We start from the raw sequence: 45,730 nt of genomic DNA, 5'->3' as shown, positions 1-45,730 counted from the left end.
AGCGGCCGCCGCGGCCGCCGCCTCACTCGTGATGGTGCTCGTTGCCGTCGTCGGCTCGCCGGCCGCGCCAGGACCACGGTCGACTGGCGCGGGGCGGTCCCGCTCCAGTTCGCGCTGCCGGGCGATGTCCTCGGGCGTCTTGACGGCCTTGCGTGCCCTGACGAGCGAAGCCTTGGCGTCGGCATCGGTGGCAGTGGGGGGCGAGGAGGGGTCTGCGATGCCGGCCGCCAATGCGGCGACTGCCGGAGCGATCCCGCTTTCACCGTTCCCGGGTGCCGGGGCCGGGGCAGGCGCGGAGGTATCGGTGGTGCCGGCCGCGGAGCCGGGCAGACCGGTAGTTGCCACGCCACTGTCGCTGCCGCCGCCGCAGGCCGTGATCACCAGTGGCGCCCACAAGGCGATCCACCTGAAGCCTGAAGCCCGGGGAAATGGCGGCGAGGCAGTTGGCATATCCAACCCCCTAGAAGAGAGAACTTAGACGTTATACAGCTGCCATTTTGAGTGTCGTCCACCAATATGTGTAGAACCAAAGATCTAGGGCATATCCCTAGGCCGGGCAATATCGCTGACGGCTTTCATCGCATCGTGGTCATGCGCACCGGCTTCGACCGTGCTCCGATGCCGACCGGGCCGGGAGGCATTCCAGCTGAAGCCGTTCGTTGAGCGCTGCGGGGCTTCTCTTGGTGCGTATTACGGCTGCCCCGCAGCCTCCTCGTTCGACGAAGCGAACAGGTCCCAGGCCGCCATGAAAAGCGCCGCAACCACCGGCCCGATGACGAAGCCGTTCACCCCGAACAGCGCCATGCCGCCCACCGTGGACATCAGCACGATGTAGTCGGGCATCTGCGTGTCCTTGCCCACCAGGATCGGGCGCAGCACGTTGTCGACCAGGCCGATCACCACCACGCCGAAGACGATCAGCGCCACGCCTTCCCAGACGTGGCCGGTCGCCAGGAAGTAGATGGCCACCGGCAGCCAGATCAGTGCCGCCCCGACCGCGGGCAGCAGCGAGAGAAAGGCCATCAACGCCGCCCACAACAGCGCGCCCTGCACGCCCAGCACCCAGAAGGCCAGCCCCCCCAGCGCGCCCTGCACGGCGGCCACTGCGACGTTGCCCTTGACGGTGGCGCGGATCACCGTCGTGAACTTGTTGAGCAGGTAGTGCGTGTGCGGCCGCGCCATCGGCAGCGCCTCGCGGATGAGCTTCGACAGCGCGGTGCCGTCGCGCAGCAGGAAATAAAGCATGTAGAGCATCAGCGCGAAGCTCACCACGAAATCGAAGGTGTTCTGCCCGATGTTGAGCGCCTGCGTGGCGACCAGCTGGCCGGTCTGGGCGGCGCCCTGCGCGATCCGGGACAGCATCGCCTCCATGTTGCCCAGGCCGAAGCGCTCCAGCAGGTTGAGCAGCCACTGCGGCAAGGCGCCGAGGACCTGCTGGAAGTAGCGCGCGAAGTTGATCTCGCCCGTGCGGATGCGCTGCGTTACCAGCGAGGCTTCCTGCACCAGCGAGACCGTCACCATCGCCAGCGGGATGATCACGATCACCAGGCAGATCGCCAGTGTGGCCAGCGCCGCCAGGTTGCGGCGCCCCGGCATGCGCTTGAGCAGCCGCTTGTAGAGCGGGGTGAACAGGATGGCCAGCGCCACGGCCCAGAGCACCGCGCCGAAGAAGGGCAGCAGGATCCAGAAGAAGGCGACCGTCACGGCTGCCAGCAGGAAGAGGAAGACCGCGCGCTGCAGTTCGGGTGAATTCATGGCCCGGCGACTGTAGCCGAGGCTGGGCCATGGACCTGTCAGCGGGTAGCCCGTGCCGGCGCCGCCGGTGTGGCGAGGCCGGTGGTCAGCGTGTGGCCCGTGGCAGCGCCACGGGCGCCAGCGTGGCGCGCAGGCGCTCGTCGGCAGCAGGGCTGGCGGCGACCTCGGCCTCCAGCGCCTCCTCGACATTGCCGATGTGGTCCAGCATCAGCTGGCGAGCGCGCTTCATCTCGCCCGCCTCGAGCGCGGCGACGATGGCCGCATGCTCGGCGCAGGACTGCCCCGCCTCGTGCGTCGACTGGAACAGCGTGGCCGCCAGCGTGGTGCGCGCCGTGAGGTCGCGCAGCACGTCGCACAGCAGCCGGTGGCCCATCTGGTCGGCCAGGCAGACGTGGAAGTCGGCCAGCAGGAAGGCACGGGTCGCGGCGTCGGCGCCGGCGATGGCGCGCTTCTCGTCCGCGATGTGCTCGCGCAGTTTGCGGATCACCTTCGACAGCGGCCGCCCCGACTCGGCCAGGATGCCTGCCTCGATGATGCGGCGCGCGGCGAAGGCATCGCGCGCCTCCTCGGCAGAGGGCTCCACCACATACCAGCCGCGGCGCGACTGCACCTCGACGAAGCCCCGCGCCTGCAACTGCATCAGCGCCTCGCGCACCATGGTGCGGCTGACGCCGAAGTTCTCCGCGAGCTGCTGCTCGCCGAGGCGCTCGCCGGGCGCGAGCTTCTGGGCGAGGATGGCTTCGACCACGCGCGCGGCGATGGTGGTGGGGGTGACGTCGGTCATGGTGGAGTACCTTCGCCTACGGCTGCGGTGCGATTCGCCTTCGGGGCGGCCGTGCGGCTCATGGCGCGCTAGTGTGCCGGATGTGCGGCCTGGACTGCGTGTGCGGCGGCGACCGGCGAGTCGGGCTCGGCCAGCGGCTCGTCTTCCGGCGAGTGGGTGCCGTCGAGCACCGCACGGGCACGCTCGCGGTCGATGTCGCCTTCCCATGCCGCGATCGCGACCGTGGCCACGCAGTTGCCGATCAGGTTGCCGAGCGCGCGGGCGATGCCCATGAACCAGTCCACCGACAGCACAAGCACCAGCCCGATCGCGGGAATAGCGGGAATCGCCTGCAGTGTCGCGGCCAGCACCACGATGGCCGAGCCCGGCACGCCGTGCGCACCCTTGGACGTGACCAGCGCTATCGCGAGGATCGCCAGCAGGTCCGACATCGAGATCGGCGTGTTGGTCGCCTGCGCGATGAACACGGCCGCCAGCGTGATGTAGATCGAGAAGGCGTCGAGGTTGAAGGAATAGCCGGTCGGGATCACCAGGCCCACCGTCGAGTCGCGGATGCCCATGTGGCGCAGCTTGGCCATGATCTGGGGCAGCACGCTGTCCGAAGAGGTGGTCGCAAAGACGATGGTGAGCTCCTCGCGCAGGTAACGCAGCAGCTTGATCAGGCTGAAGCCCGAAAGCCTCATCACGAAGCCGAGGATCACGAACACGAAGACGAGCACCGAGGCATAGAACAGCACCACCAGCATGCCCAGTTGCTTGAGCGAGCCGATTCCGTACTTGCCCACGGTGAAGGCGATGGCGCCCAGCACGCCCAGCGGCGCCAGCTTGATGATGATGCCCATGATCTTGAAGAGCACGAGCGACAGCGAATCCACCACCGTGGCCACCGGCTTGCCGAGGTCGCCGAGAAGCGCCAGCGCGCAGCCGAACAACACGGCGAACAGCAGCACCTGCAGCACGTCGCCGGTGGCGAACGCGTTCACCACCGTGGTCGGGATCAGCTTCATCAGGAACTCGACCGTGCCGCCGCTGGTGAGCTTGTCGGCATTCGACGCATAGGCGCTCATTGCCGCCGGGTCGAGCGCGCGCGGGTCCACATTCATGCCCACGCCAGGCTTGAACACGAAGGCCAGCACCAGGCCCATGGCCAGCGCAATGGTGGTCAGCACCTCGAAGTAGATCAGCGCCTTGACGCCTACCCGGCCCACACGCTTGAGGTCACCCGCGCCGGCGATGCCGTGCACCACCACGCAGAAGACCAGTACCGGGATGATCATCTTGATCAGCTTGATGAAGCCGTCGCCCAGCGGCTTGAGCTTGACGGCGAAGTCGGGGAAGAACAGGCCCGCCGCCACGCCGAGCACCAGCGCGATGACCACCTGACCGAAGAGCGATTTGGCGAAACGTGGCATTCCTTGTCTCCGTGATGGTTGCATGCAAGACAAAAGAGATCTTGCATACAAGGAATGTAGGCAAGATTTGGGAAAATTTCTTTGCGGGTATTCCCGGGGGGGGTGAAAGGCGTCGAGTGTTCTGAGCTATCAATTTCCCAAACGCGTCAATAAATCCGCAAACGCCGCGGCGAGAGCCTGGACCATCATCGGTCGGGACCAGGAAACGCGCCGACCGGCTACAGCCGGCCATGAGCCGCCGCTCGCGCCTCAACGAGTGAAGGCTAGCTCTGACCGGGAGCCGACATCGGTGCTCCAACCACTCGGTTTGACGTGGGTCCTTGGTGTAAGGTGTTCTGGGATTCAAACTCTAGCAAGACCTCAGCCGATGCACTACGCAGCGACGCCATGACACTCAAGGAGATCGAAGCCTTCTATTGGGCCGCCAACCTGGGCAGCTTCAGCATTGCCGCGGCCCGTCTCCACGTGACGCAGTCTTCCTTGTCGAAGCGAATCGTGGAGCTTGAAGAGTCAATAGGCGCCCAGCTCTTTGATCGATCCAGCAAGCGGGCGCAATTGACAGAGGCCGGCCACAGGCTGGTACCACTGGCCGGCAAGATGCTCAATCTCAAAGACCAGTTTCAAAGCGAGGTCCTGGCATCCACCAGCATGGCGGGCGTCTGCAGGTTCGGGGTGAGCGAACTGGTTTCGCTGACATGGCTCCCTGATTTCACCCGGCTCGTCAATCAGGACCATCCGGCCTTGGTGCTCGAGCCCTACGTCGACTTGGCGCGTAACCTGGAGCGAAAGGTTCAGCGGGGCGAGCTCGATTTTTCGGTCGCTCCCGGTCCTGGCCAGGGTGCGCATGTCATGGGAGACGTCATCGGTCGGGTGGAGTTCACGTGGGTCGCATCGCCAGCGCGGATTTCGGCCAGGAAGCTGCTGCGAAAGGCAGACCTCGAAAAGCATCCGGTGATCACCATGACAGAAGGCTCGGGGCTGACCCGTGCTATCGAAGCATGGTCTGCGGAGCAAGGCATCACGATGCATCGCACGCTTGGCTGCAACAGCCTCATGGCCATCGTTGCGCTGGTGCTTGCGGACATGGGAATAAGTTTCCTTCCAATGCAGTTCATGAAGCCATGGGTCGAACAGGGTGCCCTGGTCTCACTGAAGAGCGATCCGCCTCTTCCGAGTCTGAACTACTACTTCTTCCAGCGCGTCGATGACGGTCGCACACTTTTGCAGGCCATGCAGTCGTACGTGATGCGTGTGGCCGACTTCGCAACACCTTCCCCCTACCTGGCGCCACTCGCAAAAAGTCGAAAAACGACTGTTAGCCGAATCAAATAAATCGCTTGTGCGACTGGCACGCCGCGTCGATCATTCGGTCTCCACCAACGGAGACATAGATGAGATTCGCAAGCATGAAAGTGGCGGCTGCAGCAGCGCTGGCCTTGGGCGCTGCCGGGCAGAGCTTCGCCGCCTGGCCCGAGGACAAGCCGATCGAAGTGGTCGTCGGATTTGCCCCGGGCGGTGGCACCGACCTGATGGCGCGCAAGCTGCTGCCGTTCGTTCAAAAGCGGCTCGGCCCCAAGGTGCAATTCGTCGTCGTCAACAAGCCGGGCGCCGGTGGCGAGATCGCCAATGCCTACGTCAAGAACGCAAAGCCGGATGGCTACACGCTGGCGGTCGTCAACGTGCCGGGCTTCCTGTTCCTCCCGATGGTCAAGAAGTCGCAGTACGACCCGCAGGACTTCGTCCTGGTTTCTCGTGTGGTGGACGACCCCACGGTATTGGTGACGCGGACGGAAAACCCGATCCAGACATTGCCCGCGGCCCTCATGGCCTTGCGCGAGAAGCCCGGGTCGCTGACCTTCGGCCACAACGGTGTTGCCACCAACGGCGACCTGGCCTTGCAGTTGCTGGCCAAGACGGCGAAGGTCGAACTCAATGCCATTCCGTACAAGGGCACCGCCGCGCAAAAGACGGACGTTCTGGGTGGGCATCTGGCTTTCGGCGTGGTGAGCGCCGGTGAGGTGCCCGAGCTTCACGGCAATGGCACTGGCCAGCTGAAGGCCGTGGCCCAGCTCGGCGAAAAGCGCTCTGCTGCGCTGCCCAACGTACCGACTGCCACGGAAACCGGCACGAAGGTCGTCATGACATCTGAACGAGGCTTTGCTGCCCCCAAGGCGGTTCCTGCCCAGATCATCAAACTGCTCGACACGGCAATCGCGGAAAGCCTGCGTGATCCTGAGTTCATCGCCAACGCTTCGGCCGACGCACCGGTGCTTGCCTATCTCTCAGGGACCGAGTGGCAGAAGTCCCTCGAGAAGAACAAGAAGGCGCTGGAGGAGCTCGCGAAATCGCTTCCCAAGCAATAACGCGGAACAAGTTCATCGAGCCCGACAGGAAACCACATGAACGCATCTGCACCCTGGCGCGTCGCCCGCTTCGATCTCTGGATCAACGCCGTCTTCGACGAAAGAATCTCGCGCCAGAAGGACATCGCCCTCGAGGTCGCTTCCGTGCGTGGCGATGAAACGAAGGCGTGGAAGGCATTGCAGAACGCCCACGTCTACCAGATCACCGCTGCAAAGGACGAACTTCCGCTTCCATTTCATGCGCACAAGCCATTGCTCGAGCGTTGCCCCGAGCTCCTGTGCGTCTCTTCGACGGGCGCGGGCTTCGACACCGTCGATGTCGATGCCTGCACCCGGGCAGGGGTTGCGGTGGTGAGTCAGATCGGCGGCAACTCCGCTGCGGTGGCAGAAATGGCGATTGGCTTGATGCTGGCGGTCTCCCGCCGAATTGTCGAATCCGATCGCAAGCTGCGGGTCGATCGCGGCTTTTCCCGTGAATCCCTCATGGGCCACGACATCGGCGGCAAAGTGCTGGGCATTGTCGGCATAGGCCATGCGGGAACGAAGACGGCAGCGCTGGCCAAGGCGTTCGGCATGCGCGTGCTGGCCGTCGATCCGTTGCTCAGCGCGGATGAGATTCGCGCCCGAGGCGGCGAGCCCGTCGACCTGGAGACCCTCGTTGGGGTGTCCGACATCGTTTCCTTGCACTGTCCCAGGGACAAGGCGACGCTGAACCTGTTCGACGCGGCGCAGTTCGCTGCAATGAAGAAGGGCGCCCTGTTCATCAGCACCGCGCGAGGCGGTGTGCATGACGAACGCGCACTTGCCGATGCGCTGCGCTCCGGGCAGCTCGCCGGCGCCGGGCTCGACGTATGGCAGCAGGAGCCGCCTCCGCTCGACCACCCGCTGTTCGCGCTGGACAACGTCGTGGCGACCTTCCATACCGCCGGCGTGTCGCATGAAGGCCGGCACAACGTGGCGGCGATGGCCGCCGACCAGATCATTCAGCTTTTGGCTGGGGAGCGCCCCCCGCGCCTCGTCAACCCGGAAGTGTGGGACGTCTTCGTGCAGCGTCGCGCCGAAGCCATCGCCTCGGCCTCGGCGATGCAGTAACGAACAGTCCGCATCCGCAAGCAGCCTTCTTCAGACTTCGACGAGAGACAACGATGACCTACAACACCTCCGCAGAGTTCGAGCGCGTGAGTCCCGCCTTGATCGAACGTGCGCGCAAGTACCAGGTCGCCATCTTGTGCGACGTGGGCGGTCGGCGCGGGGCCTTGAACGCCCGCGTTCGGGCGCTTCATCCCGACATGAAACTGGCGGGCCCCGCCTTCACCGTGGAGGTTCGTCCTGGCGACAACCTGATGTTCCATGTGGCGCTGGCCGTCGCGAAGCCAGGGGATGTCATGGTCGTGGACGGCAAGGCGGATGCAACCTGTGCGCTTTTCGGCGACCTGATGGTCACGCAGGCCGAGGCCGCAGGCCTGGGCGGGTTTGTGGTCGATGCCGCCTCGCGTGACACGGCGTCGCTGGCGGCGGGCAGGTTTCCTATCTTTGCCGCGGGCACCAATCCCTGTGGACCGACCAAGGGCCTGCCGGGCCGCATCGCATCGGCGGTGTCGGTCGGCGGAGTGGCAGTCAGCCCAGGCGACCTGGTCGTCGGCGACGTCGATGGCGTGGTCATCATTCCGCGCGAGCAGGTGCAAAAGGTGCTTGACGCCGCCGACGCCAAGATCGCCGCCGAGCAACAGCGGCTGGATGAAATCGCGAAAGGGGAACTTGTGTCGCCGTGGCTCAACGCTGCGCTGCAGCAGGCGGGACTCGCACCGCTGCCCGGCTGATCGGGCAGAACCCGGATCGCAGCGACCATGATTCCCAGGCTCGAACCCGAGGATCGTCCGACGGCACTCTTCTCCGACTTCCTGGCAGAGCTGAGCCTGCGAGGGTTCGAAGGCGACATCACACAGGCCTACGCCGATCGCACGGTCTTCGCGACCGACAACTCCATCTACCAGGTCCCTCCGCAAGCCATCGTGTTTCCGCGCAGCGAGCTCGACGTGGTTCGGGTGGCGAAGCTCGCCAACGAGGCGCGGTTCAGCGCAGTGACCTTCTCGCCCCGCGGCGGCGGCACCGGGACGAACGGCCAGTCGCTCACCCGTGGAATCGCGGTGGATCTCTCGCGCCACATGAATGCGATCCTGGAGATCAACGCGCAGGAGGGATGGGCTCGCGTGCAAGCCGGCGTCGTCAAGGACCAGCTGAACGATGCAATTCGCGAGCTTGGATTCTTCTTCGCGCCCGAGTTGTCGCCCTCCAACCGCGCCACCATCGGCGGCATGATCGCGACTGACGCGAGTGGACAGGGATCGATTCTCTACGGCAAAACACGCGACCATGTGCTCGAGCTGAACACCGTCCTGCTGGATGGCACCCCTTGGCACTCGCGCCCACTGGCGGCATCGGAGTTCGACAGCGCCAAGCGAAGAGAGGATCGCGTCGGTGCGATACATCGCGTGCTCGACCGCATCCGCGTCGACGACGCGGAGTTGATCGCCGAGCGCTTTCCGAAGCTCAACCGGTGCGTGACCGGGTATGACCTGGTGCACCTCTGCGACCATTGCGGAAACTTCAATCTCAACTCGGTCCTGTGCGGGGCCGAAGGTAGCCTGGCGTTCGTCACGGAGGCAAAGATCAGGCTCACGCCGCTTCCGCATTGCAGTGCAGTGCTGGCCATTCGCTACGGCACTTTCGACGCAGCGTTGAGGGACGCCGGCACGCTCATGAAGCTCGAGGCGGCGTCGAGCGAGACCATCGATGCCAAGGTGCTGGCACTCGCGCGCGAGGACGCGGTGTGGCTTTCGGTGAAGGACTATTTCCCCGAAGATCCGCAGGGTCCCGCGCAGGGCGTCAACATCGTGGAGTTTCTTGCCGATGATGACATGGCGCTGGCGCAAAAGCTGGAACGCGTCGAGGCCGAGATGAATTCGGGTTCAGGCCCGTCCGGCCGCTGGGGCTACACGGTCGCGCGTGGTGAAGCGGCTGTCTCGGCCATCTGGTCCATGCGCAAGAAGTCAGTCGGTTTGCTGGGCAACATGCAAGGCGAGCAGCGACCCGTGCCATTCGTGGAAGACACGGTGGTCCCGCCAGAGCGCCTGGCGGACTACATCGCCGAGTTCCGAGCCGCGTTGGATCGACGTGGCCTCGTCTACGGCATGTTCGGTCATGTCGATGCAGGCTGCCTGCACGTGCGGCCGGCGCTCGACATGAAGGATCCGAACCAGGAAGCCCTGATCAGGGAGATCTCCGACGAGGTCTACGCGCTCACGCGCAAGTACCAAGGCGTGCTCTGGGGCGAGCACGGCAAGGGATTTCGCTCCGAGTACGCTCCCCAATTCTTCGGTCCGCTTTACCCGCGCATGCAGGAAATCAAGGCCGCGTTCGACCCGAACAACCAGCTCAACCCCGGCAAGATCGCCGCCCCGCCCGGGCATTCGTTGAGTCGCATCGATGGCGTACCGACACGCGGACAGTCCGACCGCCGCATTCCGTTGACGGTCCGGCGCGCGAACGAGGATTCGCTCCATTGCAATGGCAACGCCGCCTGCTTCAACTATGACCCCGACGACGAGATGTGCCCGTCATGGAAGGCCACCCGCGAGCGCAAGCATTCCCCGAAGGGCCGCGCCTCGCTGATGCGCGAGTGGCTGCGCCTGCTCGCCGACAACCAGACCGATCCGACGGTCGAAGCCCAGCGCATCCGTCGGCAGGGCGCTTGGAAAGCGTGGGGCAGCGTACCCGGACGTGCGCTGAATACGTGGAGCGCGCGCAGGGACCCCAGCGACTTCTCGCTGGAGGTCAAGCAGGCAATGGACGGTTGCCTGGCATGCAAGTCTTGCGTGGGGCAGTGCCCAATCAAGGTGGATGTCCCTGCGTTCCGCTCCCGCTTCCTGGAGGTGTACTACGGCCGGTATCTGCGTCCCGTGAAAGATCGGCTGGTGGCTTCTTTGGAGCGTTGCTTGCCTGTCTTCGCGAAGGTTCCCCGGATGGCCAACTTCGTCACCGGAAGCAGGATCGGCAGTGAGACCTTGCGCAAGCTGGGGCTTGTGGCGTTGCCGCAGCTCAGCGGCATCGACTTCCCTGGCGAGCTCGAACGCCGCGGTGTCAAGATCGCAACGGCCGCCGCATTGCTGGCGCTTCGTCCGGAGGAGCGGCGCGACAGCGTTGTGATCGTTCAAGATGCGTTCACCTCGCACTACGACACAGCCGTCGTGCTGGACTTTCTCGAGTTGCTCAGGAGGTTGGGATTCACGCCTTGGGTGGCCCCCTTCATGCCCAACGGCAAGCCCCAGCATGTGCTCGGGCTTTTGGGCAGCTTCGAAGAGGCGGCGACGCGGAATGCTGCCATGCTCAATGCGTTGTCCGAGACGGGGGTGGCGCTTGTGGGCGTAGATCCCTCGATGACTCTCGCCTACCGCTCCGAGTACGCCAGGGCATTGGGTGCCGATCGCGCCCCAAAGGTCAGTCTGCCGCAGGAATGGCTCATGCGACAAAGCGCAAGGCTGCCGAATCTGGCACTCGATGGGCGTCACACATGGAGCCTTCTGCCCCACTGTACGGAGAAAACCAACGCAGCAGTGGCAACAGCCGACTGGATCACGCTCGGCCACCGTTTCGGCATCGAGTTGAAGGTCGTGCCCAGTGGGTGCTGTGGCATGGCGGGTCTTTACGGTCATGAGCGCGACAACCGTGCCACCTCAGAGCAGATCTATCGGCTCAGTTGGGAAAAGATTCTCAACGATCCTCGGCGAGCTGGCCGGGTTCTCGCGACGGGATACTCGTGCCGTTGCCAGGCGAGCATCATGGGCGGCGTTCAGTTGCGGCATCCGCTGCAGCTGCTGCTGGAGACCGTCAGGGCATCAACGTCGGCTACAGCGAACTCGAAGTTCGTTGAGCATGCGAGGAATGCACCTTCGGACGGCCCCGATGATTCGTGCTCCACAGCACTGGACAGATCACCATCAAGGATGAACTGAGATGAAAAACTTCAAACGGTCGATTGCGCCGCTTTTGGCAACTCTTGCATTGACTGGCTGCGCGACTGCGCCAGATCCAGCATCGCACTCCGTACCCAGCGACAAGTCGATTCAGATGCGCGTCGACAAGGCCAGCGCTGCAGCGGCAAGCGATCTGACATTTCTGCTTCCGCTTTGCAAAGCCCCAGCCGCAACAGAGCCAAGTCCTGAAGAGATCAACAAGGTCATAGCGACTCAGATCGCACGCCCAGCACCCCCGCCGATGAAGGTTTTCGATAACCTCTACTTCGTTGGCGCGGCATGGTCGAGCGCTTGGGCGATTGATACGCCTGAGGGCATCATCCTCCTGGACGCGTTGAACAATCAGTTCGAAGCCGCGGCGGTGATCGAGGCCGGCATGCGACGGGTCGGGCTGGATCCCGCGCGCATCAGAATGATCGTGGTCTCACATGGCCATGGCGATCACTACGGCGGCGTGCCATACCTAGTGGGAAAGTACAAGGCTCGGGTCGTCATGAGCGACCTTGACTGGACGATGACTGAAACGAAGCTCGACTTCGCATCTTCGCTATGGGGCGCGGCGCCCAAACGGGATGTTTCGGCCCGAGATGGCGAACGGGTGACGCTTGGCGGCACGACGGTCACGTTGTATTTGACGCCTGGCCACACGGTCGGCACGGTGTCGCCGGTCTTCGATGTCACGGCAGCCGGACAACGCCATCGCGTGCTGCTGTGGGGTGGCACCGCATTCAACTTCGGAGACAAGCCCGACCGCCTCAAGAGCTACATCGAGTCTGCCGAACGAATGAAGACAATCGCACGCCAACAAGGCATCGACGTCCTGATCTCGAATCATCCCGGCTGGGACAACGCGGTTCAGAAGATGAACCAGCTCTCCAAAGCCAGTTCGCCCCATCCCTTTGTGGTGGGCACTCCTGCCGTGGAGCGAGCAATGACCGTGATGAGCGAATGTGCGCAGGCCACCCGCGATCGCTATGCGATTCGGTGATTCCGGCGCAATCTCTGGTGGGCTGTTGCGGTCCTGCAGGGCATCCCTCAGGCCAAGTGCTTGTCCGTGCTCGTGATCGACGCGTAGCCAAAACTGAGCGCAGCCATTGATGCCGCATGCACCTGGGCGGCGGGTACAGCGGTGCCATCGAACTCCAGGTTCATGGTGGCGCACGCATCGTGCGCGACGGTGACGGGATAGCCGAAGTCGGCAGCCGCACGGCTGGTGGCTTCTATGCACATGTGGCTCATGGCACCGATCACGACCAGTTCCTTCACGCCTTGTGCATCGAGCAGCTCTTTCAACTGGGTGCCGCGGAACGAGTTGGGGTGGTTCTTGACAATGACCGGCTCACCGGCTTCAGCCGCGACGGCAGGGATGATCTGCACCCCGATCGTGCCGGGTGTGAAAACCGGTGCGTCAGGCTGGGCGCTCTCATGGCGGACATGGATGAGCAATTCACCATGGGCCCGCGCCGCCGCGATCACGCGGGCGGCGTTGGCCAAGGCGGCATCGAGGCCGACCAGTGGCAGCTTGCCATCGGGCAGGTATTCGTTCTGGAGATCTACCACGATGGTGGCGCGCTTGTTCATGATGTGGAGTCCTTCTTTCAATGGGCTTGAGTTCATTCGACTGCTGCGTTGCGAATCGGGATGTTGGTTTCGCCCCGCCCAGGCTGGATCTTCAGGAAGCACCGACGATTGCGCCATTGGCCGGAATGACTACGTTCGAATGAATTGGGCCAAAATGTGGGTATGCAGCCCGTCCGCGTCGCCGTCCTCGCCTTTGATGGCGTCAGCCTGTTCCATCTTTCCGTGCCCGGCATCGTGTTCGGCGTGCAGCCCCCACCCAATGACTTGCCGCCGTACGAGGTTGGGTACTGCGCACCCACGCCTGGCCGCGTGCGATGCGATCAGGGAATGGAATTGGAGGTGCCTGGCGGTCTGGATGCGATGGACGGCGCCGACATCGTGGTGGTGCCCGCCTGGAACCACCCAGAGATCGCCGCGCCTGTCACGCTGACGGATGCACTGCGTCAGGCCCATACGCGCGGTGCCCAGATCATCGGTCTTTGCCTGGGTGCTTTCGTGCTTGGGGATGCAGGTCTGCTCGATGGACGGCGTGCGACCACCCATTGGGCCTGCCGCGACCTCTTCGCCCAGCGCTTTCCAAAGACGTACTTCCATCCAGATGTGCTGTATGTCGATGATGGCAACGTCATCACTTCGGCAGGGACCGTGGCCGCCATCGACTGTTGTCTGCACATCCTGCGCCTGCGCCACGGGGCAGATGTCGCCAATCGCGTGGCGCGCTTGCTGGTGACGCCGCCGCATCGCCAAGGCGGTCAAGCGCAGTACATCGAACAGCCCGTTCCTGCCTTGCCGAGTGAGGCGCGCTTGCCCGGGGTGCTGGAGTGGGCGCGCTCGCATCTGGCGGAGCCGCTGTCGCTCGATGCGATGGCGGACGTGGCGCGGATGAGCCGGCGGACCTTCACCCGACGCTTCCGCGAAGCCACCGGCATGACCGTCAAAAAATGGCTTGCGGCCGAGCGCATCGGCAGGGCCCAGCAGCTGCTCGAAACCACCGACATGCCAATCGAGCGGGTCGCAGCGGAAGCAGGCTTCGGAACGTCGCTGTCATTGCGCAAGCATTTTGCAAATAAGGTGCACACCTCCCCGTCTTCTTACAGGCGTGATTTTCGCGACAGCAACGCTTGCTAAGCAAAGTTGCCTCACCACGCGGTTCGGCGGGCGACCTCACGCGCTCGCTCTTCGGAGTCCACTTCGACCTTTGCTTGCGAATCCACCGTCGCACAGACCGCGGCCGACGCCACGAGCGCAGCCGCCGCAGCTGATGGCGTGCCATTGCGTCAATGTCAAGTCCTCGAGTCCTCGAGTCCTCGCGACGAATCAAGCAGTTCTAGTGATCGGGATCTGACCTTGACATGATCTCAAGGTCGAACATGCGAGACAGCAGTAAGCGATTGCATGGCGTGGACGCCTGGCGCGTGCCCGCGTCCTCATTGATGGCGAACGCGCCGGGAGCAATGGTGTGGGGCATGTGGGTTCACTCCGTGCTTGCCCGCTGCGTGCGTCGCGCCCTCACCATCGCCAGCATGATTCCGATGGCGAGCAGCATCGTGCCCGCCGCTGCCATGAACGCACTGCTGAAGCCGCTGGTAAGGGCCGCAGTGGCTCTGTCGATCGACGCCACGTCGCCGCTGGCCATAGCGGTGCTCAGTACCCGTCCGGCATCGGGGAGTGTGCGGCTGGTGGTGCTGCTCGCGATCGTAGCAAGGCCGGAGACGCCGAGCGCGGCACCGATCTGCTGCGCCGTGTTCAGGATCGCGGACGCCACGCCGGCGTACGATTCTTCCACGCCGTGCACTACGGTGAGCGTCAGCGGCATGAATCCCATGCCCAAGCCGAAATAGGTGACGAACAGAGCCGGCAGCACGTGCCACAGGTAAGACGAACCCACGGACAGCGTTGACAACCACAGCATGCCGGCTGCAGCAATAACGAGGCCAGGCACGGCAACGAGCCGTGGCGCGAGATGCTCGACGAGCTTGGTACTGATGCCGGCAGACAGCACGATGCCGACGCTGACCGGCAGCGAAGCAACGCCAGCCAGCACGGGGCTGAATCCTAGGACCTGCTGCATGTACAGGGTGAGCAGGTAGTAGGTCGCCATCAAGCCCGCACCGATGAAGAGTACGACGAGGTAGGAGCCCGATCGGTTCGGGTCGCGCAGGAGGCGAAGGGGCAGCATCGGGTGCTCGCGCCTTATCTGCAGCCACACGAAGACGGCCGCGAGGACGGCAGCGGCGCCTAGGGCGCCAAACTCATGGGATCACCCCATCCCTGCTCACCTGCATGGGTGATGCCGAAAGCGAGGGCGAAGAGGGCGCCGGAAGCGCTAACCGCATCCACGGTGGCGAGCTTGCCGCGACCGCGCGCCCCTTCGGCCAGGGTGCGGGTGCCTAGCAGCACCGCGAGACCGATCGGAACATTGATGAGGAAGACCCAGCGCCAGCTCAACAGTCCCGTCAGCACGCCTCCCAGCAATACGCCGACCGTGATGCCGACGGCAGACATTGCGGCGTACACCGCCATCGCTACGTTGCGTTCATTGCCCATGGGGAACGTCGTGGCGATGAGGGCGAGGACGTTGGGAGCGACAAAGGCTGCACCCAGCCGCAGTGGGGCCTTCGCTCGATGAACGTGAGGTTGTCGTTGCCGCTGGGCTCTTGCGAGGTGGAGACAGCCCGGCTCAGGTCACGCCGCGCGCCGCTCTGCGCTTCGGGGCGTCATCTGCCGAGCCGTTCGTTGCCAGCAGTGAATCGCTCAGCATCAACATCACACGCTGGAAAGGCGAGGGATCATTGATTGCGTTCGCCAGAATCAGTGTGCCCTGGATTTGCAGAACGGCGTCTTCGGCACGAACATCTGCGATATCAGAAGGCACGCCGGCTTCACGAATGACGTCCGCGAATCCGGTGACCCACTTGCGGAATACCCGCTGGATACCGGCAGCTAGCTCGCCTTCGTTGGAGGTCAGGGCCAGCAAGGCGAGAAAACAGGTCGTGCTGCCGCCACTGTAGTGGGTCCAGAAGTGATCCAGCACGTTGCGAATGCGTTCTTCAGGAGGCAGGTCCGCACGGAGCCTGCCAAGAATCTCCCGGTCGAACGTTTCCTCGGTCTTCTCCAGCACGGCCTTGATCATCTCGTCCTTGCCGTTGGGGAAGTGGTGATAAAGGCTTGCGCGCCCGAGGCCTGTCACGTCGGAAATCCGCGATAGCGTCGCCCCTTCGTACCCGAAGCGGCGAAAGACTTCCCGCAGCTGCACCACGACATCCTCGCGGCTTCGCCTTTCCCTTGTTTCCTTCATCGTCGATCTGCCTCCATTCGAATACCTCCATTATGGCACCCGAACGTTCGGTACAAACCCTATTTGACCCGAACGTTCGGTACAGTACATTCTGGTCCAGCCGCTCACTCCCTCCAGCTCACTCTTCAACCGGAGAACTGCATGATCACTCGCCGAACCCTGCTTGCCAGTGCAAGTATGGGCGCCACCCTCACCGCGCTTGGCTCGGGCGTGGCCGCACAAGCCGCGAAGCCGCTTCACATCGTCGTTGGCTTTCCTGCAGGAGTGCTGACCGACAACGTCACGCGTGCACTGAGCGAGGAACTCCGGCCCTCGTATCCTGCAGGTGTCATCGTCGAAAACAAGGTGGGTGCCGGCGGGCGTATTGCCGCCGAGTTCGTGAAGCGAGCCGATGACGATGGGAACACCATCCTGCTCACCCCGAGTTCCATCCTGAGCATTTACCCGCATGTGTACGGCAAGCTTGGCTATGACACGCTGGTGGACTTCAAGCCCGTCTCGGCTGTTGCGTCTTTTGACTATGCGATCACCGTTGGACCAGCGGTGCCGGCCACCGTCAAGACGCTGCCAGAGTTCATCCAGTGGTGCCGCGAAGATCCAACTCAGGCCAAATACGGAGTTCCCGCGGCCGGCTCCACCTCGCATTTCATCGGCACTCTCCTCTCGAGAGCGACGAACGTTCCTTTCACGGTGGTGCCCTACAAGGGCGGCGCCCCGCTGATCCAGGATGTCCTGGGCGGGCACATTCCAGCGATCATCGACCCCGTCTCGAATGCGCTGCCCTACCACCAGTCCGGGAAGCTCAGGGTACTGGCCATCGCGAGCAGCAAGAGGTCTGCGCTGCTGCCCGATGTGCCAACCGTTGTCGAATACAACCTGGAAAGCCTTGTGGCAAAGGAGATCCTGGCTGTGTACGCGCCGTCGAAGGTGCCGGCAGCGCGCGTGCAAAAACTGCACGAGGAGATCGCAGCCGCAGTGGAGAAAGCCAAGGGGAGATTCGCAGCGATACTCGTGAATCCGGAGAGGATGAATCCTGCAGAACTCGGGACGTTCACCCGCGCCGAGCTTGGCCGCTGGAAAACCGTCGTCGCAGCGTCCGGCTTCAAGGCCGAGGAATAGGAGCTGGACTTGCCAGCAGCCGCACGCGTCGTTGTTGTCGGTGGGGGTGTCAGTGCGGCATCTTTCGCTGTTCAACTTGTCCGCTCCTCTTTGACACCGGTGGACATCACCATCATTGAGCCCCGGGAGCATGTGGGGCGGGGCCTGGCGTACTCAGCGACAGACCCTGATCACCGCCTGAATGCACCGCTCGACGTCCACTGGATCGATCCGCAGCGGCCACTCGAGCTCCGGCAATGGTTCGAGGCGGCGAATGTCCTCCACCGCGACACCGGTTGCCGGACTGCAAACGGGCAGGTGTTCCTGCGGCGCTCCGACATGGGGGAATACCTGAGCGCGAAAGTTCAGGCCCACGCAAGCGACGCGCGCACAGGATCATCGATCCGCCATGTTCGGGACACGGCAATCTCTGTCCGGATTCGCGACGGACTCTACAGGGTCACCACCGAGCACCATGGTGACGTCGCAGGCGAGATGCTGGTGATTGCTACGGGCAACCCAGTTCCTTCGCTCCGGGCGCCCTTTCGCGAGGAGCACCGCTCGGATCCCCGGATCATCGCGAATCCATTGGAGCCGGATTGCCTCCACCGCATTCCACAGACGGCACGCGTGCTGGTGGTGGGCAGTGGGCTAACGGCGCTCGACATTGTCTCCACCTTGGTTCGCCGGGACCACCGCGGCGGCATCCTGGTGGTTTCACGGCGCGGATTGAAACCGCAGCCCCAGTCACCAGAGACGCTGCAGGCGCCTCCGAGGCTGCCGGTGCTGACGACCGATGTCCCCGGGTTCATTGAGTCGGCACCCACCCGGGTAGGTGCGTGGAGCGCAGCTTTGCGCAAGGAGATTTTGCGCATGGCAGCGCAGGGGCAGAACTGGTACCAGGCCTTCGATCCTGTGCGGGATGTGGTCTGGAAGCTCTGGCCCCCGCTGCCCACGCCCGAGAAGCTGCGCTTCTTGAGGCGTCTGCGCGTGTTCTATGACGTTCACCGCTTCCGCACGCCACCGATGAACGAAGCCATGGTCGCTGAAGCGGAACGCGAGGGTAGAGTCCACTACGAAAAGGCAACTCTGCGTACGGTGGAAGCGCATGCTGATGCATTGAAGGTCGAACTCTCCAGCGCCACAGCTGACTCCGGCAAGTGGCACGAGTTCGACCTCGTCGTCAATTGCACGGGACTGGATTCCGGATCCGCCTGGCGCTCCAATCCGCTGTTGCACAACCTCTTGGAGATCGGGATGGTGCGGCTGCATCCAACCGGGATCGGGTTCGAGGTCAGTGAACATTGCGAGGCCTTGGACGCCGCCGGCGTTCCGCTTCCCACGCTGCGCGTCATCGGGCCACCGACCGCCGGCGCATTCGGCGACCCGGTCGCCATCCCTTTCATCGCCAATCAGGTGCGGCGGATGTTGCCGCACTTGCTGGGTACTCTCCAGTCCATTTCCTTGAAAGACCATACCCATGAGCAATACTCAATTGAATGAAAAGTACATCGTTGCGGGAGGATTCAAGACCCGGTATGTCGAAGCCGGACCCGCTGACGCCGTTCCTGTGGTCCTGCTGCACGATGGCGGATTCGGTGCCTGCGCCGAGACATCCTGGGGAGGCGTAGCGCCACTGCTGGTGCAAGGCGGCTACCGCGTTCTGATTCCGGACCTGCTCGGTTTTGGCGGCACGGACAAGGCGTACTTCTTCGATCGTTCGCCGGTCGCATCCCGCATGAAACACGTGGGCGACTTCTGCGCGGCGCTCTCGTTGCAAAGTGCGCACTTCGTCGGCACTTCGTTCGGAGGCACGCTGGTGATGCGCGCCTTGACGGTGAAGCCGCACCCTTGGCCGATTGCGAGTGCCTGCAGCATCGCCGGCACGGGCGGACCCTGGCGTGTTCCCGAAGCCATGGCCAAGCTCGCGGAGTTCGACGGGTCCGTGGAAGCCATTGCACGGCTCGTCTCGATGATTGCCGATCCGGCACATGAAGGTTTCGACCATGACGCGTACGTGAAGGAACGACACGCAAAGTCGCTGGTTCCGGGTCACTATGCAGCACTCTCCGCCGCACGCTTGCAAGCCCCGTGGGAGCAGGGCGGTCCCTCTGCACAGGCGGATGCATATCCGAAATCGCTCGAAGGGTGCACCGTGCCGCTGTTGCTCGTCGAACCTTCCGACGATCCGAGCTGCCAGCCTGGCTGGACTTCGCACATCCAGAAGGTCCTCCCCGCGGTCAAAGTGGAGAAGATCTCGGGGCGGCATACACCGAACATAGATCGACCGCAGCTCGTGGCGGACCTGCTGCTGCAATGGCTCGAGCAGGTTCGCGAGAGCCGGCCACAGAACGCCGCGAAGCGATTGCACGGGCAGGGTAGGGCCTTGACGGAGACAATCATTTCTCGCCTAAAGGATGCCGAGTTCAAGTCGGAAGGGCTACGAACCTACTTCGAGTACCGGGACCTCGGCGTCACCGAAGCGACCGATGGCAGGTTCGTGGCAAGAGTGATCCGCCCGCGGGACGGGCTTCCAGTCTCCGCCGGGTGGCATGTTCACTACGCCGACTTCCGGCTGCTCTACGTGCTGAAGGGGTGGCTCAAGTTCCACTACAAGGATCACGGCACCTTCGAGCTGAAAGCCGGTGACGCCATCTTCCAGGCACCGGACCCGCATGCCGAGCTGGAGCACTCCGAAGACATCGAGGTGCTGGAAGTGGCGTCGCCCGCAGACTTCGTCACTGAAGATTGCATCTGATTCGGATGTCCGCCGTACAGCGCTGAGCGATCAGTGTAAGAGCCAGTGCCGGTATTGCGGTCGGTACTTTCGGGGGACTTCAACCAACTTTCAGGAGCCCGGATGTTTGATCGTGAGCAGTTCATCGAGGACTGTGCTTCAGCCGTTCGGCAGGGTGACAGACAGCGCGCCGTCCAGGAAGTGGTGGCCCGCGCCATGACAGATCCTGCCGCGGTGCTAGAAGCATTGGGACAGCCAGCGAGGCCAGGTCCGCAGATCGTCCGCGCTTCGGATTCGATCACGATCCTGAACGTCACATGGCCGGCGCACTGCGTGCTCCGGCCGCACAACCATCTGATGTGGTCCGTGATGGGTCTCTACTGCGGCCGGAAGGACAACATACTGTGGCCCAGGCTGCCTGGCGACGGGCCCTCCCGGATCTCCGCAGTCGGAGCGAAATCCGTGTCCACTGGCGATGTGCTTTTGCTCGGAAAGGACATAGTGCACTCCGTAGTCAACCCGAGTTCCAGGATTTCTCGTGCCATCCACATCTATGGCGGCGGCTACTTTCACACGCCCCGCAGCGAATGGGATCCGGACACCCTGGGCGAGAAGCCGCTTGACCTGGAAGCCTTCCTTCGCGCGCTGGAAACGAAGTCCTGACGCCCACGGTTCAGATCCGTCGAAACAGGAGGCAACCGAATGAGCGCCGTAGGCTGGGCTGGGCGTGACGCCAGGAGAAGGCCGAGGGCCCGGCCCCGCTCATTGAAGTCGACTCGTCCGCGCCGCGGACGAAGATCGCGGCGGCCCTGCATACAGCAGATTTCCCCCCGCGTAGCGACGCCGCGCCATTCCCATCCGGATTTCCTGGGCCAATCGGCCTGGCAGTTCAACCCCTAGCCAGCTTCCTTCTGCTCAGTACGGTATCGCAGCCGAAGCATTCGCGAATGCTTCTTTCCTTTCTTTTTCTATTCAGGATTCAGGTATGTATGACATGAAGAATATGGCCAAGCTGAAGACATTGCGCAGTTTGGCGCCGGAGGCCGTTAACAGCTTTCTTGCCTTCACCGAGGCTGCACTCAAGGATGGTGCAATCCCTGCCAAATACAAGGAGCTAATCGCGATAGCGGTGGCCGTCACTACCCAGTGCCCGTACTGCATCGAAGACCACGCACAGCGTGCACGCAAAGCCGGCGCGAGCGAAGCGGAACTCGCCGAGGCAACCATGGTGGCCGCAGCGATGCGTGCAGGTGGAGGCGTAGCGCACGGTCTTCATGTGGTGTAGTCAGGGCGAAGCGGACAGGTCCGCCGGCCCGATGAACACACCGTCCACGCCGTCGGTGGCGGCGATCGCGTCGAGGTTGTCGAGCGCTTCGCGCGTTTCCACCCGGACGAGCAGGCAGACTTGGTCATTGGCCTCGAGGTAGTAGCGCGGATAGCGGCCCCAACGGGAGGCGCGTGCGCCGCCCATGCCGCGTACGCCGCCGGGCGGATAGCGCATCGAACGCACGACCTCGGCGGCCTGCTCAGGGGTGTCCACCATCGGAACGAGCACCGTCTGGATGCCAAGATCGAGGTACTGCTTGATCAGCGCTTGGCCGACGTGGCCGTGACCCATGGGCACGCGCGCCACGGCATTCGTCTGCGGATATGCGGCGATCGCCTGCGCCTGCTGCAGGACGGTGCTCGGCGTTGGCACGTTCGAAGGATTGACGGGCGTCTGCATCGTTCAGGCCGCGATGACCGCTGCGGAGCTTTCCACCGCAGCACGTCCGTTCTGTTCAAGCGCACCGCGAATGCGGTCGACCAGTGCCAAGCAATCGGCCGGGCAGGCATCGCCGCGCCATGCCACGTGCTGGTCGGGACGCGAGAGGACCAGCGCGCGGTCGTAGACCTCGGCACCGTCGCCCGCGTCGAGGTCCACGACCTTCATCGGAACGCCGTGCTTCTCGGCCGCAGCGAGCAGTGGAGCCACGTCCACGGAAGGATCCTTTCGGATGATCGCGTAGCCGTTGCCGAGCGCGTCGTACAGCGACCTGCCATCCTTCAGCCATACGTGCGGTGTCCGGCAGCCGGGCACCGTGGAAGGCGTGAACGTGGACATCGTGTAGGCGGGGGGGGACTCCTGGTCGTACTCGATCAACGGCGACTTGTCGTAGAAGTAGCCGAAGTTCAGCCCGCCGCAGCAATACTGCTGCACGTTAAGCTCATAGAGTGCGCGGCCTGCGGCCTGCCGCACGGCATCGCCCTCGGGGCCTTCCTTCTCGATGTCCTGCGGCACGCCTTCGCGCTGGGCCTGCAGCGCCAGTGCATGGTTCATCGCGAACTGGGAGACCTGCTCGGTGATTGGCAGGCGCTCGGCCTCGTACGCATCGAGGATGGCTTCGCCCGCCCAGCCCTGCAGGTAGGCGGCGAGCGTCCAGGAGAGATTCATCGCGTCGGCGAGCCCGGCGTTCATGCCATAGCCCGCCATCGGAATCCACAGGTGCGAGGCATCGCCGCAGATGAAAACGCGGCGGTCACGAAACTTGTCGGCAACCAGCCGACGCCCGATCCAGTCTTCCTTGGTGATGATTTCGTACTCGAAGTCGGGGCCGACGCCAAGGATCGTGCGGATCGCCCAGTCGCGGTCGACGGAGTCGAAGGTCTCGCCGGCATGAAGGTAGTTGTGCATCAGCCACGTCTCCTTGCCATCGATGGCATAGACGTTGCCGCAGCGGCGGGTGTTGAGCCCGAAGGTGGCCCAGGCAGGCTTGTGCTTCAACAGGCCGAGCAGGGCGGGGGCGCGGAAGTAGGTCGACTGCACGCGGCCCACCACGTCGGTGCCGCTGAGCTTTGCGCCGATCTTCTTGCGGACCATCGATTTGCCCCCGTCGCAGCCGATCATGAAGTCGCAACGAATGCGCAATGTCTCGCCGGTGTCGAGGTTCGTCGCTGTCGCGTCTATGCCTTCCGCATCCTGCGCGAACTCGTCGACCTGCGTGCGATTCAGGATGCGCACGCCGGCTGTGGACTCCGCGTGCGCGAAGAGCACGGGCTCGAGGAAGATCTGGTTGATGCGGTGCGGCGGCTCGGGCGTGGGCCACCAGGTGTCGGGGCCGCCGGTGGCGGTGTAGCGGTCCTTGCGCGCGGGGATCGGAATGCGCGAAAGCTCGGTGCCGGTGACTGCCGTCCGATAGGCCACATCGTTCGGATAGTCGGCGGGGAGGCCGGCTTCGCGCAGCGCCTTGGCCACGCCCAGCCGGCGGAAGATCTCCATGGAGCGCGCGGAAACGTGATTGCACTTCACGCTCGGCGGCTCGCCGCGGTGCCGGACCTCGGCGACCAGCACGTCGATACCGCGCTGAGCCAGGTCCATGGCAATCGTCAGGCCGACGGGGCCGCCGCCGACGATCAGGACGCGGGTCTTGAGTGAAGTTTCCATTCTTGTAGTTCCTGGTTCGGAAGGACGGGATTCAGGCGATGCCGCCCATGCACAGATACTTGGTGTCGACGTATTCGTCGATGCCGTACCTGGAGCCTTCGCGGCCCATGCCGGACTGCTTGACACCGCCGAACGGCGCGACGGCGGTGCTGATGACGCCGGTGTTGATGCCAACCATGCCAGCTTCGATGGCATCGGCCACGCGCCACACGCGCGCGATGTCCCGCGAGAAGAAGTAAGCGGCCAGCCCAGATTCGCTGGCGTTCGCCACTTGCACGGCTTCGGCTTCCGTGTTGAAGCGCAGCAGCGGTGCGACGGGCCCGAAGATCTCTTCGTTGGCGATCTTCATGTCAGCATTCACGTTCGTGATCACCGTCGGCTCGTAGAAGTTGCGCCCGAGGGCATGGCGTTGACCGCCGGTGAGGACTCGCGCCCCGCGCGCCACGGCGTCGCCGACCAGTTCCTCGACCTTGGCCAAGGCGTTGCCGTCTATCAGCGGGCCCTGCTGGCTCGCGGGGTCGGTGCCATCGCCGACGCGCAGCTCGGCCACTGCGGCCGCCAGCTTCTTCGCGAAGGCGTCATAGATGCCGTCCTGAACCAGCAGTCGGTTGGCGCAGACGCAGGTCTGGCCGCTGTTGCGGTATTTGGATGCGATCGCGCCCGCGACCGCCTCGTCCAGGTCGGCGTCGTCGAAGACGATGAACGGCGCATTGCCACCGAGCTCGAGCGACATGCGCTTGAGCGTCGGGGCGCACTGCGCCGCGAGCACGCGGCCGATCTCTGTCGAGCCGGTGAAGGTCAGCTTCCTGACCACCGGGCTTTGCGTCAGCGCGGTGCCGATCTCGCGGGCGCGGCCCGTCACGACGTTGAAGGCGCCAGCGGGCACGCCGGCGCGGGCCGCGAGCTCCGCCATCGCCAGGGCGGACAGCGGCGTCTGTTGCGCGGGCTTCACGATGATCGTGCATCCAGCCGCCAGCGCCGGTGCCACCTTGCGGGTGATCATGGCGCAGGGGAAGTTCCACGGCGTGATGGCTGCGCACACGCCGACCGGTTCTTTCTTCACCACGATGCGCTTGTCGGCCCAGGGCGAGGGGATGACATCGCCGTACACGCGGCGAGCCTCCTCCGCGAACCATTCCACATACGAAGCCGCATAGGCGATCTCGCCCCGCGCCTCCGCGAGCGGCTTGCCCTGTTCACTTGTCATGATCAACGCCAGGTCTTCCTGGTGTTCGATCAACAAGTCGAACCACTTGCGCAGGATGCGCGCGCGGTGCTCCGCGGTGGTGGCGCGCCAGGCCAGGAACGCGCGTTCGGCCGCGGCGATCGCGCGGTGGGTCTCCACCTCACCGGCGTTGGGCACGTTGCCCACCACCTCGCCGGTGGCCGGATTGCGCACCTCGATCCAGTTCCCCGCGTCGTCTCCGACCCATTCCCCGTCGATGAAGAGGGCGTTTCGCAGCAGGTCGGGGTCTCTCAGTCTCAGCATGGCGTCACGTGCTCCATTGGATACCTGCTCGGCGCAGCATGGCGTCGAAGATCAACTGGTGGGTCGTGGATTGCCCGGCCACTCGTGTTTCCGGCACCTTGCGCAGGATCTCGTCGGCGATGGGCCGATTCGGGCCGGCGCCGGCATCGGACGCCAGCTGGATCTCGCATGCGCGCTGCAGCACCCACAGCCGGTTGAAGGCCGTCGGCAGGGTAGGGCCGAGCGCCAGCAGCCCGTGGTTGCGCAGGAGCAGGTGATTGCGCTCACCGAGCGAGCGCACCAGCCGCGGCTGCTCGTCGAGATTGGTCGTGACGCCTTCATAGTCGTGGTAGGCCAAATCCCCGTACAGCATCGCGCTGTAGAAGTTGTCGTGCCTCAGGCCTTCCTCCTTGCATGCGATGGCGCAGCCCGCGGTGGTGTGCACGTGCATCACGCAGTGCGCATCGGGGCGTGCGGCGTGGAGGGCGGAATGGATCACGAAGCCCGCCTTGTTCACTTCGGCCTTGCTGCCGTCCAGCACCGTGCCGTCGATCGCGATCTTCACCAGGTTTTCCGGCGTCACTTCCGAGTAGTGCAGGCCGAACCGGTTGATGAGGTACTGGGCCTGACCGTCGCCCGTGTCCGGCACCCGCACCGTGATGTGGTTGAAGATCAGCTCCGTCCAGCCGAGCCAGTCGAAGAGCCTGTAGCAGGAGGCGAGCTGCAACCGTGCCTGCCGCTCCTGCGGCGCAATGTCCTGCTTCATTCGTCCTCCGCCGTGCCCACGATCTCCTCGCAGTGGATGAGCTCTTCGTCGCTGTCGCCCGCGCGGCGTGCCTGGACCCAGATGCCATCGCCGATGTTTTCCACCACTTCGGCAATGGTGCCGTCCTTGAGCCGAAGCTTCTGGCCCGGCTCCACGGTCATGAGGTTGATCATTTGTGGTTTTCCTTCAGAAGAAGACGGTGAGGTTCTTGGCCAGCAGCACGTTCTGGTGGATCTGGATTTCCCGCTTTGCCAGCTGCAAGCCCGATGGGGTTCTGCGGATCATGTCGCGGCGGTCGCCCACGAAGAAGTACTGCTCGTGCTCGCAGCGGTTCTGGTAAATGAGGAACCGGCTAGACACCGAGACCTCCTCTTCGCCTTCCGCGTTCATCGCGATGCCAGTCAGCTGCACGTTCGTGACCAGGCGGCAGACGCGCGACAGTGGTTCCTCCGCCCAGTGCACGCCCGTGAGGATCTGCTCGGCACGCTTCGTCAGCGTCCACTTGCCCTCATTGAACCAGCTCATGTGCTTCTCGCGCGTGGTGTTCTCGCGCGCCGCGTGCTCGCCGAACTTGACGTTGAACGTCATTGGCATGAAGTACTCGAGGTCCTCCGCGAGCGTATCCACCCATTCCTTGAATCGGCGCTCGTCGAGCAGGTTGGCTTCGTCGAAAAGGAACTCCTCGACTTCGCGCTTGATCTCGTAGTACCGCGCGTCCCGGGGCAGACGCGCAGGCGTCTGCACGGCAACTTCAGCGATCTCGGACATTGTTCTCTCCAGTGATGTTCGTTGTCAGGTCTTGGACGGAATGGCCGGAATGGGGCCGCCCTGGTTGGCGAAGCAGCCGACGTCCAGCACGGTGCCGGAGACGGTCTCGGCTTCGTCGGACAGCAGGAACGCGACGGCGTGCGCGAGGTCTCGACCCGTCGCGGGCCGGCCGGCGGCCGTGCCGGACACGGGTCGGCTGGTGAAGGTCTTCACGTCGCCGCCGACGCGGCCGACGCTCATGCCGGACACGATGCCCCCGCCGCCGGGAATGGCGACGTTGACGCGGATGCGGTCGTGGAAGTGGTCATAGGCCATGGCGGTGCTGAGCGCCAGGATGGCGCCCTTGCTTGCTGCGTAGGCGGCCATGTTCGGTTTGCCATGGCCGGCACCCGAGCCGATGTTCACAATGGCGCCCCCGCCCTGACGCTTCATGTGCGGGATCACCGCGCGGCTCATGAGGTAGGTGCCCTTCAGGTTCACGTCGACGATGCGCGTGAACAGTTCCTCGGGGGTGTCGAGCACGGTGCCGAGCGGGCCGATCGCGGCGTTGTTCACCAGTCCGTGGATGGCCCCATGGCGCTGCAGCGTGTGCTGCACGACCCGCTCGACGTCCGCGGCCCGGGAGACATCCGCCTCGAGGATGTCTGCCTCGCATCCAGCCTGCTTGAGTTCCGCGAGCAGGCTGTCCGTGCCCTGGGCCGTGCTGGACACCTGCGCCTGCGAAAGACCGAAGGCGACCACCCGGTGGCCGCGCCGGGCCAGTTCCACGGTGATGGACTGGCCGAGCCCGAAGGTGCCGCCCGTGACGATGATGACGCTCATGTGCGGCTTACTCGGCAAAGCTTGCCGGCTGCGTGTCGTGGCGTCCCAGCAGGGTGTTCCAGTCGGCACCGTTCATGTAGTCGCGCCAACGGCGGTAGAACTGCCGCGGGTTTTCTTCGCTGACCTGGGTGCTGACGTTGCCCGGCATGGGGCTGTCGGTCTGCACCTTGCCCAGCGACTGCTGGTAGTTGTAGGGATAGCGCTTGGCGATCACGCCGCGGCTGCCGGCGGTCGCGTAGTTCCAATTCTCCATGTCGTCCTGCTCGGTCATGCCCGCGGGCCCGGAGTAGCGCATGTAGTACTTGCGCAGGAAATCCTTCACATCCTGCGGCGCGTCGGCGTCCACCAGGAAGAATCGCCAGGCTTCCGTCGCCTCCGGCCCATGGGGGTGCCAGACGCACAGGTTGCGCGGTTGCGTGCCATGGAAGGACACGTTCGGAAAGATCGTGCCCACGAAAGGCACCAGGCGGTTGCGCTCGGCGCCCATGCGGCGTTTGCGCTCCTCATGGCAATGGCGGAAGTATTCGGCGATGACGGGGTTGTCGCGATAGGTGTCGACGAACTCCGTGTTCTCCGGCATCAACGCGCTGTGCACACCGTGGCCTGCCGGGAAGTTCACCCAGACGTGCTTTGCCTTCTCGAGTTCGTTGTCGCGGCGGCCCTTGACCCCCGCTTCCGCGCTCGGGCCGATGCCGATCAGGTCGACCGAGCGGTGGCTCACGTTGTGGTACGTGTCGCCCAGGAAGTTCTCCGCAGCAAATTTCCAGTTGCACGGGATGATCCACTTGTGCACGCCGAACAGCACCTCCGAGCCGCCCTCGCGCCCGTCCCGTGCGTCCAGCGCGAGGTCCAGGTGGGTCTTGGCGTCGCCGAGGTAGGTCATGAAGTCCGGCGCGTCCTTGTCCCAGCTCGCCCACACGGTGCCCTTGTAGATCTCCATCTTCGGCACTTCGATCAGAGACCATTCGTCCTTGTCCAGGCAGCCCTCGTACAGGCTCTTGAACTGGGGCACGCCGAACAGCTTGCCTTCGGTGGTGTAGCTCCAGCTGTGATACGGGCAGGTGAAGAGCTGGGTGTTGCCGTGGTCGTATTGGCAAACCTTCATCCCACGGTGCCGGCAGGAATTGAGGAAGACGTGCACCTTTTTCTTCTTGTCGCGTGCCAGGATCACCGATTCGGCGCCCATGCGCGAAGTGAAGTAGTCGCCGGGGTTGGGGATCTGGCTTTCGTGGCCGACGAACAGCCAGGAGCGGGTGAAGACCTTCTCGAGTTCTTCCTCGAAGACATCCTTGTCGGAGAAGATCTCGCGGCTGATCAGGCCCTTGCGCAGATTGATCATGGCGTTGTAGCGCGACTCGGTGGTGATGGGGATCATGAGCTCTCTCTTGGCTGGGTTCAGGTGAAGCGTTCGCACAGGACTTCCTTGCGAGGCAGTCCGATGGATTCGGCGGCCGAGCGGCCGGCCTCGACCATCGGCGGCGGCCCGCACAGGTACACCCGTGTATCCGCATCCAGATGCAGTTGCGCAATCAGGTCGGTGGGATAGCCGCGGTGGGCAGGAGGCCCGTCGCCTTGTTCGACGGCGAGATGGATTGCCACGCCAGGCAAGCTGGTCCGCAGCTGCTCCAGTTCGTCCATCGCGATCAGGTGGCCATGCGTGCGGGCGCCGATGACGACGGTGGTGCGGGGCTGCTGGGTGGCGGGGTCGGCGGCAACGGCACGCAGCATGGACAGGAAGGGCGCCAGGCCCGTGCCCCCCGCGACGAACAGGCGCGGCCGGTTCTCGTGACGCAGGAAGAAGGTGCCGTGGGGCGCGCTGATGTCAACCATGTCACCGACCTTGGCGGCATCCAGCCAGGACGAGAACGCACCGCCTGGCACGATCCGGATGTAGAACTCGAGCCGGTCCGTGCCCGGAACGTTTGCCATCGAGTAGGAGCGCACGACCTCAGTTCCGCGCGGATGGATGCGCACGTACTGCCCGGGCTCGAAGACGACCGTCTCTCCTATGGCCAGTTCGAGGCGCACGATCTCGCTGGCGACCTGGTCGATCGCGGTGACCTCCGCCGGCATCGGCGCCGGTTCCTCCGTCAATGCTTCCGTGGAGTCGTATGGGAACTCGATGGCGCACGGTGCGCTGACATGGCACACGCATGGCAGCACCACGCCCGTGTCCCGGTCTTCGTCCGGCAGCACGCTCGGGTCGTACTCCTGCATGTCCACCTCGCCGGAGACGAGCTGGGCGGTGCAGGTGCCGCACTGGCCATTGGAGCAATCGGTCAGCAGGTTGAGTCCGGCGGCTGTTGCGGACTCCACCAGGTTGTGGCCGCAGGGCACCTGGAGGCGTCGTGAGACGCCGTCGGAAAAGAGCAGCGTCACTGGAATGGTCGTCGTCAAGGGGACCTCGCAGGCTGTTGGTTGGGGTGTGGTGGGTGTTCGAAATGTCCGCTGTACGGACTGATAATCCATTGTACGGACTAGAATTGCGTGCTGTCAACGTGTCCGTGTGGTGGACAATCGAGGCTTGTGAGTTCGAACCACAGGATCGTTGAATGAGCGAAACGGAAAAAGGCGAGAACGTCCGGGCCGTCGGGAGGGCGCTGGAAATCCTCGCGGCATTCACCCCGCAGGATTTCGAGTTGTCGGCGGCGGAGTTGCTGAAGCGGGTCGACTTGTCGCGCCCCACCTTGTATCGGCTGATCTACACACTCCAGGAGCATGGTTTCCTGGCATCCGTCGGCGAGCCTCAGCGCTTCAGGCTGGGACCGGCCGTCGGCAAGCTGGCGCATGTCTGGACGGCGAGCATCGACCTGGCGACCATCGCGGAGCCGATGCTGCGCAGGCTCTGGCAGGAGACCAACGAGTCGGTGTCGTTGTACGTGCCGCGCGGGGAGCTTCGCACCTGCGTGGCGGAGCTCGCCAGTCCCCAGGCGCTGAGCTTCAAACGCGGCGTTGGCTACACGGAAAAGATCGTTCGCGGAGCAACCGGGCGCGCCATCCTTGCCTTCTTGGAACTGACTGCGCAGGAGCTTCGCAAGTATGTCCAGGGCAGCGGCGTGTCCATGAAGGAGCTCGAAGCGGAGCTCGCGCAGACCCGCAAGCGCGGCTATGCGACGAGCCGCAGCGAACTGATCGAAGGTGCCGTTGCGGTGGCGGTTCCCTTCTTCGACCGCACGGGCCGGGTCGCGGGGTCCATCGGGGTCTACGCCCCCGAGGTCAGGCTGGGCGCCACACGTCAGCAGCAGATCGCTCGACTCTTGCTCGACGAGTCGGTCAAGCTCTCCGAGGCCCTCGGCTTCGGCGGTTCCGCGGCCTGACACGCGCGCCGTCTTTCCCCTGAGAGGCTTCCTGGACGGATTGCGCTGGACAGCGTAGTCCGTCGCCTGGCGCACGCTTGGCTGCGACGCGCGACCTTTCTCCTTCCCTATTCATTTCCGGTTCCCGCGCGGCCAATCCGGTCGTTCGGTTGCTGTCGTCCGCTCGGTCCGAACGGCCGCGGCGAACGATCTGTATCGCCTCCGCGTTGACGGCTGCTGCTGTGTCCGTATAATGGACCCATAGTCCAGCTGGCGGACATCATAAGCAACATGGGCGCACTCAGGTGCGCCTATCCCCGTGCCCTACAGGAGACATTCCCATGGTTCACTCTTTTCGATCCACTCGTCGCCGCCGCGCGCTGGCGATGCTGGTGTCGGCCGTCATGGCCATTCCCGGCGCCAACGCGCTCGCGCAGGCGGCGTATCCGGATCGCCCTGTGAAGATCGTTGTGGGCTTTGCGCCCGGCGGCACCAACGACATCCTCGCCCGGCTCGTCGCCGCCAAGCTGCAGGACAGGCTGAAGCAGGGCTTCGTCGTGGAGAACAAGCCCGGCGCGAACTCCGCCATCGGCAACGACTTCGTGGCCAAGGCGAAGGCGGATGGCTACACGCTGCTCGTCTCGTCGAGCGGCGGGCTGACGACCAACCCGATCCTGATGAAGAGCTTGCCGTACGACCCGGTGAAGGACTTCGAGCCGATCGCCCTGTTGGGGTCGTTCCCGCTGGTCGTGACGGTCCCCGTGTCGTTGCCAGTGAAGAACTTCGCCGAACTCGTTCAGTTCTCGAAGACCTCGAAGGACGGCAGGCTGGACAACGGCACGCCGACCACATCGTTCGTGCTCGTTGCGGAAACCCTCACGGCCGCCGCAGGCGTGAAGTTCAATCACATCCTCTACAAGGGCTCCGGTCCCGTCGTGACGGGCCTGCTCGGTGGCGAGATCCAGGTCGGCGTTCTGGACAGCCCCGCAGTGATCACGCAGGTCAAGGCCGGCAAGCTGAAGGCGCTTGCGGTCACGACAGGCAAGCGCTCGGCGGCATTGCCGGATGTGCCCACGGTGGCGGAATCGGGGTACCCCGGCTACGACACTCCCATCTGGACGGCGCTGATGGCGCCGAAGGGCACGCCCGAGCCTGTGCTCACCAAGCTGCGCGAGGCGGTCTCCGAAATCCTCAAGGAGAAAGACACCACCGACAAGATGCATGCGTTGGGGCTCGATCCGGGCGATGCCGATTCGACCGCGCTGGGGCGCCGCATCGCGGCCGACATCGAGCGATGGACCGGCGTTGCCAAGGCAGCCAACATCAAACCCGAATAACGGACAAGGAGACCAAGGATGTTCTGCTCGTACTCGCGCGCGCTCGGTGCGTTTGCGCTCGCCACCCTCGCGGCCGTCGGTGCTCACGCGCAAGGCTATCCAATTAAGCCTGTGACGCTCATCGTGCCATTCGCACCAGGCGCATCGGCCGACGGTATTGCCCGGATCGTGGCGCGGGAGCTGTCGCAGGTGCTCGGTCAGCCGGTGGTGGTCGACAACAAGCCCGGCGCCGGGGGTGCACTGGGTCTGATCGCAGTCACGAAGGCGCCCGCGGACGGCTACTCGATCGGCATGGGGGCGACGGGTGCCATCGCGATCAATCCGCATCTGCCGGATGCGCCCCCGCTGAAGCCCGAGAAAGACCTCGTGCCGGTCGCCAAGGTGGCGGACATCCCGTTGGTGCTGGTCACCAGTGCGAACTCAGGCCACGGCAACCTCAAGGCCTTCCTGAACCAGTCGCGCACCAAGCCAGGCGGCTTGTCCTACGGCACGCCGGGGCAGTACACCGCGCAGCACCTGTCCGGTGAGTTGCTGGCCTCGATGACGAAGGTCCCGATGACTGCCGTCGCGTACCGCGGCAGCGCGCCGGCGGTGACAGATCTGCTCGGCGGCCAGGTGCCCGCCGCCGTGGTGGACCTGACCTCGGCCTACCCTCATGTCAAGGCCGGCAAGCTGGTGGCTCTTGGCGTGACCAGCGCCAGCCGCAGCAAGATCGCCCCGGAGATTCCCACCATCGCTGAAGAGGGAGTGCCTGGCTACGCCGCGCCTGCGTGGATGGGTCTGTTCGCCCCGGCCAGAACGCCGAGCGCGGTGACGACGCGGCTGTCGGACGCGCTGAAGGCCATCATGGCCAAGCCGGAAGTCCAGTCGCAACTGGTCGCCCTGGCCGCCGAGCCCGTGTACATGGACGGCAAGGGCTTCGGCGAGTTCATTGCCGCGGAATCGAAGAAGTGGGCGACCGTGGTCGCCAAGCTCCCCGCGCCACAGAAATGAACAAATGAAGATGGAAACACCCAACACAGTGACGGGGGGGCAGTCCCTGGCGGCAAGCCTCGTGCGCCATGGCATCCGTGACCTCTTCATGATCCCCGGCATCCAGCTCGACTGGGCCGTGGACGCACTGCGCCAGCGCAGCAACGAGGTGCGGCTGTACATTCCGCGCCACGAGCAGACCACGACCTACATGGCCGACGGCTACTACCGCGCTTCGGGCAAGGTCGGCGCGGCCATGGTCGTGCCCGGCCCGGGCGCGCTGAATGCGGGGGCAGGGTTGTCGACTGCCTACGCGTCGAATTCGAAGGTCCTGTTCATCGCGGGGCAGATTCACTCCACCGGCCTCGGCAAGGGTTACGGGCTGCTTCATGAGATCAAGGACCAGACTGGTTTCGTGCGCGGCCTGACGAAGTGGAACCATCTGGTCACCTCGTCCGCCGACGTCGCACCCGCGTTCGATGCGGCGTTCGCCCAGCTCGGCTCTGGACGTCCGCGGCCGGTGGGCATCGAAATCCCCCATGACTATTTGAGCGCCAAGGTGCCTGAAGATCTGGGCGTCGCAAGCAGGGCGGAGGCACCCGCGCCGGCGGCGCCTGATCCCGTCCTCTTGGACAAGGCCGCGTCCATGCTGAACACAGCGAAGTTGCCGGTGATCTACGTGGGCGGCGGCATCTTCGCCAGCGACGCCAGTGGGCATCTGCGGAAGCTGGCCGAGAAGATCGGCGCACCGGTGGTCATGAGCGACAACGGGCGCGGCGCCCTCAGCGACCGGCACCCGCTGGCGATGAACGCGCTCGCCGGCCGTGCCGTCTTCCAGCATGCCGACGTGGTCCTGGTGGTGGGCAGCCGCTTCGTCGACGCGCTGACGCCCACGGCCTCTTGGACGGCGGGCGGCGTCCGCTATATCCACATCAACATCGATCCCGACGACCTGGGCCCGCCGCGCATGCCGGAGGTCGCGATCGCGGCCGACGCAGCGCTGGCGCTGCCGGAACTCACCGAGCGCGTCTCGCGCCGCCAAGCGCTGTCGACCGCCGACGCCGCCCGCGTCAAGCAATGGGCCCAGGGGCAGATCGACGCCGTGCAACCGCAGGCCGGCTACGTCGCAGCGTTGCGCGAAGCGATGGCCGACGACGCCATCTTCGTCAACGAGTTGACGCAGGTCGGCTACCTGGCCCGCATCGCCTTCCCGGTCTATGGGCCGCGTTCGTACATCGGCCCGGGCTACCAGGGGACGCTGGGCTACGGCTTCCCCGTGGCGCTCGGCGCGGCGGTGGCGAGCGAGGGGCGCCGCGTCGTGTCGATCACGGGCGACGGTGGCTTCGGCTGGAACCTGCAGGAACTCGCCACGGCGCAGCGCTACCGCCTGCCGATCACGCTGGTGGTTTTCAACGATGGCCACTATGGCAACGTGCGCGCCATCCAGAAGCGCGAGTTCGGCGCGGAGGTCGCAGTCGAACTCGCGAATCCCGACTTCGAGTTGCTGGCCAAGGCTTTCGGCGTCGCCTACGCGCACGTTGACAACCCCGCGGCCCTCGGCGCGGCGCTCAAAGAGGCCAACGCGAATGCCGGACCGGTGCTGATCGAGGTCACGATCGGCGTGGTTCCCAGCCCCTGGCACCTGCTGCGCCTGCAGCCGATGAAGGGCATGAGCGGTCCGGCCGCCCCGGCCAATCCGCTCGACGAGGTGTTGCGGTGAGGCGATACGCGCGCTTCTACGCCGATGGGCAGTTCCGCGAGTGCGGGGATGCGCAACGAATGGCGCTCGTCAGTCCCTCGGATGGCACGCGGATCGGCGAAGTCGTCGCGTGTTCCGCGCAGGACGTGGAACTCGCCGTTCAAAGCGCACGCGCCGGCTTTCTCGTCTGGTCCGCCAGCAGCATTGACGAACGCCGCGGTGCGCTGCAGCGACTCCAGCAGGAGCTCGAGGCTCGCGCCGAGGCGGCCACGCGGGCCCTGGCAGAAGAGATGGGCTGCCCGACGTGGCTCGGCCGCTTAATGCAGCTGCCGATGTCATTGAAGGGCCTGCAGTTCGCTGTCGAAGGGTTGGACCAGGTCCAGTGGCGCGAGACCATCGGCAACGGCCTCGTCGAACGCGTCCCCGCTGGGGTCATCGCGGCAATCACGCCATGGAACTTCCCCCTGCACCAGATCGTGGCCAAGGTGGCCGCAGCCATCGGCGCCGGCTGCAGCGTCGTCCTCAAGCCCAGCGAGGTCGCGCCGGGTGCTGCGCAGCTGTTCATGGAAGCCGTCCACGCCTGCAATCTGCCTGCCGGTGTCGTCAACATGGTCTGGGGTGGACCGGATGCCGGCGAGCAGCTGGTGACTCATCCCGGCGTGGATCGCATCAGCTTCACCGGTTCGACCGCCGTCGGCCGAAAGATCATGGCCAGCGCCGCACAGGGCCTGAAGCCGCTCACTCTCGAGCTGGGCGGAAAGTCGGCTGCAGTCCTGCTCGATGACGCCGATCTCGACGTCGCGGTGCCCACCGCTGTGCGACTCGCGATGGCGAATTCCGGCCAGACTTGCGTGAGCCAGTCGCGGCTGATCGCGCCGGCACGGCTCATCCCGGAGATAGTTGAACGTATCCGCGGTGCGATCGCTGGGTGGCCGGTGGGCGATCCACGCGAGGACTCCACGCGACTCGGCCCGGTCGCGACGCAGGCCCAATTGCAGCGCGTGCAGCGCATGATCGAACGCGCACGCGATCAGGGCGCCGAACTGCTGGCCGGCGGGCCGAAGCCGCCGGCTGGGTTCGAGCAGGGCTGGTATGTGCAGCCCACGCTACTTGGCAGCGTCCGCCCGGAGATGGAGATCGCGCAGGAGGAGGTGTTCGGTCCTGTCCTGGCGCTGATTCCCTACCAGAGCGAAGAACAGGCAACGGAAATCGCGAACGGGACCCGATACGGCCTTTCGGGCGCCGTTTGGTCGCGCGATGCCGCCCGTGCCACCACTTTCGCCCGCCGCATGATCACCGGGCAGGTCGTCATCAACGGCGCGGCGCAGAACCTCGCAACGCCCTTCGGTGGTTGCGGCCTCTCGGGCTACGGCCGCGAGAACGGCCGCTTCGGCATCGAAGAGCTCCTCAGCTATCGATCGCTGCACGGCGCAGCCTGACCCACCGATGCCCATGCCATCCACCGACTCTTCCCGTGTTGCGGCAATCGCCGTCGCGACCGTCTACGGGACGCTGCTGAACGACCGCGCCACCGTTGATCGGCTCGCCGAGGCCTTCACGCAGCCCCCTTACAAGGCGCCTCCGAAGGCGCCGGTCCTCTACGTCAAGCCGCGCAACACGCTTGCGTCGGAAGGTGCCGAGGTCGCCATTCCGCCGCAGACGGGCGAAGTGCGTATTGATGCGACCGTAGGCGCGGTCATCGGTCGCCGGGCCACAAAGCTATCTGAAGCGGAAGCGCTTGACTACGTGAGCGGCTATCGGGTGGTCAGCGACATCACGCTGGCGCACGAGAACTACTACCGGCCGTCCATCCAGCTGCGCTGCCGCGACGGCTTCTGCCCGATGAGTGAACCCGTGACTGCGCAAGGCTTCGATCTGGCTTGTTCCACGCTGGTGGTAAAGATCAACGGCCAGCAGGTCCACGAGCGCCGATTCGCGGACCTGGTTCGTCCGTTGCCCCGCCTGATCGCGGACGTCACCGAGTTCATGACCCTGGAAGCCGGCGACGTGCTGCTGGTCGGCCCGCCGGAGGGCGCCCCGCTCGCGCGTCCGGGCGATCGGGTGGAGCTCGAAGTGCCCGGACTCGGCAAGCTGTCCCACACCGTCGTGTTCGAGATCAACGGGGGAGCAAGACAATGAAGCAGGCACGCGTTGTCTACCAGGGCCGGACGCTCACGGCCACGCCCTCGGCGACCGGCTTGCGACTGGCCGACGGAGAGGAGCTCGCCGAGGATCAGGTGACCTGGCTGCCGCCGACGGACTTCGGCACCATCTTTGCGCTGGGCCTGAACTACGCGGACCACGTACGCGAGCTGAAATTCCAGAAGGCACCGGAAGAGCCGCTCGTGTTCCTGAAAGGCCCGAACGCACTGGCGGGCCACCGCAGTGTCACGCACCGGCCCGGGGACGCCACGTTCATGCATTACGAGTGCGAGCTCGCCGTCGTGATCGGCAAGACCTGCAAGCACGTGCCACGGGAGCACGCGTATGACGTCGTTCGCGGCTACACGGTGGCCAACGACTACGCGATCCGCGACTACCTTGAGAACTTCTACCGGCCCAACCTGCGCGTGAAGAATCGTGACGGCTGCACGCCCATCGGCCCCTGGCTGGTTGACAAGGCGGACATACCCGATCCGATGAACCTGCGCCTGCGTACCTGGGTGAACGACAAGCTCACGCAGGACGGCAACACCCGCGACATGGTTCTCGACATCGCCGGGTTGATCGAGTACCTGTCCGGCCTCATGACCCTGAATCCCGGCGACGTGATCCTCACCGGCACGCCGGAAGGTGTCGCGGACTGCAAGTCCGGCGACCGGGTCGTCACTGAAATCGAGGGCGTCGGTGCTCTCATCAACTTCATCGAGTGAATCATGCGTATCGAACACCTGATCAATGGCAAGGCGGTCAAGGGCCGCGACTACTTCGAGACGGTCAATCCGGCCACCCAGGACGTGCTGGCTGAAGTCGCCTCCGGGGGCGAGCAAGAGGTGAACGACGCGGTGGCCGCCGCCAAGGCCGCGTTCACGAAGTGGGCCAGTATGCCCGCGCCGGAGCGTGCCAAGCTGATCGTGAAACTGGGCGACCTGATCGCCGAGCACGTGCCCGAGCTGGCCCGCACCGAGACCGACGACTGCGGCCAGGTGATCGCACAGACGGGCAAGGGCCTCGTGCCGCGCGCGGCCGACAACTTCTACTATTTCGCTGAAATGTGCACGCGTGTGGACGGCCACACCTACCCCACGCCCACGCACCTGAACTACACGTTGTTCCATCCTGTCGGGGTCTGCGCGCTGATTTCGCCGTGGAACGTGCCCTTCATGACCGCAACCTGGAAGGTGGCACCCTGCCTCGCGTTCGGCAGCACGGCGGTGCTGAAGATGAGCGAGCTCTCGCCGATGACTGCTGCCAGGCTGGGCGAGCTGGCGCTGGAAGCCGGCATCCCCGCTGGCGTGCTGAACCTGGTGCACGGCTACGGCAAGGACGCGGGGGAGCCGCTGGTGCGGCACCCTGACGTGCGCGCCATCTCCTTCACCGGATCCACCGCCACCGGCCACCGCATCGTCAAGGAAGCGGGACTGAAGAAGTTCAGCATGGAGTTGGGCGGCAAGTCGCCCTTCGTGGTCTTCGACGACGCCGACTTCGAGCGCGCGCTCGACGCGGCCGTCTTCATGATCTTTTCCAACAACGGCGAACGCTGCACTGCCGGCAGCCGCATCCTGGTGCAGAAGTCGATCTACGCGAAATTCGCGGAACGCTTTGCCGAGCGGGCCAGGAAGATCACGGTCGGCGATCCGCTGGACGAGAACACCATCGTCGGCCCGATGATCTCGCAGGGCCACCTGGCCAAGGTGCGCAGCTACATCGAGCTGGGGCAAAAGGAGGGCGCGACCATGCTGTGCGGCGGACTCGATGTGCCGGCGCTCTCCGACCGCGTTCGGCGCGGCAACTTCGTGGTGCCGACGGTGTTCGCCGACGTGCGCAACGAGATGAAGATCGCCCAGGAAGAGATCTTCGGGCCCGTGGCCTGTCTGATCCCGTTCGAGGACGAAGCCGATGCAATCCGCATCGCCAACGATATCGCCTACGGCTTGTCGAGCTACGTTTTCACCGAGAACCTGGGCCGCGCGCATCGCGTGGCGGCAGCGATCGAGGCGGGCATGTGCTTCGTCAACAGCCAGAACGTCAGGGACTTGCGCCAGCCCTTTGGTGGCACGAAGGCGTCGGGGACAGGCCGTGAGGGCGGCACCTGGAGCTACGAGGTCTTCTGCGAGCCGAAGAACATCGCGGTATCGCTGGGTTCGCACCACATCCCGCACTGGGGCGTGTGATGAGCCTGTATGCCATGCAAAAGCTCCTGTACGCGATGAATCGCGAGGCGGAGGTGCAACGGCGCTATCTCGGCGGCGGAGACGGGCGTGAACGCTTGCTGGCCGAGTACGAACTCGACGACGAGGAGCGCGCTGCCATTCGCAACGGCGATATCGGCAAGCTGTATGTACTCGGCTGCAACGGGCAACTGCTGATGCACTTCGCGCCGCTCTTGGGCCTGCCCTGGGCGGACTACCTCGAGGCGATGCGCGAAGGCGTGCGCAAGTACGGCCCGGTGCGCGCCGGCATCTATGCCATGACCACCGGGACCGGCGAGAAAGTTGCAGGAGTGTGATATGAGCCTTGTTTTCGCTGGCGTCTGCAGCCACGCCCCCGGCATCACCGGCCGCGCCCACCTGGCCGACGCGGCCGTGAAGGACGAATTCCACCAGCAATTCCACCGGATGGGCGAACAGCTTCGGGCCAGCAAGCCCGACGCGGTGATCGTCGTCGCCGCCGAGCACTTTGCGAACTTCTTCATGAACAACATGCCGGCGTACGCGATCGGCATGGCCGACCACTACGAAGGGCCCATCGAAGATCCGAAGTGGTTGGGCATCGAGAAGCACCGCGTCCCAGGCAACGCCGCACTGTCGCAGCGCCTGGTCCGGGAAGTGATGCAGACGGTGGACGTGGCCTATGCCGAGGAGTGGAGGTTCGACCACGGGATCATGGTGCCGCTGCACTTCCTCACGCCGGCCTACGACCTTGACGTCATCCCGGTCAACATCAACTGCCAAGGGCCGCCACTGACCCCGCTGCACCGGGCGTGGGCCTTCGGGGAGGCGCTGCGCCGTGCCTGCGACAAGCTGCCGGAGCGCATCGCGCTGGTCGGCACCGGCGGCATCTCGCACTGGCCGGCCACGCCGGATTCGGGCAAGGTGAACGAGGCCTGGGACGCCGAGTTCATGGACCGCTGGTGCCGCAATGATCGCGACGCCATGCTCTCGTACTCCGACGAGTCGACGTATCGCGATGCAGGGCAGGGCGGCTTCGAGATCCGCACTTTCCTCACGGTGGCTGCGGCGGCCCGTGGCAGAGGTGAGATCCTGCACATGAAGCCGATCCCGATCTTCGCGGTGACTTGCACTGCAGCAACGATGTCCGTCGCGTAATCGCGCCTTACCCCGCACTCCCTCTCCAGCAAGGACGCCATGTTCGACACTGAATTGATCGCGAAACTCGCGGCCGAACTGCACCAGAGCGAGACATCGCGGGTGCAGGTCGAGCACTTTTCCAAGCGCTATCCCTGCATGACGATCGAGGATGGCTACGCCATCTCGCGCGCCTGGGTTGCCATGAAGATCGCTGAAGGCCGCACGGTGCGCGGCCACAAGATCGGCCTCACCTCGCGCGCCATGCAGCAGGCCAGCCAGATCGACGAGCCCGACTACGGCACGTTGCTGGACGACATGTTTTTCGAGCCCGGGGCCATTCCGTCGCAGCGATTCATCGCGCCGCGCGTGGAAGTCGAGCTCGCCTTCATCCTGAAGAAGAGGCTGCACGGCCCGCGTGTCTCGGTGGATGAGGTGCTGGACGCGACCGAGTACGTGACTCCCGCGATCGAGATCATCGATTCGCGTATCGAACAGCTCGACCGCCACACCAAGGCGATGCGCAAGGTCTTCGACACCATCTCGGACAACGCGGCCAACGCCGGCATCATCCTCGGCGGCCGCAGGGTGGCGCCGAAAGAGGTCGATCTGCCGTGGTGTGGCGCCATCCTGAGGCAAAACGGCATGGTCGAAGAAACGGGCCTCGCCGCGGGCGTTCAGGGGCACCCCGCAGTCGGCATCGCGTGGCTCGCGCAGAAGCTTGCGCCCTGGGACGAGTGTCTGGAGGCGGGGCAAGTGGTGCTGGCAGGTTCGTTCACGCGTCCGATCGCGGCGCGCAAGGGCGACGTGTTCGACGCGGACTACGGCCAGCTCGGCCGTTTCAGCTTCGAGTTTGTGTAAACGGAGGCCGGCCTCGAGCCTCGAGAGCCACTGCGCGAGGTCCGCACGCGCACGGCCGATAAATGGAGACCCAGATGAAATCCAGAAGATCCTTCATGGCCGCCGCAGCGGCCGCATGGGTGGCACCGATGGCGTTGGCGGCGGAAGAGTGGGCTCCCACGAGACCGGTGCGCATCGTCGTTCCGATCGTCGGCAGCACCAACGACGTCCTGGCGCGCCTCGTGGCTCCCAAGCTCCAGGAGGCCCTCGGGCAACCTGTCATCGTAGAGAACAAGCCCGGTGCGGGCGGCAACATCGGCGCCGAATTCGTCGCGAAAGCTCCACCGGATGGACACACGCTGCTGGTCGGCTACAACGGCCCGCTCGCGATCAACGTCTCGCTCTTCGAGAAGATGCCCTACGACCCGTCGAAAGATCTCGCACCGATCACCCTCGCGGTCAAGTCGCCGCAATACCTCGTGGTGAACCCGATGGCCGGCGTGTCATCCGTTGCCGAACTGGTGGCCATGGCGAAGGCCCAGCCTGCAAGGCTGTCTTATGCATCCGTGGCGATGGGAAGCGCTTCTCATCTCACCATGGAGATGTTCAAGTTGGCAGCTGGCATTCAGCTGACCCACGTACCCTACAAGGGCGCCGGCCCCGCGGTCATCGACCTGCTCGCAGGCAATGTTCAGGCCGCCTTCATGGTGCCTGGCAACGTGCAGCAGTTCGTCAAGGAGGGAAAGCTGAAACTGTTAGCGACCACGGGCGAGAAGCGCTTCGTGGACACGCCCGAGATCCCAACCCTCATCGAGCTGGGCTACAAGGAGATGGAAGCGACCGGCTGGGTGGGCTTTCTTGCCGCCGCAGCGACTCCGCGCGCGGCGATCGAGCGCTACCACCGCGAGCTCGTCAAGATCCTCAAGACGCGCGAGATGGCAAACAAGCTGCGCGCGATGCAATTCGACGTGATCGCCAGCACGCCCGAGCAATTCGGTGCGTGGATCCGCTCCGAGACGGTGCAGTGGGGCAAGGTGGTCAAGGCGACCGGCGCCAAGGTTGAATAGCGGTGGGCAGCCTTGAACCTGCTAATGGTTTGCTGGGCATCCGGCGAAATGCGGCGGATGAGCATTTCGCCTTATGTAAAGGTCAGCGGTTGGCAGCGCGTGAGCCCGGACCAGCCATGTACTGGATCGCGGACGCCACTAGGCCCCTCACGCCTATCTTCATTGCGCCTTCGTCCTCCACGAATTCGGGGGAGTGATTGGGTGCGCCGGGTTGTCGAGCGGCTTGATGCCGGTGCCGGCAATGCCGGTCTGAACTTCATGTCTAGGAATGGTCGCCAGCACCTGCGCGATGTAGCGCGCGGTTTCCGAGCCACGACAGCTCGGGGTTCGCGTGGAAGAGCCGGCGCCGTTCGAGGGACCTGCCGCTCGGTTCGGTCGGCCAAGTTCAGCCCGGTCTGCACCAGTGGAACCCAGGGGCCGGCGCGAGCATCTTGGGACGCATCTTCTGTTACTTCTGGGCCCTCAGCGCATGGCGTTCCATATGCAGCGCCTCGATAAGCCGGGCGTTTTCGTCGCTTCGCCCCACCGACAGCCGGGCCCACTCGGCCAATCCATAGTTGGCCACCGGCCGCACGATCAGGCCGTGGCGTTGCAGGCGCTGCGCCATGTCGACGCCGTCGCCGACCCGCGCCAGGACGAAGTTGGCCGACGAGGGCAGTGCCTCGATGCCCATTCGCTGCAAGGCTGCGCCCAGCTGAGCCAGGCCTTGCCGGTTGGCGTCGGCCGTGCGCTCCAAAAAGTCGGTGTCGGCCAGGGCGGCAACGGCGGCAACCTGTGCGCTCTGCGTCACCGAGAAAGGTGCGCGCAGCCGCCGCATCACATCGGCGAAGTGCGGCTGCGCGATGCCGTAGCCCGCGCGCAGGCCGGCCAGTCCGTAGGCCTTGGAGAAGGTGCGGGCGACGATCAGGTTCGGGTGGCGCCTGAGCCAGGCCACCGAATCGCCGCGCCGCTCGGGCGGCATGTACTCGCGATAAGCCTCATCCAGAAGGACCGCCACCTGCGATGGAACGCGCTCGAGGAACGCCTCCACCGCCTCCGGCTCCAGCCAGGTGCCGGTGGGATTGCCGGGGTTAGCGATGTAGACGAGCGAGGTGTCCGGTCCGATGGCATCCGCCAGGCCTTTCAGATCTACCGTGAAGCGGGGCGACGGCACGACGCGCGAGGTGGCACCCACGCGTTGCGCTGCATTGACGAAGGCCTGAAACGAGTACTGCGAATACACCGCGGTGCGCCCGGGCGTGAGGAGCATGCTCGCCGCCATCCCCAGGACGCTTTCCGAACCGGCGCCAGCCACGACCCAGTCGGCGGGCACCTCCAGGTGGGCGGCCAGTGCGTGGGTCAGATCGGCGCAATCAGCGTCGGGGTAGCGCGAGGGGTCGATCGGTTGTTCGGCGAGTGCGAGCAATGCGAGCGGGCTTGCGCCGAGCGGGTTCTCGTTCGATGCGAGTTTGGCGATCTGCGTCACCGGCAGGTTCAGCCGGCGCGCCACCTGTTCCATGGGCAGCCCCGGGACATAGGGCTTCAGCGCGCGGATGTGCTGCGGAAACATCGCTTGATCGTCAGCCATGTTCATCATTCCGGCTTGAAGCCCGAGTCCCGCACCACCGGCGTCCAGGCTTGCAGCTCGGCCGCCTGGAGCTTACGGAACTCGCTGCTGTGCAGGTAGCTGACTTCGATCACCAGCTTGTTCAGCCTGGCCTTGAAGGTGGGGTCGGCCAGGACCTTGCCGATCGCGTCGTCCAACCGGGTCACCACCGCTGGCGGCGTGCCAGCCGGCACAAAGGCCCCGAACCAGCCTTCGATGTCCAGACCCTTGATTCCCTGCTCGGCCAGGGTGGGAACTTCGGGCGCCAAGGCATAGCGCTTCTGGCTGAAGATGCCGACGATCCGGATCTTGCCCGCCCGGGCGTGCTCGATGTGATCGATCACCGTATCCACCCCGGCACCGACATGACCCCCGACCAGGTCGGTGATGAGCGGCGCGCCTCCCTTGTACGGAACGTGAGCCCATTGAATGGCGGCGGCCTTGGCGAACATCAACCCGGCAAAGTGCGACATGCCGCCGGCGCCGGAAGATCCGTAGTTCGCTTGCGTCGGGTTGGCCTTGACCCATGCGGTGAGGTCGCTCGCCGTGCGGATGCTCGACGAGCCTGGCACGGACAGCGCGATAGGATAGCTCGCCAGCTTGGCGACCGGCACGAAGTCGTCGAGCACGCTATAGCCGAGCTTGTCGGCATACACCAGGCTCTGGACCGTGGTGAGCGCGTTGGGGGCGATCATGATTTCGCTGCCGTCGGTCGGTGCACGCTTGAACTGCGCCGCTGCGAGTCGCCCGCCGGCCCCGGGACGGTTGTCGACGATGACGGTGGTCTTCAGCGAGTCCTGCAGAGCCTGCCCAAGGAGCCGCGCCAACGTGTCGGAACTGCCGCCGGGCGGATACCCCACCACCAGCTTGATGGGCGAAGGCACCTGAGATTGCGCTTGCGAGACGCTGACAAGCGCCAGTGCGGCAAGGATCGGGGCAAGCAGACGAAGGCGGCGCATGAGCTCTCCAATGATTCTGAAAGTAGTGGTGCGAATGTGCCGACCTGCGCAGCGATTGACCATAGTTTTTGGACAATCGCGATTCCATTTGGCAATCAGGCCCTGCTATGACACTCCAGCAGCTTCGTGACTTGGTCGCGGTCATCACCCACGGCGGCTATCGCGCCGCTGCGCGCGCGCAGGGACGATCACAGGCCGGCCTGACGAAGAGCGTGGCCAAACTCGAGCGGGAGCATGGGGTCATGCTCTTCGATCGCGGGGGGCAGGGAGCTTCGCTGAACAGCGACGGTGAGCAGTTCGTTCGCTACGCGCAGGCCATCCTGCTGGAAGCAGATCGCGCAGAGGAGTGGCTCAAGGCGCCGCACCGGCGTCGCGCGGCCAGCGTCTCCCTGGGGGTCTCGATCGAGCCTTCGCTCAGGCTCGTGCCGTCTGTTCTGGAAGACTATCGGCGCGTACTGCCCGATGTCACGGTTCGCATGACCCACGGTGTTTCATCGGAACTCATCGCCGGCGTGCGCGAGAACCGGCTCGAACTCGCCGTGTCCCGCTTGCCGGCAGACCTGCACGCGGTGGACCTGAAGATCGATGTCCTGTACGAATCAGAACCTGTGGTCGCTGCGCGGAAAGGACATCCACTCGCCCGTGCGACATCGTTGGCCGAGCTGTGCGGCTGCGACTGGGTCGTGGTGGGCGACCCTTCGCAGCCGGGCGCCAACGACGCGAGCATCCGCGAGCTCTTCGACAACCATTCGCTCGGGCGCCCGCGCATCGCCGCAGTCACGGACTCGCTGTTCGGCGCGATCGCAACGCTCATCGAGTCGGAGTGCCTGGCCCGCCTGCCAAGGACCGCTCTCGATCATCCGCTGGTGGCGGGGCAGCTCGTCGCGCTGCAATTGAGGGAGGCGCCGGGTCAGTACCCTGTGGCGCTTCTGCGCAAGGCATCGCGTCCACTGACTCGCGAGGCGCAGACGCTTGCTGCGATGCTCACATCGTACGCACGCATTTCACGCGGGCTTTCGGCGCCGTCCGGCTATCAGCGTTCCCCACCCCGACGCTGATTGGATTTGTCGGGGCAGACCTCCCCGAGGCCGGATCACGTACGCCGAGGGCATTGGCTCAGTGAGCACGGTCATGTTTGTGATCTTGACCCAGAAGTGCCTAAGGAAACGCTGATCAATAGGTCGCGGCGGGCACGGCC

The 45,730-nt window shown here is 64.8% G+C and carries 41 protein-coding genes and 3 pseudogenes; 25 read left to right on the top strand and 19 right to left on the bottom strand.

What is annotated here, in order from left to right; all coding sequences use genetic code 11:
* The 4 genes and pseudogenes from APY03_RS42935 to APY03_RS33815 form a co-directional block, all read right to left on the bottom strand.
* A pseudogene (locus tag APY03_RS42935) lies at nt 1-396 on the bottom strand (hypothetical protein); the annotation flags it as partial.
* Between the two features lie 294 nt (nt 397-690).
* The gene (locus tag APY03_RS33825; protein WP_068684236.1) at nt 691-1,755 is read right to left on the bottom strand and encodes an AI-2E family transporter; all 1,065 of its coding nucleotides are present in this window, start codon (nt 1,753-1,755) and stop codon (nt 691-693) included.
* Nucleotides 1,756-1,840: 85 nt separating this feature from the next.
* A complete protein-coding gene (locus APY03_RS33820; protein ID WP_068684234.1) occupies nt 1,841-2,539 on the bottom strand; it encodes a GntR family transcriptional regulator in 699 nt (232 codons plus the stop codon).
* 68 nt (nt 2,540-2,607) lie between these two features.
* Entirely contained in the window at nt 2,608-3,951 is a 1,344-nt protein-coding gene (locus APY03_RS33815) for a C4-dicarboxylate transporter DctA (protein ID WP_068684232.1), read from the bottom strand.
* 387 nt (nt 3,952-4,338) lie between these two features.
* Here APY03_RS33815 and APY03_RS33810 point away from each other — a divergent pair, with 387 nt between their 5' ends.
* The 6 genes and pseudogenes from APY03_RS33810 (at nt 4,339) to APY03_RS33785 (ending at nt 12,335) form a co-directional block, all read left to right on the top strand.
* Nucleotides 4,339-5,283: a LysR family transcriptional regulator gene (locus tag APY03_RS33810; protein ID WP_068684229.1), complete on the top strand. Its 945-nt coding sequence runs from the start codon at nt 4,339-4,341 to the stop codon at nt 5,281-5,283.
* 197 nt (nt 5,284-5,480) lie between these two features.
* The gene (locus APY03_RS33805) at nt 5,481-6,314 is read left to right on the top strand and encodes a tripartite tricarboxylate transporter substrate binding protein (protein ID WP_232081267.1); all 834 of its coding nucleotides are present in this window, start codon (nt 5,481-5,483) and stop codon (nt 6,312-6,314) included.
* A 36-nt stretch (nt 6,315-6,350) separates the two neighbouring features.
* Complete coding sequence (locus APY03_RS33800; protein ID WP_068684225.1) at nt 6,351-7,406, top strand: hydroxyacid dehydrogenase; 1,056 nt, start codon at nt 6,351-6,353, stop codon at nt 7,404-7,406.
* Between the two features lie 53 nt (nt 7,407-7,459).
* Nucleotides 7,460-8,134, top strand: a complete 675-nt coding sequence (locus APY03_RS33795; RefSeq protein WP_068684223.1) for a methyltransferase — start codon at nt 7,460-7,462, stop codon at nt 8,132-8,134.
* A 27-nt stretch (nt 8,135-8,161) separates the two neighbouring features.
* A pseudogene (gene ydiJ, locus APY03_RS33790) lies at nt 8,162-11,215 on the top strand (D-2-hydroxyglutarate dehydrogenase YdiJ); the annotation flags it as partial.
* Nucleotides 11,216-11,327: 112 nt separating this feature from the next.
* Nucleotides 11,328-12,335: an MBL fold metallo-hydrolase gene (locus APY03_RS33785; RefSeq protein ID WP_068684219.1), complete on the top strand. Its 1,008-nt coding sequence runs from the start codon at nt 11,328-11,330 to the stop codon at nt 12,333-12,335.
* Nucleotides 12,336-12,382: 47 nt separating this feature from the next.
* On the opposite strand, the gene APY03_RS33780 is transcribed toward APY03_RS33785, so the two are convergent.
* Complete coding sequence (locus APY03_RS33780; protein WP_068684217.1) at nt 12,383-12,928, bottom strand: cysteine hydrolase family protein; 546 nt, start codon at nt 12,926-12,928, stop codon at nt 12,383-12,385.
* Between the two features lie 162 nt (nt 12,929-13,090).
* Here APY03_RS33780 and APY03_RS33775 point away from each other — a divergent pair, with 162 nt between their 5' ends.
* Nucleotides 13,091-14,056 carry a GlxA family transcriptional regulator gene (locus APY03_RS33775; protein ID WP_068684215.1) on the top strand — a complete coding sequence of 322 codons (966 nt, stop codon included), beginning with the start codon at nt 13,091-13,093 and terminating at the stop codon, nt 14,054-14,056.
* Nucleotides 14,057-14,402: 346 nt separating this feature from the next.
* Here the strand turns inward: APY03_RS33775 and APY03_RS33770 are convergent, their stop codons facing one another.
* From APY03_RS33770 to APY03_RS33760, 3 genes are all read right to left on the bottom strand, one after another.
* Nucleotides 14,403-15,137, bottom strand: coding sequence for an MFS transporter (locus APY03_RS33770; protein WP_332112721.1), 735 nt, complete (start codon nt 15,135-15,137; stop codon nt 14,403-14,405).
* A gap of 29 nt (nt 15,138-15,166) precedes the next feature.
* Entirely contained in the window at nt 15,167-15,532 is a 366-nt protein-coding gene (locus tag APY03_RS33765; protein WP_269475649.1) for an MFS transporter, read from the bottom strand.
* Nucleotides 15,533-15,608: 76 nt separating this feature from the next.
* Nucleotides 15,609-16,226 carry a TetR/AcrR family transcriptional regulator gene (locus APY03_RS33760; RefSeq protein WP_068684209.1) on the bottom strand — a complete coding sequence of 206 codons (618 nt, stop codon included), beginning with the start codon at nt 16,224-16,226 and terminating at the stop codon, nt 15,609-15,611.
* 141 nt (nt 16,227-16,367) lie between these two features.
* Between APY03_RS33760 and APY03_RS33755 the strand changes: the two genes are divergently transcribed.
* From APY03_RS33755 to APY03_RS33735, 5 genes are all read left to right on the top strand, one after another.
* Nucleotides 16,368-17,345: a tripartite tricarboxylate transporter substrate-binding protein gene (locus APY03_RS33755; RefSeq protein WP_068684207.1), complete on the top strand. Its 978-nt coding sequence runs from the start codon at nt 16,368-16,370 to the stop codon at nt 17,343-17,345.
* A gap of 9 nt (nt 17,346-17,354) precedes the next feature.
* Complete coding sequence (locus APY03_RS33750; RefSeq protein WP_162487180.1) at nt 17,355-18,827, top strand: FAD/NAD(P)-binding protein; 1,473 nt, start codon at nt 17,355-17,357, stop codon at nt 18,825-18,827.
* On the top strand, nt 18,805-20,082 hold the full coding sequence (locus APY03_RS33745; protein ID WP_083944744.1) for an alpha/beta fold hydrolase: 1,278 nt from the start codon (nt 18,805-18,807) through the stop codon (nt 20,080-20,082). Before APY03_RS33750 ends, APY03_RS33745 begins: the two co-directional genes overlap by 23 nt.
* Before the next feature lie 102 nt (nt 20,083-20,184).
* Entirely contained in the window at nt 20,185-20,724 is a 540-nt protein-coding gene (locus APY03_RS33740; protein WP_068684201.1) for a hypothetical protein, read from the top strand.
* Between the two features lie 322 nt (nt 20,725-21,046).
* The gene (locus tag APY03_RS33735; protein ID WP_068684199.1) at nt 21,047-21,346 is read left to right on the top strand and encodes a carboxymuconolactone decarboxylase family protein; all 300 of its coding nucleotides are present in this window, start codon (nt 21,047-21,049) and stop codon (nt 21,344-21,346) included.
* A gap of 6 nt (nt 21,347-21,352) precedes the next feature.
* Here the strand turns inward: APY03_RS33735 and APY03_RS33730 are convergent.
* The 9 genes and pseudogenes from APY03_RS33730 to APY03_RS33695 form a co-directional block, all read right to left on the bottom strand.
* A pseudogene (locus tag APY03_RS33730) lies at nt 21,353-21,745 on the bottom strand (HpcH/HpaI aldolase family protein); the annotation flags it as partial.
* Nucleotides 21,746-21,790: 45 nt separating this feature from the next.
* Complete coding sequence (locus tag APY03_RS33725) at nt 21,791-23,485, bottom strand: FAD-dependent oxidoreductase (protein WP_068684197.1); 1,695 nt, start codon at nt 23,483-23,485, stop codon at nt 21,791-21,793.
* A gap of 31 nt (nt 23,486-23,516) precedes the next feature.
* The gene (locus APY03_RS33720) at nt 23,517-24,974 is read right to left on the bottom strand and encodes an NAD-dependent succinate-semialdehyde dehydrogenase (RefSeq protein WP_068684195.1); all 1,458 of its coding nucleotides are present in this window, start codon (nt 24,972-24,974) and stop codon (nt 23,517-23,519) included.
* Nucleotides 24,975-24,978: 4 nt separating this feature from the next.
* Nucleotides 24,979-25,719 (bottom strand): class II aldolase/adducin family protein, encoded by a 741-nt coding sequence (locus APY03_RS33715; protein ID WP_068684192.1) that lies wholly within the window; start codon nt 25,717-25,719, stop codon nt 24,979-24,981.
* On the bottom strand, nt 25,716-25,892 hold the full coding sequence (locus APY03_RS42930) for a hypothetical protein (RefSeq protein ID WP_174262795.1): 177 nt from the start codon (nt 25,890-25,892) through the stop codon (nt 25,716-25,718). The genes APY03_RS33715 and APY03_RS42930 overlap by 4 nt, the downstream gene beginning before the upstream one ends.
* A gap of 13 nt (nt 25,893-25,905) precedes the next feature.
* Entirely contained in the window at nt 25,906-26,487 is a 582-nt protein-coding gene (locus APY03_RS33710; RefSeq protein ID WP_083944743.1) for a 3-phenylpropionate/cinnamic acid dioxygenase subunit beta, read from the bottom strand.
* A 24-nt stretch (nt 26,488-26,511) separates the two neighbouring features.
* Nucleotides 26,512-27,309, bottom strand: coding sequence for an SDR family NAD(P)-dependent oxidoreductase (locus tag APY03_RS33705; RefSeq protein WP_232081269.1), 798 nt, complete (start codon nt 27,307-27,309; stop codon nt 26,512-26,514).
* A gap of 7 nt (nt 27,310-27,316) precedes the next feature.
* Entirely contained in the window at nt 27,317-28,684 is a 1,368-nt protein-coding gene (locus tag APY03_RS33700) for an aromatic ring-hydroxylating oxygenase subunit alpha (RefSeq protein WP_068684188.1), read from the bottom strand.
* Nucleotides 28,685-28,704: 20 nt separating this feature from the next.
* A complete protein-coding gene (locus APY03_RS33695; RefSeq protein ID WP_068684186.1) occupies nt 28,705-29,706 on the bottom strand; it encodes an FAD-binding oxidoreductase in 1,002 nt (333 codons plus the stop codon).
* 155 nt (nt 29,707-29,861) lie between these two features.
* Between APY03_RS33695 and APY03_RS33690 the strand changes: the two genes are divergently transcribed.
* The 12 genes from APY03_RS33690 to APY03_RS33635 all read left to right on the top strand — a co-directional run bounded on the left by APY03_RS33690 (nt 29,862) and on the right by APY03_RS33635 (nt 41,988).
* Nucleotides 29,862-30,626, top strand: a complete 765-nt coding sequence (locus tag APY03_RS33690) for an IclR family transcriptional regulator (RefSeq protein ID WP_068684184.1) — start codon at nt 29,862-29,864, stop codon at nt 30,624-30,626.
* Nucleotides 30,627-30,946: 320 nt separating this feature from the next.
* Nucleotides 30,947-31,942, top strand: coding sequence for a Bug family tripartite tricarboxylate transporter substrate binding protein (locus APY03_RS33685; protein ID WP_068684182.1), 996 nt, complete (start codon nt 30,947-30,949; stop codon nt 31,940-31,942).
* A gap of 18 nt (nt 31,943-31,960) precedes the next feature.
* Complete coding sequence (locus APY03_RS33680) at nt 31,961-32,935, top strand: Bug family tripartite tricarboxylate transporter substrate binding protein (protein ID WP_068684181.1); 975 nt, start codon at nt 31,961-31,963, stop codon at nt 32,933-32,935.
* A 4-nt stretch (nt 32,936-32,939) separates the two neighbouring features.
* The gene (locus APY03_RS33675) at nt 32,940-34,634 is read left to right on the top strand and encodes a thiamine pyrophosphate-dependent enzyme (RefSeq protein WP_232081270.1); all 1,695 of its coding nucleotides are present in this window, start codon (nt 32,940-32,942) and stop codon (nt 34,632-34,634) included.
* Nucleotides 34,631-36,052, top strand: a complete 1,422-nt coding sequence (locus tag APY03_RS33670; RefSeq protein WP_068684179.1) for an aldehyde dehydrogenase family protein — start codon at nt 34,631-34,633, stop codon at nt 36,050-36,052. The genes APY03_RS33675 and APY03_RS33670 overlap by 4 nt, the downstream gene beginning before the upstream one ends.
* Nucleotides 36,053-36,065: 13 nt before the next feature.
* Complete coding sequence (locus APY03_RS33665; RefSeq protein ID WP_083944749.1) at nt 36,066-36,752, top strand: fumarylacetoacetate hydrolase family protein; 687 nt, start codon at nt 36,066-36,068, stop codon at nt 36,750-36,752.
* On the top strand, nt 36,749-37,486 hold the full coding sequence (locus tag APY03_RS33660) for a fumarylacetoacetate hydrolase family protein (RefSeq protein WP_068684175.1): 738 nt from the start codon (nt 36,749-36,751) through the stop codon (nt 37,484-37,486). The genes APY03_RS33665 and APY03_RS33660 overlap by 4 nt, the downstream gene beginning before the upstream one ends.
* Before the next feature lie 3 nt (nt 37,487-37,489).
* Entirely contained in the window at nt 37,490-38,947 is a 1,458-nt protein-coding gene (gene hpaE / locus APY03_RS33655) for a 5-carboxymethyl-2-hydroxymuconate semialdehyde dehydrogenase (RefSeq protein ID WP_068684173.1), read from the top strand.
* Nucleotides 38,948-38,961: 14 nt separating this feature from the next.
* Nucleotides 38,962-39,282, top strand: coding sequence for an aromatic ring-opening dioxygenase subunit LigA (locus APY03_RS33650; RefSeq protein WP_232081271.1), 321 nt, complete (start codon nt 38,962-38,964; stop codon nt 39,280-39,282).
* Between the two features lies 1 nt (nt 39,283).
* Nucleotides 39,284-40,102 (top strand): extradiol ring-cleavage dioxygenase, encoded by an 819-nt coding sequence (locus tag APY03_RS33645; protein ID WP_068684169.1) that lies wholly within the window; start codon nt 39,284-39,286, stop codon nt 40,100-40,102.
* 39 nt (nt 40,103-40,141) lie between these two features.
* Nucleotides 40,142-40,942: a 2-oxo-hept-4-ene-1,7-dioate hydratase gene (gene hpaH / locus APY03_RS33640; protein WP_068684167.1), complete on the top strand. Its 801-nt coding sequence runs from the start codon at nt 40,142-40,144 to the stop codon at nt 40,940-40,942.
* A 74-nt stretch (nt 40,943-41,016) separates the two neighbouring features.
* Nucleotides 41,017-41,988 carry a Bug family tripartite tricarboxylate transporter substrate binding protein gene (locus tag APY03_RS33635; RefSeq protein ID WP_083944740.1) on the top strand — a complete coding sequence of 324 codons (972 nt, stop codon included), beginning with the start codon at nt 41,017-41,019 and terminating at the stop codon, nt 41,986-41,988.
* A 448-nt stretch (nt 41,989-42,436) separates the two neighbouring features.
* On the opposite strand, the gene hisC is transcribed toward APY03_RS33635, so the two are convergent.
* Together hisC and APY03_RS33625 are read right to left on the bottom strand one after the other, a co-directional pair.
* Nucleotides 42,437-43,555 (bottom strand): histidinol-phosphate transaminase, encoded by a 1,119-nt coding sequence (gene hisC / locus APY03_RS33630; RefSeq protein ID WP_083944748.1) that lies wholly within the window; start codon nt 43,553-43,555, stop codon nt 42,437-42,439.
* A 5-nt stretch (nt 43,556-43,560) separates the two neighbouring features.
* Entirely contained in the window at nt 43,561-44,532 is a 972-nt protein-coding gene (locus tag APY03_RS33625) for a Bug family tripartite tricarboxylate transporter substrate binding protein (RefSeq protein ID WP_068684163.1), read from the bottom strand.
* A gap of 107 nt (nt 44,533-44,639) precedes the next feature.
* On the opposite strand from APY03_RS33625, the gene APY03_RS33620 reads away from it, so the two are divergent.
* Nucleotides 44,640-45,590 (top strand): LysR family transcriptional regulator, encoded by a 951-nt coding sequence (locus APY03_RS33620; RefSeq protein ID WP_068684161.1) that lies wholly within the window; start codon nt 44,640-44,642, stop codon nt 45,588-45,590.
* The last annotated feature ends 140 nt before the right edge of the window (nt 45,591-45,730 follow it).

Source organism: Variovorax sp. WDL1, from assembly GCF_001541225.1.
In the GTDB taxonomy this organism is placed as follows: domain Bacteria; phylum Pseudomonadota; class Gammaproteobacteria; order Burkholderiales; family Burkholderiaceae_C; genus Variovorax.
This window is presented reverse-complemented; position numbering and strand designations above follow the sequence as displayed.

Bases quoted from the DNA above. Each gene is read 5' to 3' on its own strand.
- APY03_RS33805 (WP_232081267.1), top strand. From the start codon at position 5,481: ATGGCGCGCAAGCTGCTGCCGTTCGTTCAAAAGCGGCTCGGCCCCAAG.
- hpaH (WP_068684167.1), top strand. From the start codon at position 40,142: ATGTTCGACACTGAATTGATCGCGAAACTCGCGGCCGAACTGCACCAG.
- APY03_RS33620 (WP_068684161.1), top strand. From the start codon at position 44,640: ATGACACTCCAGCAGCTTCGTGACTTGGTCGCGGTCATCACCCACGGC.
- APY03_RS33625 (WP_068684163.1), bottom strand. From the start codon at position 44,532: ATGCGCCGCCTTCGTCTGCTTGCCCCGATCCTTGCCGCACTGGCGCTT.
- hisC (WP_083944748.1), bottom strand. From the start codon at position 43,555: ATGGCTGACGATCAAGCGATGTTTCCGCAGCACATCCGCGCGCTGAAG.
- APY03_RS33815 (WP_068684232.1), bottom strand. From the start codon at position 3,951: ATGCCACGTTTCGCCAAATCGCTCTTCGGTCAGGTGGTCATCGCGCTG.
- APY03_RS33680 (WP_068684181.1), top strand. From the start codon at position 31,961: ATGTTCTGCTCGTACTCGCGCGCGCTCGGTGCGTTTGCGCTCGCCACC.
- APY03_RS33705 (WP_232081269.1), bottom strand. From the start codon at position 27,309: ATGAGCGTCATCATCGTCACGGGCGGCACCTTCGGGCTCGGCCAGTCC.
- APY03_RS33665 (WP_083944749.1), top strand. From the start codon at position 36,066: ATGCCATCCACCGACTCTTCCCGTGTTGCGGCAATCGCCGTCGCGACC.
- APY03_RS33650 (WP_232081271.1), top strand. From the start codon at position 38,962: ATGCAAAAGCTCCTGTACGCGATGAATCGCGAGGCGGAGGTGCAACGG.
- APY03_RS33820 (WP_068684234.1), bottom strand. From the start codon at position 2,539: ATGACCGACGTCACCCCCACCACCATCGCCGCGCGCGTGGTCGAAGCC.
- APY03_RS33740 (WP_068684201.1), top strand. From the start codon at position 20,185: ATGTTTGATCGTGAGCAGTTCATCGAGGACTGTGCTTCAGCCGTTCGG.
- APY03_RS33795 (WP_068684223.1), top strand. From the start codon at position 7,460: ATGACCTACAACACCTCCGCAGAGTTCGAGCGCGTGAGTCCCGCCTTG.
- APY03_RS33675 (WP_232081270.1), top strand. From the start codon at position 32,940: ATGAAGATGGAAACACCCAACACAGTGACGGGGGGGCAGTCCCTGGCG.
- APY03_RS33825 (WP_068684236.1), bottom strand. From the start codon at position 1,755: ATGAATTCACCCGAACTGCAGCGCGCGGTCTTCCTCTTCCTGCTGGCA.
- APY03_RS33800 (WP_068684225.1), top strand. From the start codon at position 6,351: ATGAACGCATCTGCACCCTGGCGCGTCGCCCGCTTCGATCTCTGGATC.
- APY03_RS33775 (WP_068684215.1), top strand. From the start codon at position 13,091: ATGCAGCCCGTCCGCGTCGCCGTCCTCGCCTTTGATGGCGTCAGCCTG.
- APY03_RS33745 (WP_083944744.1), top strand. From the start codon at position 18,805: ATGAGCAATACTCAATTGAATGAAAAGTACATCGTTGCGGGAGGATTC.
- APY03_RS33780 (WP_068684217.1), bottom strand. From the start codon at position 12,928: ATGAACAAGCGCGCCACCATCGTGGTAGATCTCCAGAACGAATACCTG.
- APY03_RS33635 (WP_083944740.1), top strand. From the start codon at position 41,017: ATGAAATCCAGAAGATCCTTCATGGCCGCCGCAGCGGCCGCATGGGTG.
- APY03_RS33715 (WP_068684192.1), bottom strand. From the start codon at position 25,719: ATGAAGCAGGACATTGCGCCGCAGGAGCGGCAGGCACGGTTGCAGCTC.
- APY03_RS33700 (WP_068684188.1), bottom strand. From the start codon at position 28,684: ATGATCCCCATCACCACCGAGTCGCGCTACAACGCCATGATCAATCTG.
- APY03_RS33735 (WP_068684199.1), top strand. From the start codon at position 21,047: ATGTATGACATGAAGAATATGGCCAAGCTGAAGACATTGCGCAGTTTG.
- hpaE (WP_068684173.1), top strand. From the start codon at position 37,490: ATGCGTATCGAACACCTGATCAATGGCAAGGCGGTCAAGGGCCGCGAC.
- APY03_RS33755 (WP_068684207.1), top strand. From the start codon at position 16,368: ATGATCACTCGCCGAACCCTGCTTGCCAGTGCAAGTATGGGCGCCACC.
- APY03_RS33710 (WP_083944743.1), bottom strand. From the start codon at position 26,487: ATGTCCGAGATCGCTGAAGTTGCCGTGCAGACGCCTGCGCGTCTGCCC.
- APY03_RS33660 (WP_068684175.1), top strand. From the start codon at position 36,749: ATGAAGCAGGCACGCGTTGTCTACCAGGGCCGGACGCTCACGGCCACG.
- APY03_RS33725 (WP_068684197.1), bottom strand. From the start codon at position 23,485: ATGGAAACTTCACTCAAGACCCGCGTCCTGATCGTCGGCGGCGGCCCC.
- APY03_RS33785 (WP_068684219.1), top strand. From the start codon at position 11,328: ATGAAAAACTTCAAACGGTCGATTGCGCCGCTTTTGGCAACTCTTGCA.
- APY03_RS33645 (WP_068684169.1), top strand. From the start codon at position 39,284: ATGAGCCTTGTTTTCGCTGGCGTCTGCAGCCACGCCCCCGGCATCACC.
- APY03_RS42930 (WP_174262795.1), bottom strand. From the start codon at position 25,892: ATGATCAACCTCATGACCGTGGAGCCGGGCCAGAAGCTTCGGCTCAAG.
- APY03_RS33720 (WP_068684195.1), bottom strand. From the start codon at position 24,974: ATGCTGAGACTGAGAGACCCCGACCTGCTGCGAAACGCCCTCTTCATC.
- APY03_RS33690 (WP_068684184.1), top strand. From the start codon at position 29,862: ATGAGCGAAACGGAAAAAGGCGAGAACGTCCGGGCCGTCGGGAGGGCG.
- APY03_RS33760 (WP_068684209.1), bottom strand. From the start codon at position 16,226: ATGAAGGAAACAAGGGAAAGGCGAAGCCGCGAGGATGTCGTGGTGCAG.
- APY03_RS33685 (WP_068684182.1), top strand. From the start codon at position 30,947: ATGGTTCACTCTTTTCGATCCACTCGTCGCCGCCGCGCGCTGGCGATG.
- APY03_RS33810 (WP_068684229.1), top strand. From the start codon at position 4,339: ATGACACTCAAGGAGATCGAAGCCTTCTATTGGGCCGCCAACCTGGGC.